At 49.6% G+C, this 57,538-nt stretch carries 57 protein-coding genes (1 of these 57 cut by a window edge); 9 read left to right on the top strand and 48 right to left on the bottom strand.

The window, feature by feature from the left end:
- Positions 1 to 172: 172 nt before the first annotated feature.
- From ACTQ1O_RS00005 to ACTQ1O_RS00190, 38 genes are all read right to left on the bottom strand, one after another.
- Positions 173 to 1,129, bottom strand: coding sequence for a GH25 family lysozyme (locus ACTQ1O_RS00005; protein WP_441474575.1), 957 nt, complete (start codon positions 1,127 to 1,129; stop codon positions 173 to 175).
- Positions 1,130 to 1,245: 116 nt separating this feature from the next.
- Entirely contained in the window at positions 1,246 to 1,515 is a 270-nt protein-coding gene (locus tag ACTQ1O_RS00010) for a phage holin family protein (RefSeq protein ID WP_441099617.1), read from the bottom strand.
- A 4-nt stretch (positions 1,516 to 1,519) separates the two neighbouring features.
- Positions 1,520 to 1,849, bottom strand: coding sequence for a hypothetical protein (locus ACTQ1O_RS00015; RefSeq protein WP_441099616.1), 330 nt, complete (start codon positions 1,847 to 1,849; stop codon positions 1,520 to 1,522).
- Between the two features lie 14 nt (positions 1,850 to 1,863).
- Entirely contained in the window at positions 1,864 to 2,703 is an 840-nt protein-coding gene (locus ACTQ1O_RS00020) for a hypothetical protein (protein ID WP_441099615.1), read from the bottom strand.
- Positions 2,693 to 3,487 carry a hypothetical protein gene (locus ACTQ1O_RS00025; protein ID WP_441099614.1) on the bottom strand — a complete coding sequence of 265 codons (795 nt, stop codon included), beginning with the start codon at positions 3,485 to 3,487 and terminating at the stop codon, positions 2,693 to 2,695. Before ACTQ1O_RS00025 ends, ACTQ1O_RS00020 begins: the two co-directional genes overlap by 11 nt.
- On the bottom strand, positions 3,484 to 4,872 hold the full coding sequence (locus ACTQ1O_RS00030; RefSeq protein WP_441099613.1) for a hypothetical protein: 1,389 nt from the start codon (positions 4,870 to 4,872) through the stop codon (positions 3,484 to 3,486). The genes ACTQ1O_RS00025 and ACTQ1O_RS00030 overlap by 4 nt, the downstream gene beginning before the upstream one ends.
- On the bottom strand, positions 4,869 to 6,998 hold the full coding sequence (locus tag ACTQ1O_RS00035) for a hypothetical protein (RefSeq protein WP_441485583.1): 2,130 nt from the start codon (positions 6,996 to 6,998) through the stop codon (positions 4,869 to 4,871). Before ACTQ1O_RS00035 ends, ACTQ1O_RS00030 begins: the two co-directional genes overlap by 4 nt.
- 15 nt (positions 6,999 to 7,013) lie before the next feature.
- Positions 7,014 to 7,385, bottom strand: coding sequence for a hypothetical protein (locus ACTQ1O_RS00040; RefSeq protein WP_441485584.1), 372 nt, complete (start codon positions 7,383 to 7,385; stop codon positions 7,014 to 7,016).
- A complete protein-coding gene (locus tag ACTQ1O_RS00045) occupies positions 7,382 to 10,033 on the bottom strand; it encodes a phage tail tape measure protein (RefSeq protein ID WP_441485585.1) in 2,652 nt (883 codons plus the stop codon). The genes ACTQ1O_RS00040 and ACTQ1O_RS00045 overlap by 4 nt, the downstream gene beginning before the upstream one ends.
- 56 nt (positions 10,034 to 10,089) lie before the next feature.
- Positions 10,090 to 10,248: a hypothetical protein gene (locus tag ACTQ1O_RS00050; protein ID WP_441485860.1), complete on the bottom strand. Its 159-nt coding sequence runs from the start codon at positions 10,246 to 10,248 to the stop codon at positions 10,090 to 10,092.
- A gap of 8 nt (positions 10,249 to 10,256) precedes the next feature.
- On the bottom strand, positions 10,257 to 10,631 hold the full coding sequence (locus ACTQ1O_RS00055) for a hypothetical protein (protein ID WP_441099608.1): 375 nt from the start codon (positions 10,629 to 10,631) through the stop codon (positions 10,257 to 10,259).
- Positions 10,632 to 10,646: 15 nt separating this feature from the next.
- Positions 10,647 to 11,294: a major tail protein gene (locus tag ACTQ1O_RS00060; protein WP_441099607.1), complete on the bottom strand. Its 648-nt coding sequence runs from the start codon at positions 11,292 to 11,294 to the stop codon at positions 10,647 to 10,649.
- Between the two features lies 1 nt (position 11,295).
- Entirely contained in the window at positions 11,296 to 11,613 is a 318-nt protein-coding gene (locus ACTQ1O_RS00065) for a hypothetical protein (RefSeq protein WP_441485586.1), read from the bottom strand.
- Between the two features lie 15 nt (positions 11,614 to 11,628).
- Entirely contained in the window at positions 11,629 to 12,000 is a 372-nt protein-coding gene (locus ACTQ1O_RS00070; RefSeq protein ID WP_441099605.1) for an HK97 gp10 family phage protein, read from the bottom strand.
- Positions 11,997 to 12,329: a phage head closure protein gene (locus tag ACTQ1O_RS00075; protein ID WP_441099604.1), complete on the bottom strand. Its 333-nt coding sequence runs from the start codon at positions 12,327 to 12,329 to the stop codon at positions 11,997 to 11,999. Before ACTQ1O_RS00075 ends, ACTQ1O_RS00070 begins: the two co-directional genes overlap by 4 nt.
- A gap of 12 nt (positions 12,330 to 12,341) precedes the next feature.
- Complete coding sequence (locus tag ACTQ1O_RS00080) at positions 12,342 to 12,656, bottom strand: head-tail connector protein (protein WP_441485587.1); 315 nt, start codon at positions 12,654 to 12,656, stop codon at positions 12,342 to 12,344.
- A gap of 36 nt (positions 12,657 to 12,692) precedes the next feature.
- The gene (locus ACTQ1O_RS00085; RefSeq protein ID WP_441099602.1) at positions 12,693 to 13,883 is read right to left on the bottom strand and encodes a phage major capsid protein; all 1,191 of its coding nucleotides are present in this window, start codon (positions 13,881 to 13,883) and stop codon (positions 12,693 to 12,695) included.
- A 14-nt stretch (positions 13,884 to 13,897) separates the two neighbouring features.
- A complete protein-coding gene (locus ACTQ1O_RS00090; protein ID WP_441485588.1) occupies positions 13,898 to 14,755 on the bottom strand; it encodes a head maturation protease, ClpP-related in 858 nt (285 codons plus the stop codon).
- On the bottom strand, positions 14,752 to 16,104 hold the full coding sequence (locus ACTQ1O_RS00095) for a phage portal protein (protein WP_441485589.1): 1,353 nt from the start codon (positions 16,102 to 16,104) through the stop codon (positions 14,752 to 14,754). Before ACTQ1O_RS00095 ends, ACTQ1O_RS00090 begins: the two co-directional genes overlap by 4 nt.
- 14 nt (positions 16,105 to 16,118) lie before the next feature.
- Positions 16,119 to 17,714 (bottom strand): terminase large subunit, encoded by a 1,596-nt coding sequence (locus ACTQ1O_RS00100; RefSeq protein WP_441485848.1) that lies wholly within the window; start codon positions 17,712 to 17,714, stop codon positions 16,119 to 16,121.
- Between the two features lie 20 nt (positions 17,715 to 17,734).
- On the bottom strand, positions 17,735 to 18,208 hold the full coding sequence (locus tag ACTQ1O_RS00105) for a phage terminase small subunit P27 family (protein ID WP_441099599.1): 474 nt from the start codon (positions 18,206 to 18,208) through the stop codon (positions 17,735 to 17,737).
- A gap of 123 nt (positions 18,209 to 18,331) precedes the next feature.
- Positions 18,332 to 18,559 (bottom strand): DUF7678 domain-containing protein, encoded by a 228-nt coding sequence (locus ACTQ1O_RS00110; protein ID WP_441099598.1) that lies wholly within the window; start codon positions 18,557 to 18,559, stop codon positions 18,332 to 18,334.
- 174 nt (positions 18,560 to 18,733) lie between these two features.
- Complete coding sequence (locus ACTQ1O_RS00115; RefSeq protein ID WP_441099597.1) at positions 18,734 to 19,168, bottom strand: DUF7698 family protein; 435 nt, start codon at positions 19,166 to 19,168, stop codon at positions 18,734 to 18,736.
- Between the two features lie 137 nt (positions 19,169 to 19,305).
- Positions 19,306 to 19,710 (bottom strand): DUF4314 domain-containing protein, encoded by a 405-nt coding sequence (locus ACTQ1O_RS00120; protein WP_441099596.1) that lies wholly within the window; start codon positions 19,708 to 19,710, stop codon positions 19,306 to 19,308.
- An 85-nt stretch (positions 19,711 to 19,795) separates the two neighbouring features.
- A complete protein-coding gene (locus ACTQ1O_RS00125; protein WP_441099595.1) occupies positions 19,796 to 20,743 on the bottom strand; it encodes an amidoligase family protein in 948 nt (315 codons plus the stop codon).
- 126 nt (positions 20,744 to 20,869) lie between these two features.
- Positions 20,870 to 21,706, bottom strand: coding sequence for a hypothetical protein (locus tag ACTQ1O_RS00130; protein WP_441099594.1), 837 nt, complete (start codon positions 21,704 to 21,706; stop codon positions 20,870 to 20,872).
- 104 nt (positions 21,707 to 21,810) lie between these two features.
- Positions 21,811 to 22,098: a hypothetical protein gene (locus ACTQ1O_RS00135; protein WP_441099593.1), complete on the bottom strand. Its 288-nt coding sequence runs from the start codon at positions 22,096 to 22,098 to the stop codon at positions 21,811 to 21,813.
- Positions 22,095 to 23,354 (bottom strand): site-specific DNA-methyltransferase, encoded by a 1,260-nt coding sequence (locus ACTQ1O_RS00140; RefSeq protein WP_441099592.1) that lies wholly within the window; start codon positions 23,352 to 23,354, stop codon positions 22,095 to 22,097. Before ACTQ1O_RS00140 ends, ACTQ1O_RS00135 begins: the two co-directional genes overlap by 4 nt.
- The gene (locus ACTQ1O_RS00145) at positions 23,269 to 23,541 is read right to left on the bottom strand and encodes a hypothetical protein (protein WP_441099591.1); all 273 of its coding nucleotides are present in this window, start codon (positions 23,539 to 23,541) and stop codon (positions 23,269 to 23,271) included. The genes ACTQ1O_RS00140 and ACTQ1O_RS00145 overlap by 86 nt, the downstream gene beginning before the upstream one ends.
- Before the next feature lie 302 nt (positions 23,542 to 23,843).
- Complete coding sequence (locus ACTQ1O_RS00150; RefSeq protein WP_441485590.1) at positions 23,844 to 24,203, bottom strand: HNH endonuclease; 360 nt, start codon at positions 24,201 to 24,203, stop codon at positions 23,844 to 23,846.
- Positions 24,204 to 24,328: 125 nt separating this feature from the next.
- The gene (locus ACTQ1O_RS00155) at positions 24,329 to 24,754 is read right to left on the bottom strand and encodes a sigma factor-like helix-turn-helix DNA-binding protein (protein ID WP_441485591.1); all 426 of its coding nucleotides are present in this window, start codon (positions 24,752 to 24,754) and stop codon (positions 24,329 to 24,331) included.
- The gene (locus tag ACTQ1O_RS00160; RefSeq protein WP_441485592.1) at positions 24,751 to 24,987 is read right to left on the bottom strand and encodes a hypothetical protein; all 237 of its coding nucleotides are present in this window, start codon (positions 24,985 to 24,987) and stop codon (positions 24,751 to 24,753) included. Before ACTQ1O_RS00160 ends, ACTQ1O_RS00155 begins: the two co-directional genes overlap by 4 nt.
- 78 nt (positions 24,988 to 25,065) lie before the next feature.
- A complete protein-coding gene (locus ACTQ1O_RS00165; protein WP_441485849.1) occupies positions 25,066 to 26,442 on the bottom strand; it encodes an SNF2-related protein in 1,377 nt (458 codons plus the stop codon).
- Positions 26,442 to 26,789: a hypothetical protein gene (locus tag ACTQ1O_RS00170; protein WP_441485593.1), complete on the bottom strand. Its 348-nt coding sequence runs from the start codon at positions 26,787 to 26,789 to the stop codon at positions 26,442 to 26,444. The genes ACTQ1O_RS00165 and ACTQ1O_RS00170 overlap by 1 nt, the downstream gene beginning before the upstream one ends.
- Positions 26,768 to 27,082 carry a VRR-NUC domain-containing protein gene (locus ACTQ1O_RS00175; RefSeq protein WP_441485594.1) on the bottom strand — a complete coding sequence of 105 codons (315 nt, stop codon included), beginning with the start codon at positions 27,080 to 27,082 and terminating at the stop codon, positions 26,768 to 26,770. The genes ACTQ1O_RS00170 and ACTQ1O_RS00175 overlap by 22 nt, the downstream gene beginning before the upstream one ends.
- A 180-nt stretch (positions 27,083 to 27,262) precedes the next feature.
- Entirely contained in the window at positions 27,263 to 29,524 is a 2,262-nt protein-coding gene (locus ACTQ1O_RS00180; protein ID WP_441485595.1) for a phage/plasmid primase, P4 family, read from the bottom strand.
- Complete coding sequence (locus ACTQ1O_RS00185) at positions 29,517 to 29,861, bottom strand: hypothetical protein (protein WP_441485596.1); 345 nt, start codon at positions 29,859 to 29,861, stop codon at positions 29,517 to 29,519. Before ACTQ1O_RS00185 ends, ACTQ1O_RS00180 begins: the two co-directional genes overlap by 8 nt.
- Entirely contained in the window at positions 29,849 to 30,244 is a 396-nt protein-coding gene (locus ACTQ1O_RS00190) for a DUF7768 domain-containing protein (RefSeq protein ID WP_441485597.1), read from the bottom strand. The genes ACTQ1O_RS00185 and ACTQ1O_RS00190 overlap by 13 nt, the downstream gene beginning before the upstream one ends.
- A 392-nt stretch (positions 30,245 to 30,636) precedes the next feature.
- Between ACTQ1O_RS00190 and ACTQ1O_RS00195 the strand changes: the two genes are divergently transcribed.
- From ACTQ1O_RS00195 to ACTQ1O_RS00215, 5 genes are all read left to right on the top strand, one after another.
- Positions 30,637 to 31,035 carry a hypothetical protein gene (locus ACTQ1O_RS00195; RefSeq protein WP_441485598.1) on the top strand — a complete coding sequence of 133 codons (399 nt, stop codon included), beginning with the start codon at positions 30,637 to 30,639 and terminating at the stop codon, positions 31,033 to 31,035.
- Entirely contained in the window at positions 31,028 to 32,164 is a 1,137-nt protein-coding gene (locus ACTQ1O_RS00200) for a DUF2800 domain-containing protein (protein WP_441485599.1), read from the top strand. The genes ACTQ1O_RS00195 and ACTQ1O_RS00200 overlap by 8 nt, the downstream gene beginning before the upstream one ends.
- A gap of 2 nt (positions 32,165 to 32,166) precedes the next feature.
- Positions 32,167 to 32,730, top strand: coding sequence for a DUF2815 family protein (locus tag ACTQ1O_RS00205; RefSeq protein WP_441485600.1), 564 nt, complete (start codon positions 32,167 to 32,169; stop codon positions 32,728 to 32,730).
- A gap of 81 nt (positions 32,731 to 32,811) precedes the next feature.
- On the top strand, positions 32,812 to 32,982 hold the full coding sequence (locus tag ACTQ1O_RS00210; RefSeq protein ID WP_441485601.1) for a hypothetical protein: 171 nt from the start codon (positions 32,812 to 32,814) through the stop codon (positions 32,980 to 32,982).
- A 123-nt stretch (positions 32,983 to 33,105) separates the two neighbouring features.
- Positions 33,106 to 35,097, top strand: a complete 1,992-nt coding sequence (locus ACTQ1O_RS00215; RefSeq protein WP_441485602.1) for a DNA polymerase — start codon at positions 33,106 to 33,108, stop codon at positions 35,095 to 35,097.
- Positions 35,098 to 35,139: 42 nt separating this feature from the next.
- On the opposite strand, the gene ACTQ1O_RS00220 is transcribed toward ACTQ1O_RS00215, so the two are convergent.
- The 7 genes from ACTQ1O_RS00220 to ACTQ1O_RS00250 form a co-directional block, all read right to left on the bottom strand.
- A complete protein-coding gene (locus ACTQ1O_RS00220; RefSeq protein WP_441485603.1) occupies positions 35,140 to 38,247 on the bottom strand; it encodes a DUF4268 domain-containing protein in 3,108 nt (1,035 codons plus the stop codon).
- Between the two features lie 233 nt (positions 38,248 to 38,480).
- Positions 38,481 to 41,624, bottom strand: coding sequence for a type I restriction endonuclease subunit R (locus tag ACTQ1O_RS00225; protein WP_441485604.1), 3,144 nt, complete (start codon positions 41,622 to 41,624; stop codon positions 38,481 to 38,483).
- 17 nt (positions 41,625 to 41,641) lie between these two features.
- Positions 41,642 to 42,244 (bottom strand): restriction endonuclease subunit S, encoded by a 603-nt coding sequence (locus tag ACTQ1O_RS00230; RefSeq protein WP_441485605.1) that lies wholly within the window; start codon positions 42,242 to 42,244, stop codon positions 41,642 to 41,644.
- Between the two features lie 41 nt (positions 42,245 to 42,285).
- Complete coding sequence (locus ACTQ1O_RS00235) at positions 42,286 to 43,548, bottom strand: restriction endonuclease subunit S (protein WP_441485606.1); 1,263 nt, start codon at positions 43,546 to 43,548, stop codon at positions 42,286 to 42,288.
- Positions 43,541 to 45,121: a type I restriction-modification system subunit M gene (locus ACTQ1O_RS00240; protein WP_441485607.1), complete on the bottom strand. Its 1,581-nt coding sequence runs from the start codon at positions 45,119 to 45,121 to the stop codon at positions 43,541 to 43,543. Before ACTQ1O_RS00240 ends, ACTQ1O_RS00235 begins: the two co-directional genes overlap by 8 nt.
- Before the next feature lie 23 nt (positions 45,122 to 45,144).
- Positions 45,145 to 45,354 (bottom strand): helix-turn-helix transcriptional regulator, encoded by a 210-nt coding sequence (locus ACTQ1O_RS00245; RefSeq protein WP_441485608.1) that lies wholly within the window; start codon positions 45,352 to 45,354, stop codon positions 45,145 to 45,147.
- Between the two features lie 12 nt (positions 45,355 to 45,366).
- Positions 45,367 to 47,727, bottom strand: coding sequence for an NACHT domain-containing protein (locus tag ACTQ1O_RS00250; protein ID WP_441485609.1), 2,361 nt, complete (start codon positions 47,725 to 47,727; stop codon positions 45,367 to 45,369).
- Between the two features lie 597 nt (positions 47,728 to 48,324).
- On the opposite strand from ACTQ1O_RS00250, the gene ACTQ1O_RS00255 reads away from it, so the two are divergent.
- Both ACTQ1O_RS00255 and ACTQ1O_RS00260 read left to right on the top strand, forming a co-directional pair.
- Entirely contained in the window at positions 48,325 to 48,510 is a 186-nt protein-coding gene (locus ACTQ1O_RS00255; RefSeq protein ID WP_441485610.1) for a hypothetical protein, read from the top strand.
- A gap of 268 nt (positions 48,511 to 48,778) precedes the next feature.
- On the top strand, positions 48,779 to 49,450 hold the full coding sequence (locus tag ACTQ1O_RS00260; protein WP_441485611.1) for a hypothetical protein: 672 nt from the start codon (positions 48,779 to 48,781) through the stop codon (positions 49,448 to 49,450).
- A 291-nt stretch (positions 49,451 to 49,741) separates the two neighbouring features.
- On the opposite strand, the gene rlmD is transcribed toward ACTQ1O_RS00260, so the two are convergent.
- The 3 genes from rlmD to ACTQ1O_RS00275 form a co-directional block, all read right to left on the bottom strand.
- Positions 49,742 to 51,124, bottom strand: coding sequence for a 23S rRNA (uracil(1939)-C(5))-methyltransferase RlmD (rlmD, locus tag ACTQ1O_RS00265; protein WP_441485612.1), 1,383 nt, complete (start codon positions 51,122 to 51,124; stop codon positions 49,742 to 49,744).
- A 220-nt stretch (positions 51,125 to 51,344) separates the two neighbouring features.
- On the bottom strand, positions 51,345 to 52,310 hold the full coding sequence (locus ACTQ1O_RS00270; RefSeq protein ID WP_441485613.1) for a 3'-5' exoribonuclease YhaM family protein: 966 nt from the start codon (positions 52,308 to 52,310) through the stop codon (positions 51,345 to 51,347).
- Positions 52,311 to 52,328: 18 nt separating this feature from the next.
- Positions 52,329 to 53,864: a S1C family serine protease gene (locus ACTQ1O_RS00275; RefSeq protein WP_441485614.1), complete on the bottom strand. Its 1,536-nt coding sequence runs from the start codon at positions 53,862 to 53,864 to the stop codon at positions 52,329 to 52,331.
- A gap of 560 nt (positions 53,865 to 54,424) precedes the next feature.
- On the opposite strand from ACTQ1O_RS00275, the gene ACTQ1O_RS00280 reads away from it, so the two are divergent.
- Together ACTQ1O_RS00280 and ACTQ1O_RS00285 are read left to right on the top strand one after the other, a co-directional pair.
- On the top strand, positions 54,425 to 56,803 hold the full coding sequence (locus ACTQ1O_RS00280) for an endonuclease MutS2 (protein WP_441485615.1): 2,379 nt from the start codon (positions 54,425 to 54,427) through the stop codon (positions 56,801 to 56,803).
- Between the two features lie 22 nt (positions 56,804 to 56,825).
- A protein-coding gene (locus ACTQ1O_RS00285; RefSeq protein ID WP_441485616.1) for a response regulator crosses the window boundary here: on the top strand, positions 56,826 to 57,538 show its 5' portion. It continues 10 nt past the right edge of the window; only the first 713 of its 723 coding nucleotides appear in the window; the start codon lies at positions 56,826 to 56,828; the stop codon falls past the right edge of the window.

A 57,538-nucleotide genomic window follows, 5' to 3' on the forward strand; every position in this document is an offset into this window, starting at 1 on the left:
TGGAAACCCCCGCAACAAACAGGTGCTATGCACCCAGCCGGGAGCATAGCGCCGTTTGTTGTCAGCAGCCCGTTTCACGGTCTGCGTGTAGTTCCTTGTAAACTGACCTAATAAAAAGTCAAAAAAAAACCTGTGAGCCACCCATCATCATGAGTAGCCCACAGGCATTCTTTCATTTTACCCTGATTTTCCATCCCACCTGGATAAGGTTGACGTTCCTGATCACGGAAGGATTGAGTCTCTGGATCGCAGATACGCTCGTTCCATATTTCACGGCAATTGCAGAGAGCGTATCTCCGCTTTTTACCGTGTAGTAGACAGCCTGATTTGCACCAAGCATCTCATTCACCTTCGCCTGAACGGCTGCGTAATCATAGCCAGCAGTTGTGATGCGATTCTTCCGATCATCACCGTTGCCCCACCTACCGGCAAGCACCTCCCGGGCAAGTTCATCAACCGACTTGTGTGGCTGTACCGGTGTTAACGGCTGCGCTGCGCCGACCTTAGAATAGCCATTGAATCTGCCCGCCTTGATGATGGACGGATAATCCTGATACGAGATATCCAAATCCACGTTACCATTGATGCCATTTACCCGTCCGGAAGATGAATACTGCCAGATTCCGTATGCTCCGCTATAAGTACATCTCGGAGCGTACTGTGCTACCCAATGGGTAAATGGCGTAAGCTTCGAATCGTCCAGTCGCTCACGGAACCCAGAATATGTAGAGCTGTAGATTCCGGCAAAGTATCCGGCAGATTCTAGCGCTCTGCAAAAGGCAATTGCTGCCGCCGTAGCCCCGGCCTTTGTTGCCGGAGCTGTTGCCTCGACATCGATATATACCGGGTATTCGAACTGCTTACCCTTCAACTGTACAAGGAAGCGCTCAGCATCGGCCTTTCCATCCTCTGCCGATGTGCAGGCAGGACCGACAAAATAATACGCTCCAACAGCAATCCCATTTGCCTTTGCTCCTCTGTAGTTTTCTTCCCATCTTGGATCGGTATAGAATCCCGCATCCGATCCGCCTGCCTTGATGATGGCGAACTGGATGCCTGCCGCTCTGACCTTCGCCCAGTCAATAGCTCCCTGCCAATGGCTGACGTCAATTCCTCTGAATTCACTCATGTGTTTCTCCTCCTTCATTCCAACAAGAAAATCCCTCCGGGTTTTGAAGCCCGAAGAGCCATGAAACAGCATCCCATTAACGGATGGGACTACCGGGATACGAGGATCACCTCCTCTCACTGATTCGTTTTGGTCAGCTGCTTATAGATCTGGTTCACGCCAGTTGCCGCTAGACCAGATACGATACCAACAGCTAGAGCGTTGATGACATCCTTTGCCGGGAAATCCGGCATCAGGTACAGCCCCGCAATGCCGAGCACCGCACCAACGCATCCACAGATCACCGGGATCAGCTCATCCTTCACGGATCCAGCTGCCTTACAGCCGATGCCGACCAGATACGCAATCACCGTGATTGCCGCCACACTTGCAATTCCAAAATCCATAGCTTCAATCCTCCTTCTCGTTATTTCTGTCTGCCGTAAGCGGCAGTTCCAGACACTTCTTATACAAGGACTCTCCGGTGCCATTACCGCCAAGCGCCTTGTACGGCTTGTACAGGTACTCGAGGTTGCTCCGGTCTTCCGGAGAGCACCATCCCCGGGCAATAAAAAAGCTGCAGGCCTGATAAATACGGTCGTGCAGCAATGCCATCATTCCTTCTTTGATTTCGTCATTCTCCCGTTTTCGCCGGAGCAGCGCCCGCCAAAGCCATGTGATGATAGCAATGATCAGGACAAACAGCTCCTGAATCCAGTATCGTAGGATAAAGTCTATCAATGGTATCACCTCCCTTAATCTTCGACATACACCATGAGGTACTTATACTTGAGCGTTGCCTGATTGTACGCCATCAGAGTCGTCTCATCGTTGGCAACACCAGCGGCAAACTTGAAATGCCCGATTTGGTCTGCATCCGGGTAAGACGTCGTACCATTGTCTCCGTTATCCACGATGCACTTTCCTGTTGTCGCATAAAACCGGAACCCGTTATAGGTGTCCATGTCGGTCGACAGGGTTCCGTCCGAAAGCTGCACTTCGACAACTTTCAGACGAAGATCCGGGTCACTCTTGGTGAGTGAAGACCGCTTCAGGTGAACAGCGCTGTTTGCCTTATACGTGACGAATCCATTCCCATCATCGACATCCAGAGCCAGCTTCGTCACGGCAGCGACGTTTTTGATGTGGTCAAACGAGGGCTTTGTCACTTCTGTGACATCTCCGCTGGATCCGCCAGAGCTGGATGTTGGCAGAGTCAGCACCTGCTTGGTTCCCGATGAGGACCGGATGGTAAGCTTTCCATCCTTCAGCTCAAACGTGTAGGTTGTATCGGTGAAGGCAGCACCTTCTGGAACATCAGTTTTCACCGTATGTCCTCCAAGAGCGTCTGTGTTCGCCTTGACCGCCGCTTTCATTTCAGAGTCGTCATAGGCCGTATCGGTAAAGACTGCATCCGCCGGGACATCACTTCCCACAGTATGGCCATTCACCTTGGCGGCATTGTCGACAACCCCGTCACCATCCGCATCAAATTTCGAGAGCACATCTTCTGCTGTGATCAGCTGATTCACTGCCTCACAGAGCCGCCGGATCACTTTGTGAGCGCCTCCGTACTGGATCTTCTTAATCGACATTGAAGTACGCCTCCTCCCGCTTCTGAGCTCCCTCGTTTCGGGATGTGTACCTCGCAAGGTCTGAGAGGATCTGGTCGGTTGTATTGAGACGGTCTACCAGCTTATAAGAGTCGATGTACGGATCAAAGTGCGAAAGGTTCTCTGGCTCGACATACGAGGTATCCTGCATATCATGAATGCATTTCCGGCACTGGCTCGTAGCTACTCTCTCCGCTTCCCAGTTTGTGGCAAACCAATGCGCATCGTGCCACCTGCAGTTCCAATAGCAGTCCGTGTTTGGAATCAGGATGTAGCGATACTTCTTTGGCAGAGTCTTCACTGTATCGAGGTGACGGGAGAACCAGAAAAACAGCACGATATGATCATACATGGAGAGGTCCCGGCTCTTGATATCCGATTCTGTCAAAGCACTGGTAATAGAGAGCGTGACCGAGATATCCGGGTGTCTGCTCTTTGACGCTATCGCAAGTGAGTCGTCGCTGATTGTAAACATCCGGATACCAAGGTCGTAATATCTCTCCAGCGCATCTAATGTCGCATTCCTCTGCATCAGCACACAGAGCGGAAGCCCGAGCTGCTGCAGACATTTCAGTCGCAGAACATATTCGTCATAGGATTTTGGGTATTCCTCCCTTTTCTCGATGTCCTTTCTCGTACTGGTGGCATCCTCCCTCCATGCTGGAAGGTAAATGCAGCGGATATATGGAAAAAGCTCTCGTCTACGGGAGAGCTTCGGCACAAAGTCATAGGAAAAGTTGTAGGGAACTTCATACTGCTTATTCATGCATCCTCCTTGTCCGTCAGTGTATATGTAATCTTCATGGTCTGCGAAGCGTTCTTTGTTACCGGGGACGACAGGTTATTGATCGTTCCGAGGTAGGCACACCTGAGCGCTGTCCGGATCCGGTCATTATCGTAATAGCCATCATAATGGTAGGTTGCGAGGATCTTCCCATCGGAATATAGGATCGGCAAAATTGCAATCGCAGCTCCGTCAACCGCCTCCTCGGAATGAGAAGCGTCCGGATACAGGAAGCCTGTCCTGTAATAATTGTTCCCGTCCTTCTGATACTGATACTGGTACTGAACGCCGCCGTTATAGAACATCGGCGTCATCCCGTCGAATGTTCCGTTGTTATCAAAGGTAAAGGTCTTAATGTCCACCGTGTTGGACAGGTTCACAACGTAGATACTATGTGCATCATAAGATTTGGCGTAGAGGTACCCCTTGTTGATGACGATCGAATACTCATTTCTCGAAGCCAGGTACACCCCGGCAAGCGTGACCACCTCCTCCGGCTGCTTCTCAAAAGATAGATCTGACATCTTGTACTTCGTGATGTAGAGCTTTGCGTCGTCCTTTTCATTTCCCTCATCGTAATAATAGTTGTAGTAGGTGTTGCCGTAAGAGGTATAACTGCTGACCCGGTTGTTTTGCGTGATGAGATAGAGGTAGCCATCCGTACCGGGCATCCAGTATTTTGCCGGACCAATATTGCTAAAATTCTTATAATCTGGAAGCTCCAGCGTCGTTACGTTCTCATACGGAAGGGTAAAAGAACCATAAGTCAGATCGGCCACCTTCACCGCATAGGGATCAAACCTTCCGCGCTGAACTGTGACACCATCCGCATTCAGCCAATAAACAAACCCATCCTTTACGAGGAATGGCCTCCCGTTATGTTCCTTATTTTCGATGGTATCCATATCACAGAAGAAGTCCCCGCAAACCTGTCTCTGGAAGGGATTCACTCCGGCATAGGCACTCGTCAGGGCAACCGACTGAATGGTTCCGTTTGCCTGCGCCGTACCGAAGTCCCAGACGGAGACATAGCCGGTATCTGTTTTATGTGTCTCGATCGCATTTAAGGATCCTCGCATGGCGTCATCGGTGTTGGTATCCCGGGAAGCATAGCCGACCAGCTTCGCCTCTGTTGGGAAGTTTGTATTGTTCACATCCTCAGTGAGCTTCCCGTCAAAAAGCAGGATACCGCCGAGAGCATTCTTCGCAATGGGAAAGACATTATTGTTCATCGGTCTTCCGATCATGGTTTGGAAAGCAATCAGCTCCTGCACTGCGTTCGTAACGAGGTTGTCCTTTTCATATTCGAACTCACGCTCTCCTGTCTTGGCATTAAAGAGCTCGATTTTGGTATGTCCTTTGATCATTCTTCCACCTCTTTCGTAAAGATCTGGATATCCGTAAGTGTCCCCTTCTCATGGATGATCGTCTTCAATTGAATGGAACCGGTGAGCTTTACGGCCCACTGTTCCTTTGTGATCTCCTTCATTGCCGGGGCGAACATGCCATAAGACTCCTTCGTGGTATCCGGTGTGATCCATCCGTTGGCGTATTCCCACCAGGTGCCGCCATGATCGAAGGAGGCAAGGAAGTTCACGTTGTTGCTGTCACAGTTCGATGCGGCATTGAGAACCTGTTCCACTTCACAATCCTTTGTCACAAGTTCCGCGATCGTCACTCCATCCTTCAGCTTCCATACGCCATCCTTCACTTCAATCTCATCCGTGTTGTAGGTGACCGCGTCAAGGTGCTCCGTATCAAACCGGTGCAGGAACTTCACCGGACCGATGGTGCCAGCGATCGGCTGCACCACACTCGTAAGAGACATTGAAGGAACGATGTCGGAATAGCCATATGTCCCCGGGGAAAAGAGGCTGAAGTCCACCGAAGTATCAACGCCCCGGCACACCGGAAACAGGTTCATGCCCGGAAGCGTATCGTAAACTGTGACCGTTCCATCCCAAGCACCGTTTCCTGCCAGCCCCTGTCCTGCCATGTAAGCTCTGGCATCTCCGCGTGAGATATGGCAACTGCCACCGGCCATTGAAAGCCAAACTTCAAAATTTCCAGTAAGATTCGCTGTACTGTTCCATGTAAAAAGAAGATGCAGGAGATGCGTCCCATCTGGCAGGGTTTCCACCGGAACGTAGTCCTTAACTTCCTCCCCGTTCAGGTAGTAGGTAACAGTCATGACCGCATCGGTATCTGACAGGAGGCCTTCTGCTTCCGTTTCCGTCGTATCGAGCGTCAGCTTGATCTCTGCATGGAAGTCGATGTGGGTGTCCTTTACCGTGATATAGCGGATATCGATGATCTTCGCCTTAGCTGTGTCAGCGATGTCGTAGTCCGCTGCGTTCTGGTAGTCATAGTAGCGGATGTAATCCTGATTCTCATTTGAGGACAGGATGCCCTGCAGGTTCTTATCCGTCTTAGATTTAGCTGATGCAAGTGCCGGGTCCTGTCCTACCCCCTGCATGGTGAAGGACTTATTGTAGCTGAACGTGAACTTCGTCATACAGAAGAGCTTGTCCTTATCAGCAAGCCCATCAGAAAAGCGGAATACGTCCATGAGGTCGTAGGCGGGATTTCCGATCAGCTCTGCCTTGAACGGCACATAGTCAACCTGTGACAATGCGGTCAGGATCGCGTTTCTCTGTGCATCCTTCTTCTCGCCCACACCATACTGGAGAAAGGGATCCGAGCCGATGTTGTAGGTTAGACCGTCGTCCGGATCGAGGGCATAATAAGATGTGGTCTTCCCGGCGAGGTTCACAACGGAGAGTCCGGTGTAGCGAGTTGTAAAATCAGAGAATTCACATCCTGCAAAGCGATGAGCGGTATCAAGCTCATCCACTACAACCTGATCGTAAGCCCGGACATAAATCTTTCCATCCCGGCCTGCATAGACGTTTGCAGCAATCGATACGGCGACCCATGAGACAAAGTCTCTCCAAGTTTCAATGTCGGACTCGCTGTAAAGGGAAAGCTCATCTGATCCGTTTGCCATTGCGGCGAACTCTTCACTCGTGGTGCCAAGGGAAAGACCGCAGGCCGTACAAGCCGTGAGCATCAGGTTGTAAGCCGTGCCATTGATGGAAGTGACCGAACAGTTCTTATCAAATTTGGCCATGTGATCGTAAGCCTTAATCACCACACCGGAGGCGGTATGCTTTGCGGAGTCAATCGTGAAGATGCCAAGCGGCACGTCCTCGTAGGTTCCGTCCGACAGATGCATGCCAAATACTGGTGCGATCTCCTGACCTTTCCAGCTATACCGGGCAATGTTTACGTTCATGAGCGTCACATCCAGTTCTCCGATGTAGACCTGTCCGATCTGGACAGAGGAGTCATCCGAGCACTGGTTGGTAATCGAAAAAGATCCAGAAAGAATGTTGTCATCTGTAAAGGATGCCCTGCCGACTTTTCCCGTCATCCGGAATCTCTGGACCGGCTGCTTCATGGCAGCCTTGTATTGTTCACTTACTGCGTACATGAAGCGCCTCCCTCCTTAGAATTCCTCAAGGTCAAAGCTCACCGTGTAGAGCCCATTCGTTCCCTTTGTCTTCTCCGAGTGCTCCTCGAGTCCCGGTTTAAAATTCCGCATCCGCATCTGCCGCGTCTTATAGCCTTGTGTCTTCAAATCATAGAGCTTCACCTCAATACTGTCCTTATCACGAAAAGCAGCAAACTTTGACGCCCAGCCTGCAGAACACTGAAAAGAGGCAGAGACGGACAGCTTGTCATATCTTGTGACAATGACCTGATCCGTTCCTGCTTCGGTCTGATTTACACTCTCGACCACGCTGCTACTCTCTTCCCATTTCGATGGTGGAAAGAGCTTTACATCATCAAAGTAGATTGGATATTCACTAAGCATCATCGCCCTCCTGACCGGTAATTGCTCCGCTGGGTGGCACGGACGACGATCTCATCAATCCTCTCCTGCCCGATATAAACCGGGATAATGATGTCGCCGCCACCGACACCTGCCAGAGCTCCCTGTACGATCTCTGTGAGCTTGTCTGTACCAACTACTGCTTCCTGACCGGCCTCTCCTCCGCCAAGGAGCCTGCCGCCTGCAGCGCCAAAGATCGTCGGGCTGTTTAAGATGTAGGCATCATCCATGGCTTTCCGGTACCAGTCCACAGAAAGATGCGGAACTGAAGGCGGGTCAATGGAGAGCTTGCCGCTGATGGAGAAGTGCGGGAGCTTGATCTTTGGAAGCTCCAGATGACACCCGGCAAAGAAACCCTTGATGCGGTCAAGGCCACCGCTTACGATGCTCTTTGCATTCTCGATCATGGAGGAGAATGCTCCTTTGATGTCATCGAGCTTTCCCTGTGCAGAAGACAAGGCATTCCCGAGCTTCCCTCCCGTCAACTCATTGATCTTCGAGAATCCTGCCTCCCAGATCGACTTGTAGGCATCCACTGCGGTACCAATGATGCCCTTGATCCCACCTCCATGCTGATCAACAGATGCCTGAATGGCATCCCACGCGGTGCCGGTGTTTGTTTTTACGGTGTCCCATGCGGTACTGATGGTGGTCTTTACGGTATCAAAAGCAGTTCCGGCTGTCGTCTTGATCCCATCCCATGCACCGGAGAGTATCGTGGTGATCCCGCTCCACGCTGTCGATGCAGCAGAGCTGATGGTCGACCACGTATTGCCAAGAAAATCGGAGATTCCGGTAAAGACCGTCGTTGCCGTGGTGCTGATTCCGCTCCACAGTCCGGTGAAGAAGTTGCTTATGCCGTTCCAGACAGTCTCCGTGGCGGACTGGATACCGTCCCAAAGCCCGGAGAAGAAGGTACCGAGCCCTTCCCCGATCGACTGCACACCAGAGCAGACCGTAGACCACACACCGCCGAACCACTCAGAAATTTCTCCCCAGTGCTTCACAATCTCAATGACCGCAACCACAGCAGCCACAACTGCCGCGATGATAGCGATGATCGGAAGGATTGGTACGGATACTGCCCCGATTGCCGGAATCACCGTGCCGGAGATAAAACCGACGAGTTTTCCAACGATACTCGTCACAGAGCCGACTGCAGTGACGACCTTTCCGATGCCTACAAGAACCGGACCAACCGCCGCAGCAATAAGTGCCGCTTTGACGATTGCTTCCTGCATGCACGGAGACAGGCCATCCCATGCATCCTTCAGGGCAGTCACCACATCTTTGATCTGCGTCATGGCTTCTGTGATCATAGGTGCGGATGCATCGACAATCTCTGCTCCGAGGTCCTTCAGGTTATTCATCACAACCGTCATCTGATCGAGAGGATCCAGTGTTTCATTGAACGTCTTCTCTACCGACCCGGCATAATCTCCAAGCGTGGTAGAGAGGTCGTTTAATGAGAGCTTGCCACTCTGAACTGCATTGTAAATGGCACCACCGGCGCGAGAGCCGAACAGGTCATAAGCTGCCTGCAGCTTCTCAGTATCGCTCTGGTTGCTGTTCATCGTCTTGGAGAAGTCCTTCAGAGCATCACTGAGGGACTGGCCATTCTTCGTAGCAACCTTCTGTGCCTTGGTTAGGCCGGTAAGCATCGTCGAGGTATCAAGGCCCGACATCTCGACCGCACCCATGAATCCTGCTGCCTGCTCTGCCGAAAGTCCCATTGCCTGAAACTGCCCGGCATTCTTTGCAAGATCCTGCGAGAGGGTATCCATCGATACACCGGTCGCCTGCCCGACCTGGTTTAAAGCGTCGAGAAGATTCCCGGCATCATCAGAAGACTGCCCGAAGGCATTGAGGACGGACGACACGTTGTCGACCGAGGTGGATACATCCGTTGAATTCAGTGTGGCGAACTCCACAAACTTCGTGGAAAGATCCTCGAGTGCATCGCCGGTTAGACCAAATCTCGTGTTCACCTCGCCGATAGCATCACCGGCGGTCTGGAAATCAGTCGGGATTGTCTCTGCGATAGACTTCGCCCTCTTCTGCATATCCTCAAGGGCAGCACCACTTGCACCCGTCTTCTCAGTAACGGTATCGAGAGCTTCATCGACTTCCTTCCAAGCCGCAACTGACGCTCCCGCCGCGGCAGCGACCGGAACTGTGATGCCCTTGGTGAGCCCACCTCCGACATCACTGATCTTGCCGCCGACCTCTTTCATCTTGTCGCCGGCGACCTGAAGTTGCTGGCCGGCAACGGAGCCGAACTTCTTGTACTCGTCCTCGAGTCCTTCCAGCGACTGCTTGGTAGCTTCAATCTCCCGGGTCAGTGCTTCCTGCTGCTTCTGCGTCTCCTCTGTTTGAGGCCCCGCCTTCAGCTGTGCGAGGGCTTCCTTCTCCTCGGCGAGCTTCTTCTTTGTCGCGTCAATCGCGTCGGTGAGATATTTCTGCTTCTGCGTAAGAAGATCCGCATTGCCCGGGTCCATCTTTAGGAGCTTGTTTACATCCTTAAGATTCGACTGGGTATCCCTGATCTCCTTGTTCACACCTTTCAGAGCATTGGAGAGCTTGGTAGTATCGCCGTCCAGCTCAATGGTTATGCCTTTAATACGATCTGCCATAGACTACTCCTCCCTTCATGGCATGAAAAAAGCACCGGCTATTCACAGATGCTCAATCAAAACGAATCAAAATCCTGCTGCGTTGCTACTTGCCGGTACTCGTCGTCACAGAGGTCATTCCCGGATTCAATGATCATATCCATCACGAGCCCTTCCTCTACACTGTCGAGTTCTGCAAGGGAAAAGCCCAGCTGCTTGGCACGCAGCATAAACACGGCTGTGTTTACTTCCCTTTCAGTTGGGCGGCTTCTTTTTTTGGTTTCGAAGTTGTCCTCCGCGATCCAAGATAGAGCGTGACGAATTCCTGCATATGCAGAAACAACTCTGCCCCGTCAAACTGATCCGCCCATTCGAGGAAGGCGTCCACGTTCAGGGTATTCATGTCCCGTTTCTCTGCCTGCGCGTTCATGATAAAAGCGAGTTTGTCTCCGACCGTCATATCCGTCTGGTCGTCCTCGCTGTTCTCCATCTTGTTCAAAAGAATCATCAGATCCTGATGAAATACCTGTTTATATCTGTAAGCCGTGGTCCCCGTGGCGAGAAACGGGAACTTCTTCTCTGACCCGTCAACGAGCCGGAGAGAAATTTCCTGATACATACGCTCTCCTCCTTATCACTTACTGGAACTGGATGTGGTTGTGCTCGTCGTGCTGGTCGATGCTGTGCTTGTAGATGCACTGGCCGCAGCAGGTGTGTAGACCTTGCTGTACCAATTCTGATAAGTAGCATCCGCCGTATCCGCACCAGAACGGGCTTTGACGATGTTCTTGCCAAGCGTTGCATCCTTGATGCTGGTGGCATTGATGGTCAGGCTCTCGGTCTGGACCTCAATAGAATCCTCCTTTGTGGAAGACGCCACGGAAGGTCTCGATGCCGTACAGTTGTACATGACATGACGGATCTCGTTCACATCGCCGTCAAACTCAAAGAGCAACGCAAAGTGGATCGGCTGCGCATCCGCATCCTCGATCAGAACACCGTTGCCATCCTTAATCTCTCCGAGGACGTTCTCCCGGAAGTCCTCCGGTACCATTGCTGACTCGAAGTCTCCGTTGTAGCCGCTGTTCGCATTGGTGACAAAGTACTGCACGCCGTCTGCCCAGAAGATCGTCTGGTCTCCCTGAGCGTCCAGCGAAAGAGATACAGCACCCGGCCACGCCACCGGATCCGCAAAGGTGGCCGTGCCATCCTCGGCAATCGTCGCGATGGCATAGTGTACATTTTTAAGGTTGTACTTAACCTTGTTCTTTTTACTTCCCATTTCATGCCTCCTGTTCAAAGGAATACAAGACCTCGTAGAGCTTCTCCGACTCTATCCAGGTCTCCGTCTTATCAAAGAAGATGTCGTTCTTCACGAGCAGATCTTCCAGTTTCTTTTCTGTCTCCGGATCCTTCCGATCCGTGTAGAGCTCGATGTCGGTTTCCGTAATCGAGAAATACACCGCGCCATCTGCAGCGAAGTTGTCGCTGTTTGGATACCGAAAACAAATGAAGGGAGGATCTGGACCCTCTCCCTCGGCAAAATGGTCGTAGGCAAAGGGAAGTCCCAACTCCTCCAGAATTTGTATGATCTTATCCATTGCTTCCTCCCGGTCTCAGCCCTTCAGTTCCTTTTCAATCTCATCCGACAGCTTTCCGGTGATCTCTTCCTCGACCGGAGCGATATGAGGAGTGCCCTCGACTCGCCCGCCTCCACGCTTGGCATGGCCTTTTTCCAAAAGATGCGTGAGTCCATAGATCTTGTTATGAACGACCACCTCAGCCCCGATCGCTGATTCCTTCTGGACGGTAGAACGCCAGCCCTTCGCATACTTTCCAGTGCGTTTCGGTGACTTTTCCTTCAGTTCCTTTACGGCTTCCTTCCCGGCATCCTTGATCTCCTGCTTTACGATGTCGTTCACATCGTCGGCATAATCCGAGAGTGTCTTCTCGACCGTCGCCGCAAGATCATCTACCTTTACCTTCATCGCTTTACCTTCTCGCACTTGAATTTAAGACTGTTGTGCTTAAATCCCATCGGATCAATGGCGGTGACGTTATAGATCGCATCTCCCAGGCGGATCCGAATCTTTGTGGAATCGAGTCCTTCAAGGCACTTTGCATAACGGACCGTAAAGTCAATCGCATCCGTGCTGTTGGTAGTCCCGGCCTCCTGCTTTTCGGACCCTCCACTCTGAACCGGTGTCGCCCAGCAGGTGTAGAAGTCGACCCATGTATTGGCGTGGTTGCCGTACTTATCCTTCACGACCTCGTTCTTCTGGATCGTGACACGGACATTCATTGCCGCGATATTCATCTCCCACCTCCATCAGAACCTCGGGTCCCGTTCTCCGAAGAGAAGGTTCCGGAGTGTGATCGTCAGTGCGTGATGATCAGCTTCTTCCCGATGCTCGTTGATGTAAGCGAGAGAATACAGCACTGCCACCGTGACAATCGGACTATCGTCTTCACCAAGACTGTCCTTCCGGAGAACCGAAGCGACTAGGCTCTCGGCGGCATCCAGTTCCTGCTGAATGATGTCGTCTTCATCGTTCGAATCGACCCGGAGATATTTCTTTGCTTCATCCAGTGAGAACATCACTGCCTCCCTTCCAGCCAGAAAGAAATCCCAGGGCTGTGACACCCCGAGCTCTCAACATTACTTTGTTACAACTGCGGATCAGGCAGATGCGCCTGCCTTCATGATCTGCACGGCCTCCGGCAACACCAGAAGACCATCGACACGCTCCTTTGCAACGTAACCGATCATACCGTTGCCTGCGAAGAGCTCGCGAAGCTCCTGCATGGAACGAGTGCCGCGATCGCCGATGTTGTAGTAGCTGTAGTCGCCGAATGCCATCACAGGCTTTCCGGCGGCAAGCTCCGGTGCAAAGGCGCTGGTGTGAACCGCATAGCCAAGGAGTCTGTCCGGCTCTCCTGCCTGATAAGACGGCTGCCAGATGTAAGCTCCGTTGTTGTCCTTCAGCTTTCTCAGCGCCGCAAGGGTCTGGTCGTTCATGATGAATGCTGCCTTCTTACGGTAAGGGCGCTTCAGAGCATACACGAGATCCAGAACATCATCGGTGCCGAGCTTGGTCCCGGTGAGGGTCTTTGCGACGGTGCCACCGTTCGCCTCATCAAAAAGGCCGGTCGGCTTGCCCTTGCCATCGCCGTTCAGGAAGGCATCCTCCTCGGCGTTTGCAATCGCAATACCGAACTGGGTCGTGATGTAGCTTGCGAGGTCAAACATGGAGTCGTAGAGCAGCTCCTCGGTAACCTTCACTGCCACGTGCAGCTTGTGGGCATCGAGAATCTTCTGACCGAACTTTGCATCTGTAAACTGGAGAGCGCCGCCCTCTTCGATCCATGCAGCCGTAGGCTTGGCACCTGCGATGTTGATCTTGTGCTCACCGGAAGTGGTGATCTGAGTAGCAAGGCCTCTCATGATGTTCTCTTCATTCAGGACATCGATCAGTCTCGAATCCCACTCCTCCGGTACAAGGTAACCGCCATCGGCATCTACGCCCTCCTGCAGGATGTCAGATACCTGATGGAAGTTCGTGCGCATGGCGGTCAGCATATCCTTCGCATACTGATCGGAAGCGCGGCCCTTCTTGACCTTCTCACCAGTGCTGGTCGGCATGTTAGAAAGCGGAGCCGAGGTCGGCTGGTTCAGCTGTGCCTCAATGGCTGCCTGACGGTTCAGGCGGTCGATCTCTTTGGTAAGATCGGTGATCTCCTTCTCCATCCGGTCATAGGTTTCCCCATCTGCCGCAGAGAGGACACCGTTCTCTCCCCTGTGAGCCTCGAGGAAGGACTTCGCCGCCTCCCACGCTCTTGCTCTCTTTGCAATCAAATCCTGTACGTTCATATGTGTTTTCCTCCTCACATCATTGTGCGCAGCAGATTCAGGCGCTCCATGAGAGCATCCACGCTCCGGCCTTCCTCTGCTTTACTGGTTACTGCGTAGTGTTTCTTCACCTTGTTGGTGAAGTCAGCCGCCATTTGGCGACTGGAATAAAGGAATCCTGTGTGGATCAGATCCTTGTCCTTCTTCTCAGGATCCTCGGATTCCTGTGCCGGCTGATCCTCCTGTTCCTTGGATTCCTCCGGCTCTTTCTCATCCGGATCACCCTCGTCCGGCACTTTCTTTGCCTGCTCGTCTTCATGGTAAAGATCCGGGCGTTCCATCACGCGGTCTGCAAAATGAAGCTCGACCGCCTTGTTGGCGTCCATCCAGGTCTCATCATCCATGAGCTTTGAGAGCTTGTTCTTGGAAAGACCGGTCTTCTTCACGTAGGCATTCAGGATGGAATCCTTCACGGAATCCAGCATAGAGATCACCTGCGCCAGATCATCCTTGTCGCCCATCGCCATCGTGGACGGGTTATGGATCATCAGCATCGAAACAGGCGAGACAAGTACCTCATCGCCTGCCATCGCAATCACAGAGGCTGCAGAAGCCGCAAGACCATCGATCTTCACCGTGACCTTCCCGCCGTAAGACAGGAGCATGTTGTAGATCTGTGCTGCCGCCCAGACATCGCCGCCGGGAGAGTTGATCCAGACCGTAATCGGGCCTTTCCCGGAATCGAGATCGGACTTAAAAAGAGCCGGAGTGACGTCATCGTCAAACCAGCTCTCAGAAGCGATGGTTCCGTTCAAAAACAGAGTGCGTTCCGCAAGGCCCGGATCTTCACCATCCGGTGCCTTGTTGCGCACCCACTTCCAAAACTTGTTCATGAGTTCCTCCTTCCCCTTCTGCGGGGTTTTGTATTTTGGGTATCCTCCTCCGGTTCCTGTTGCGGATCAGTCTCTTCCTGCTCAGGAGGATCCGTACCACCATTCGAACCGCTCTGCTGATAAGCTGCCCCTGCTGATTTCAAAGGCGTCATGCTGCCGTTCACGAGAAACAGGTTTCCTCCCTCTTCATCCGGGACAAGATCCATGTTCTCCAGTCGCCGCACATCATTTACGCACATAAAACCGTTACTGATGCCGGTCGCATAGCCCTGCATCCGGGAAGCGTAGTTGCCACGAAGAAGCCCATCGACATTGAACCTCGCGTAGTAGACCATCTTCTCGTCTTTGGTAAGAAGCGACCGGGAGATCGCCGACTCAATCCGGGTCAGCCAAGGCTGCAGGCTGTAGGTCACGAATTCGAGTGACTGTTCCTCGATGTTCGAAAAAGTCGCGTGCTCAAGGTCTCCTATCATATGGGGAGGCACCCGGAAGATCCGTGCAATCTCATCAATCTGGAACTTTCTCGTATCGAGGAACTGTGCCTCCTGCGGATTGATGGAGATCGGTGAATACTTCATTCCTTCCTCGAGGACGGCTACCTTCCCGGCATTCTGGCTGCCGCCGAATGCTGCCTGCCAACTATCTCTCACTTTCTCCGGATCCTTCAGGATGCCCGGATGCTCGAGGACACCGGAAGGCGCTGCTCCGTTCTCAAAGAACTTCGAGCCGTATTCCTCACACGCCATCGAAAGGCCGATCGAGTTTTTTGCCATCGCAATCGGGCTGTATCCGACAAGACCATCAAAACCTAGCCCCGGGATCTGCATCACCTCATGGGGAGAGAGCTTCACGATCGTCTCCTTCATCGTCGGTGCATCGGATCCTTTGGACCAGAGGTACTGGTAGTAGATGTGCCCGTTCTCATCGCGGTCCACGGTCATGCGGTTTGGCATCAGAGGATACAGCGCTGTGACTTCTCCCTTTCCATTCCGGATGATCTGCACAAAGCCATTACCCCACAGGAGAAGGTGTGTCATGAGGGTCTCCCAGAAGGAATAGGCTGTCATCTCTTCGTTTGGCTCGCTATGGAGAAGAAAGTACAAAGGATGATCCGTTGCCTTTACCTTGCTGCCATCCTCTTCCTTGTAGAGGTGAAGCGGCAGGCTGGCCACAGCTTCTGCAAGCACCCGGACGCAGGCATACACAGCGGTCACCTGCATGGAGCTTCGCTCCGTCACGGTCTTTCCGGAGGAGGTGTGTCCGTAGTAAGCCCGGTACACGCTCCCAGATGTCATATCCTTGGGATCTGCTCTTGCCTTCCTTCTGTGAAATAGATCGTTAAATCCCATCGATACTTCCTCCATCAAAATGTGATCAGCCCCCGGCTGTCATAAACGCTATCTGAATGTTCCTGCCGGATACACCGATCCAACGCCATAATTGCGGCGACGATGCCGTCGATTTTTTCAGGGGATCTTGCCTTCGTAGGTTTCACATTGTCCGCGGCGTCGCGATCCACCACCACGTTCAGCGCCATCCAGCGAAGGACCGGATTGCCACCATGGATGATCTTTCCCTCCATCATCAGCTTGTAGAACTCTTTCGTAGGAGGGGACATATCCTTAAATCCCTGCCCGAAGGGAATCATTGTCATCCCATCGTCCTGCAGGTTAATGATGAGCTGGGTGGCATTCCAGCGGTCGACCGCGATCTCCTTGATGTTGTAGATCTTGTAGAGGTCGAGGATAAACTTCTCGATAAAGTTGTAGTCGATCACATTTCCTTCGGTCGCTTTCATGTATCCCTGCTTCACCCACACATCATAGGGGACTGATGCCCGGCGCACCCGGATCGGAATGGTGTCCTCCGGTACCCAAAAGAACGGAAGGCAGATGTATTTCTCTGTCTCGTCCCTTGGCGGGAACATCAGAACGAGCGCTGTGATATCACCAGTACTGGAAAGGTCGAGACCGCCATAGCACTCCCTTCCCCGGAGGCTGTCCAGATCAATCGGTTCATTTCCCTGATCAAAGACCTGCTCCGGAATGAAGGCGGTCGTACTGGATACCCACATGTTTAGCCGGAGCTGCTTAAACACCGCTTCCTCTGCCGGGTTCTCCATCGCCTCGTGGTAATGCTCCCGCACACGCTCGATAGCGATCGTCTGTCCGAGGCTTGGATTTGCCTTGTACCAGTTCTTCTCATCGTGCCAGTCTTCTCCTTCTTCCAGTCCATAGACGACAGGATAAAATGTATGATCCACTCTCTGACCGGAGAGGATCTCTTTTGCCTTCTGGTGCAACTCATAGCAGATCGAGTTCTTATCTGTACCCGCCGTTGTAATAAGGAAATACAATGGCTGTTCGCGTGCATCACCAGACCCTTGTGTGAGTACATCGAAGAGTCTTCTAGTGGGTTGCGCGTGAACCTCATCAAACACAAGCCCGGATACATTCAAGCCGTGTTTCGTTCCTACCTCTGCCGAAAGCACCTGGTAGAATCCAGCGTTTGAGTAGTTCACAATCCGCTTGCTGGCGGCCATGATCTTTGACCGCTTCAAAAGCGCCGGTGCCATGTTCACCATCTGGTGGGCGACATCAAAGACAATGGATGCCTGCTGCCGGTCTGCAGCTGCACCGTAGACTTCAGCGGATGGCTCGTTGTCTGCGTACAGGAGATACAGGGCAACTGCAGCAGCAAGCTCTGACTTTCCATTCTTCTTTCCGATTTCGATGTAAGCTGTCCGGAACTGCCGGTTCCCGTCGGGCTTCACGATCCCAAAGAGATCCCGGATGATCTGTTCCTGCCACGGAAGGAGCCAGAAACGCTTTCCGGCCCACTTGCCTTTGGTGTGTCGAAGCATCTCGATGAACTTCACCGCCCGGTCTGCTTTTGATGCATCATAATGGGACGTCGGCAGCATGAACCGGGTCGGCTGATAGTCCGTGAGCTTTGGCATATCCTCGGGACGTTCCTCCATTACGGATCACCTCCCAGGAGTTCCTCCATTTCATCACCCGGCCCTGCCTGCCCAGCATCTGCAATCAGCCTCGACCTGGAAGCTGGAGTCAGACCGAACTCGGTCGCGAACTTTCCCATCTGTTTCATATAGGTCTGGGCGATTGACACCTGCGGGACCTGCTGCCAGTATCCGGAAGGCGTTCGCACGATCGAACCGTGCTGGCTGATGAACTCCTCTGCTTCCTTCCATCTCGCGTAGGACTGACAGTAAGCCGCAAAAGCAGCCATATCGACTTCCGTAAGAACGCCGATGGCTTCCATCTTCTTTGCGAGCCTATGCCACTCCTTCCTTGCCTCTTTGTCGAGCCATTTTGGACAGGAAGGTGCTTTTCGTTCTGGCCTTGGCTCGTTCTCATTCAGTTTTCTTTTTCCCGGATTTCCTTCCAGCTCCTTGATTGCTGTTGGAGTCGGCTTTCTTCCTCTGGTCGCCATAGGGAACACCTCCTTTCTGTCCATCAAAAAAAAGACCGCCGAAGCGATCCCATCCCATGTGGTATGTATGTGTACGAGAGAAAGAGCCGCTTGGCTCCCTCCCGGAATTTGCTGTCTTGTCTTTTAATTCATGCTGTGCAGGATTGCAGCCACCGCAAGCTGTGCGTTTTCGGTCACCGGTTCAATGTCCCATCCTCTGTCGTATCTTGCGACCGGGAAATCACCGAGGCGAATCTCAAGCTTACTGATCTTGCCACCCTCGATTCCGTATTCCTCACTTGGCTCACCATATACCTTTGCGCAGTAGGTAAAAATCTGGTTTTCGATCTTGATGCTTCCTTTGTTCCACATGGCTTTGTCCTCCGTTTTCTGTGTATACCCTTTTCCTTTGACATGTACATTAATCACTCTTGAGGCACTATATAGCAAGGAGTTCTGTCGGATATATGTCACAAAGATCCATGTAAAAACTGTGTATCTTGTACGAGGAAGAGGCCCCGCTGTGGTGCATCCTCCTTTGTCTTTTTAGTTCAGGATCATCTTGAAGGCGTGGCCTTTCTCGTAGCCCTTTCCGAAGAAGTCCTTCCTGAGGTTGACCTCGACCATCTTTCCGATCGTGCAGCCTGCCTGTTTGAAAAGCCATAAGGTTTCAATCGCATCCGTTGCTCTGCAGCTGTAGGTGAATGCCTTGATGCCGTTCTCCTTCATGCAGGCGGTAAGGGCTTCTACATCCCGGTCCCAGATGATGTCGTCGAAGTTTAAAATCTCATTCTCGTTGTCTCTTGATTTCTCGTAAGCCCGGTAGATCTTGTGGGCAATGTCGCCCATCTCGTCGATCTGATCCTCGGCTGCCTTCGCGGTTTCTCTTGCGGCGTCCCTTTCCTCGGCGGTGGTGGCTGCCTTGTAGGCTTTCTTTGCTTCTTCGATGCGGTTGTAGGTTTCTTCAAAAATGTTTGTCATGGCTTTGTCCTCCTTGCTTTCGGCTTGTTTTGTTTGCCTATCCCTTTGGCATGTACATATATCACTCTGAAGCGCTGTGATAGCAAGGAGATGTAGACCATAAACTGCACAAGATTCTTGCGCGGAAACTGTGTGTTTTAGACCTCTCCCTTTAGGATGAAGTTCACGTACTCCTTCGCATGATCCATGAGGAAGATCACCAGCTCATAGTAGCCGAGGCGGTTTGCAATGCTCTGAACCATCGGTACATCGAACATGTTCGTCTCTCCGGTATCCCGGACCGCAAGGATCTGATCCCGGACGGTCTTTGTGAACTCCCCGACCAAAAGCCTGCAACGATCTGCGCCATAAGCAACGTTCAGGGAAGATCCATTGTCCCAGCGGACCAGGATCGATCCGGCATCGTCCACTCCGGTGACCGTGCCCTTGGTTCCGACTGGCGGGGCCTGCGGGTCATCCATCTTCAAAAGCTCTACACGAGTCCCTGCCGGGTAGTGCTCCCGTATCTCTTTCAGTTCTTTGTCATTCGGAAATCTCATCATCTTTACTCCTTTCCGAAGGGATACCCTTCTACCACCTTAAGCCCGCTCTGTGGCGGGTAAGGTAGCCGAAGGCTGTCTCTTCGGTTTATGCAACCCTTCCATTCCGGAAGGAGGTGTCGCCTGCAAGGTTCTTTGTCAGGATCTCCCTTGCCGTAGCGAACTCGTCGCCAATGAATCCCATCCGAAGAAGCCAGGTGCGCATCGCATATCTTGGATTCTCGTGCTGCGGTTCCTTCGGGCTAGCCGTCTTCTGGATCTTCGCTGCTGCGGAAAGGGCGAGGCAAAGCTGGATGTAGCTCTTAAGCTCTCCTGCGTGAAGGCCTCCGCGTTTGCCGTTTCCTGCGTCTGCGAACTGGAAGAGGCGAAACTCGATCGTGCCCTTGGTGAAAGTAGCGTGCAGGTTCAGCATGTGGTAGCGGCTGCTGTTGTAATGCTCGCGCCGTCCGTAGGTTGCGTGGTTCTCTTCGTACCAGATGTCGGAAAGCTCCTGCATGGTGTCCGGTTTCTTTTTGTTGAGGCGCTTCAGGAAATCCGGATCTACCGTCTGGCAGTAGCGGTCGATGCGGCTTCTGTCTAACCGGAGGGCGCTGATCAGAAGGCTCTCATGGCTTGCCATCAGGTTTGCCAGCGTCCGGAGCGTCTTGGCGTCGTGGCCATTCGCTCCGATGTGTATGTGGACTCCGCACATGTGGCTCGGGTCGCTCTTCGCACCTGCATGCCTGAGCTGCCGTACCAGTTCCTGCAGGTTTTCGATGTCCTCGTAGGTAAGGATCGGGGTCACCATCTCGCAGGATTCTTCCTCCCTTGCTGCCCGGATGCTGGCATCCCGCTGGAATTTCCATTCCCGGCCCTGTGCGTCCCAAGCGCTCCATGCCCGGTAGCCGTTCCGTCTTGCGGTGTCTTCGCATCTCCCGGTTCCGAAGAAGGCGGCAGCAACCTCGGCTGCCTTGCTTCTTGCGATCCCGTACATCTCGATCTCAACTCCGATCGTCTGCTGCTTCATGGCTTCGATTCTCTTCTCTGTATCCTTCATGGTTTTGCCTCCTTTGGCTTATGTGCTTTCCTTTTTGCATGTGTATTAATCACTCTGAAGGGCACATATATCCAGTCAATTCGAAGGTGTATTTCCCACAAAATTCAGGAGAAGAAATCGTGTATTTTAGCGTTGTTCCTGCGTGCTTTCTTTTGCTGCTTCATGCTTTGCTTTCTGCGCAGCATAGAACTTTTCAGCTTCTTCCTTGTTCCGGAAAGCAGCGTATCCGGAAAGGTTCTTCATCAGGATCTTCCGAGTGGTCTTGAACTCTGATCCGTTCATCCCAAGGCGGGTCAGCCAGATCCGGAAAGCGTACTTTTCACTGGTGTCGTCCACGTATTTGGGATAGATCCTTTTTTGCGAAATCGCCTGGCTGTTCATATGGCAGGCAAGATCCATATAAGCCCGGAGCGTATCTGAATCCGCCAGCTCTGGAAAACCGGTGAAGACGATCTTGTCCTCGGTGATCCCGACACCAATGAGATCATCACGGTGCCCGACAAGAATCTCAAGTGCCTTCTCCAGAGGAAGATCCGTCTCGTTCTTTAAGGCATTTACTAAATCAAGATCTGCTTTGAAATGGCTGGCGGTCGCTTTGTTGATAAGATCCGCCCTCTGGTAGATCAGGTTTACAAGGTTTCTGAGCGAGTTGCCGGTGTGCCCGGTAAGTGGCAGGGCAATATTCACCGCCAGCTCCTCATGTGCTTCCTCTGGCTCTGCGCTCTGGTTGTTTTCTTCTGTCTCAGGCATTTTGATCAATCCTTCCTCTGAAAGGGTGTGAAGAATGTCAGCATTGGCCTTGTCATCATCAACCGTCAGTGTTCCATCCCGCTCGACGGTCCAGTCTCCGATTTCAAATGCCATTCTCGGCGCCATCGTATAATGTGGCTTAACACCGACAAGCTCGCCAAGGCGCGACACCATAACCTTTCTATCTTCTACGTTCTTTTCGAATCTCAGCATATCCATGTCCTCCTTTGCATGAGTCCCAGCTTTTTTTGGTACTACATACATCACTCTGAAGGGCGATGATAGCAACTAGATTCGAGCAGAAAATGAAACAAATATCAGTCTTGTGGTCGCAGCATAATATCCACGTCCTCGAGGCGATTGATAACGATCGGCGCGTCCTCTCCCATGTAGGGAATTGCCCGGAGCGTGTTGTAGCAGACCCACTCGGCAGCATCCTCATAGGACCAGCCCTCTGTCTCCATCAGCCATTCGACCATTCGCTCATAGTCATAGACGGCACGACCATCATCCGTTACACCGATCAGAGCATCGTCGTAACTGTAGTTCGTGAGGAACTTTACTCCGTCATAGCCATTTTCAAGAAGTCTCTCTTCTGCATTCATGCGGTTTCCTCCTTTGGCATATCTGCAGCAGCTTCCTCAAACGTGAGCTTCTGGCCATTTCTCACCACATACACATCTTCGGTCTTGCCGCCTTCGTGCTCGATGTATCTCTTCACGATGACATCGACAAACTTCGGGTCCAATTCGATGCCTCTGCAGATCCGGTCGGTCTCGCAGCAGGCAATCAGCGTACTGCCGGAACCAAGGAACGGATCGAGCACGATACCATTCGTCATCGAGGAATTCCGAATCGGATAAGCCAAGAGCTGCACCGGTTTCATCGTCGGATGATCCTTTGATGCTTTCGGGCGATCATACTCCCAGATCGTGGTCTGCTTCCGGTCGCTGTACCACTCGTGTTTACCGCCCTGCTTCCATCCAAACAGGCACGGCTCATGCTGCCACTGGTACGGAGAACGCCCAAGAACAAGCGCGTTCTTTTTCCAGATACAGCAGCCAGACAGGTAAAAACCCGCATCGGCAAACGCCCTGCGGAAGTTCAGTCCTTCGGTATCTGCATGGAACACGTAGATCGATCCATCGTCCGCAAGGTTGTCATGCATGCAGGTGTAGGCGGCAAGCAGGAACTTGTAGAAATCCTCGTCGGCCATGTGATCATTCATAATCTTACCGGCAGTCTCCTCAACGTCTACGTTGTACGGAGGATCCGTCACGATCACGTTTGCCTTCTGACCATCCATCAGCTTCTCGTAAGAAGCAGGGTCCGTGGAATCTCCGCAGAGAACAAGATGCCGTCCCAAGTGCCAGAGGTCACCCGCCTCGGAGAAGGTCGGCTTCTTCAGTTCCTCATCAACATCAAAGCTGTCCTCCGTCACGTCTTTATCGCAGACCTTATTGAAAAGCTGCTCCATCTCCGGAGGCTCGAAACCAGTCAGCGCTGTGTTGAAGTCGGATGCCTCAAGATCTTTCAGGAGGTCGGCGAGCAGGTTGTCATCCCATGCGCCCGTGATCTTGTTAAGGGCGATATTCAGTGCTTTCTCCCGTGTCTTATCAATATCGACGACGGCGCACGGAACTTCGGTGTAGCCAAGGTCCATTGCAACGGTCAGTCGCTGATGCCCTCCGATGATTGTCATGTCTGAATTCACAACAAGCGGATCCGCAAAGCCGAACTCCTTGATCGAGTTCTTGATCTTCTCGTATTCCTTATCACCCGGCTTCAGTTTCTTTCTCGGGTTGTATGCTGCCGGCTTCAGTTCCGTCACCGGTATGTTCTTCAGGATTGGTGTTTCCATTCTCTTTCTCCTTCATTCGTTTTCTATGGCGCCAGCTGTTGTAAGCCCAGCGGCATTTATCTGAGCAGAACACCCGTGGCCTGCCCATCGGATTTCGTCCCATCGGCCTGCCGCACCACGGGCAGAACTGCTTCGCGCAGGCGTCGAGGAATTCCGAGAGGTCAGGTGTTTCAAAATCCTCATCCATCGCATCCTCCTCGCGTACTCGAAAGTCCAAACGTACTCGAAAGTCTGCGGCGCTCAGGCTGGATGTTCCGCAGCGGAATTCCAAGCCGAAACGTCCCGGTTCCGCGCACGAAAAAGCCGCAGCAAAAGCGCTTGTTTGCTTGCTTTAACTGCGGTTTGAAAAAGTTATGTGATTTTTCCAGGATCAGGCGGTCTGCCCGCTGACCCCGGGGTATCAATTTTGCGAAAATCAACGCAAGAGGGGGCGGCGGTCTCCTGTGCCTCTGGCTTTAGAGATCATGACCTCCCCCGCCTTACCACGAATCAGTAATGATACGTCGGTGTTTCATCCTGATTTCTCGTCTTCCTGTCATGGCACTGCTTGCAGAGCGCCTGCCAGTTCGATCGGTCCCAGAAGAGCTTCTGATCTCCTCGGTGCGGAACGATGTGATCCACAACCGTTGCCGGAGTAGCTATGCCATGACGCAGGCACTCCTCGCAGAGTGGATGGAGCTGTAAGAACTTCTTACTCTCCCATCTCCAACGACTGTTGTATCCTCTCGCTGCCGCCGACCGGTTCTCTTCCGGGTGCAATGCTTTGTGCTTCTCGCAATACTTCTGCCCAGCGGGTACAAGGTTCGGGCATCCGGGATGCCTGCAGGGAACCATCGGTTTATATGGCATCGCCCATCCTCCCTTCACAAGAAAAGCCCCGGAGGTTTTATCCTTCGAGGCTTCATCTTATCTTCTTCGCTGACTATACCATATCACATATGGCACCCGGACATTTGCGGACATTTTCGGCGCATTCAGATGATCGTGGGATTTTCCGGTACCTTCACATGAGACAGTGCTCTGCTGTGCCATCTGCGAATCGTGCGCTCATCGGCAGCAAGCTCATCTCCAATCCGCATCCACGTGTAGTTCTTCAGATACCGATAGGTAAGAATCAACCGTTCATCCATGTTGTCGACCTGATCAATCACGGACTGAATCTCATCTTTGAGCTGCAGAAGAAGACAAATCTCGTCGTTCACCTTCTTCTCCTTCTCCCAGATCCGGTCCAGTGTCTTCACGAACGGTGCATCATTCGGATGATTCGGATTGTAGTGCTCCTCGAAGCCAGGGCTCCCGACCGAGGCAGCAAGTGTTCTAAGGTTTCCCAGCTCTTCCTGCTGCAGCCGGATTCTCTGCTCCAGCCGATACGCCTGATTCAAATAGGTCTTTGGTGTCATGCTGCCACCTTCTCTCTCAGTTTCTGGATCAGGTAATCCGGATCTACACCTGTCAAAACACCATACCAGCCAGAATGGAAGAACCGCTCCAAATCCATAGCATCACTCATTGCCATCTTATTTCTGGGATTTTTCTTGAGCTTCCGAAGTGCCGTGAGATAATCCCGTGCTGCCTGTGCCACAATGGCATTCGCCAGATTTTCATACGGATCAGGCCCGTAATTTTTATTCATATGCAGCCTCCTTGATTACTTGGTTTCTCGTTCCTCGGATTGGCATATGTTTGTCATTCTTTAACTCTGATTGGCTTGTTATTTGAGGCGTGCTTTTACCGCCCGGATCAGATTCTCCTGAGTAGAGTTCTTATCTTCCAGCGCCTTCAGTACGTCTTCATCAATCGTGTCCTTCGTCACGATGTTGTGGATCGTCACGACCTCGGTCTGTCCCTGACGGTTCAGTCTGGCATCTGTCTGCTGCCGCATCTCTAAAGACCAGCAGAGGGAGAACCAGATCAGGATATGGCCTCCATGCTGCAGATTGAGACCATGTCCGGCAGATGCCGGGGAGATCAATGCAATCGGGATCTTTCCCTCATTCCAGTCAGAAACATCCTCGGAAGATTTCAGGTCCCGGACGGGATATCCCTTCTCCTTCAGGTACTCAATAATTTCACTCCGATCGTGCTGATACCAGTAAGCGATCAGGACGTTCTGCCCGACTGCTTCTTCAATAAGGTCACCAAGCATTTCCAGCTTTTTGTTATGGATCCGGATAACCTCATGGTTCTCGTTGTAAACCGCACCATTGGCCATCTCGAGAAGTCTTCCTGAAAGAACTGCAGCATTCGCAGCATCCACTTCTTTGCCGTCGATCGTAAGAACCAGCTCCTTCTTCAACTCCTCATACAGATCCTTTTCATCCGGGCTCATCTCAACGGTATGATTGGCGGTCAGGCACTTCGGCAGATCCGGCAGAAAATCCTTAGCCTTCATAGATACAGAGATGTCACCGATCTTCTTGTAGATTGCATCTTCCGCACCCGGCAGTGGGACGTAATTGTATACGACTCCGGTATACGGATTCTGACTTCCGGGACGGAAGTATGCTTCTCGATACCGACCGATAAATCTACCGAGGCGCTTACCCTGATCGATGATAGCGACCTCGCCAAAGAGATCCAGAAGACCATTACTGGCCGGAGTTCCTGTAAGTCCCCAGATCCGCTTGATAAAGGGACGTGCTTTCCGGAGTGCCTTGTACCGCTGGCTCTTATAGTTCTTGAAAGAGCTGATCTCATCCACAACAACGCAGTCAAACGGCCAAGGTGTGTGGTGGCGTTCCAGATAATCCACGAGCCAGCGGATGTTCTCGCGATTGATCACATAAACATCGGCATCTGTTTTCAGGGCTCTCACCCGTTCTTGACAGCTGCCGATCATCACCGACATCCGAAGATGCCGGGTATGAGACCAGAGGTCTTTCTCCTGCGGCCACACATCCCTCGCTACCCTGAGAGGCGCAATGACCAAAGTTTTATTCACTTCGAAAGAGTCGTACATCAGATCCTCTATAGCAGTAAGGCTGATGACTGTTTTTCCAAGGCCCATCTCCAAGATCAAAAGTGCCTCTGGATGTTCCTCGATGAAGCTCACGCAATAGTTCTGATAACTATGCATCTGCTCTCTCATCAACATCGATTGACCTCCTTGTCTGCCAGTGCACGAATTGCTCCGACCGTATTGGAGATTTCTCTACAATCCAGCTCTTTTTCTGAGATCAGAGAAGAGAGCTTTTCTGATTCTTCGAGAATTTTCTCCATCGTCTCTTTATACCGGGCGTGGTCCTCACTGATCATCTCGTTCAGTTCGTGTATGCATTCCTCATCGTCTGCGTGCTGCAGATCGACCTCGTTTACCCATTCAACGACAGCCTCCTTCATCTCCTGCCCCATGTGTGTATCGATGAGATACAGAAGATCTTTTTCAGATAACACGGTCACCAGTGTTCCATCCTTTAATGTGATGAGTCTTCCCATCCTCTGCCTCCTTCAATCTCGTCAAGAATGGCCGGAATTTTATCCGGATCATTCAAGACGTAAACCATGTAGCCTCTGCTTCTCAGCTGTACATGTCTTCTAAGTTGCAGTTTTCTCGGTTTCTTCCCGGGAGCCTTCACCTCGACAAAGGCGGCCTTCCCATCCCGCAATAAGACGAGCCGGTCGGGCATCCCGTCCATCCCGGGTGAGACGAACTTCGGACACATGCCACCCCGGTTTCTGACTTCCATCACCAATTCGTGTTCGATTTTGCTTTCCGCAACTGTCACCATTCAAATTTCCTCCAAGCCACATAAATAAAGGCTTTCTCGCACTTGGTGTCAGTCATGACACTCATTTCATAAAGTCCCTATAGGGCTGAAATTTTGACCCCTATAGGGACTTTTACGCAGAGACTGTCACGAGTGTCACCCTTATACACCAGTGACATGAAATGACAGTCATTTCCGGACTTATTCTTCGTTCATAAAGTCTCCAATCTTCAGTCTGAGTCCCTTAATGAACCGTCCGTTCTTCTTCCGGACCTTCGTGAAACCAGCAGTCTCCAAAGCCGTATAGAACTCAGCCGTACTTCTGGCAAACTCACCCATACGCTGGGAATATGCCCGGTACTGAACGTACAGTTCTCCGGAAGCTGCCTCATAACCCGGATCCACATCACAGCAGTCCTCAAGGAACATGCCAAGCCAGTCACTCTGGTTGCGATAACTGTCAATAGCATCGCGCACGACCTTAGGCTGCGTCAGATGGAAGTCCTTGTCGATGACCTTCTTGGCGCCATTGATAATCCACGTAAGAACAGCCGGCCCTGCCTCCTGAACCAGATAGTCTGTGTAGTTCTTCTTATCATTGCTGCCCTCAAACACTGCATTGAAAGGGATCACGATAAGGCGGCGCCATGTTCCTTCGTCCGTTGCTCCCACACGTGGCAGGTGGTTGGTATACAGAACAACCGTGTGTGACGGGATGAAGGATGCCGGAGCCTTGTACTTCTTCTCCGCATAGATCTCGTCCGTTGAGCAGAGCTGCTTCACAACCGAGGTGTTGAGACGCATCCCCTCTTCAAGCTCTGCAGCTATGATGAGACGCTTGCCCTTGGTCTCGGCCATCTCCGGTTTGACGTTCCGCTTGCATCCAACCGTCAGGGTGTCCGCAGACAGGTGCCCGGAATAAGAGCCAAGAACCCGGCTGATCGTATTCCAGAAGGTAGACTTTCCATTTCGTCCTTCACCATAGGCAATGATCATGGCTTCGACGTACACCTTTCCGATAGCAGAGAGCCCGACGACCTCCTGTACGTAGTCGATCAGGTTCTGATCGCCAAGAAATGTCTTCTCGAGCGTATCCTGCCAGAGGTCCGCGCCTTTATCGCCCGGCTCCACCTCCGTCACCTTCGTGATGTAGTTTTCTGCCTTGTGCTCCTGCTTTCCGGCAAGTCCCTGCGTCAGATCCCAGGTTCCCTCCGGTGTATTCAGCAAGAACTCATCCTTATCGAGATCTTCAAATTTGATGAAGACCATCGGCTTGGTGGTATCGAGCGTCGACTTGATGTACTTGTAGTCCCGGCGTTTCATGACAAAGGCAAGATAAGCAGCCGCGTCCAGATATTTCTGGTACAGCGCCAGCACGTTCTTGGAGAGACCTTCGACTGCCTTCTTTCCACCAGACTTGAGGACCTTGGGATCCGCACCCGCGCTCTTGAGTTCCTCTGAGAGTTTGAAGTACAGTGCCTCGGCATCCATGAGCTGCTTATCAAGGAACTCCTCTGTCATCCCGACAGCGGCTTCCCTGTTTTCATCCCAGTTCACCCCGTTGTAGCGGAGATAATCCGTTGCCGGATTGAAGCGGAGCTCCTTCCCACATTCACGACTCAGCACCTTTGCCTCGCCAATGTCCGAATAATCCTGCGGCTTCAAAGAACCAGCAGGTCCGGAGAGCTTTGCAGGATTGTACTTATCCGGAGGAATATATCCCGGCTGAGCGCTGACCTTCTTCTCAAACTTCCCGGCGCTGTGCCAGATCTTATCGAGCTCCTCATCGGAAAGCGGCGGATCGCAATGTTCTGCCTCTTCCAGAAAGATCTGGTAGGCATCGTCTCCGTGACCGAATCTCTTCACGACCTTTCCAGCGAAGTGGCTCATGGTGGCATTGCGCTTTCCGGCAGGAATCACACGTTCTGCAGAGAGCGCCGAAGTAAGAAACTCCTCGATGGTTTTGCCACCTTCATGCCAGATCACTTTCGGAGAAGCGGAACCATAAACGAAACGGCCAGCATCGAGCGCGTTATCATCGAAGAACGGATAACGCTCCTGCACTGCGTGCTTCAGTGCCGTATAGGCATCCGGATCCGTGTACTCCCGGGTCCGCATATAGATGTGAAACCTGGGTCTTGCGCTTTTGCCATCCTTTGGCATGTTGTTATGGCGACTCTCCGTAATGCCAAAATCCACATCCGAGAGCTCCTCTGCCAATGCTTCTGGAGTGATCCAGTCCTTCGGATCATCGGAGTGGTCATTGTCACAGTCCATCACAATGCAGTCCGCCGAGAGGAAGTTGTCGTTGCTGCGATAGCTGTTCTTGTATTTTGCGCAGACATGATCCCTAGCAACTGCCGCCCGGAGGGATTCCTCCGAGCTGACAGCCGTCTCATTGGGATACCTGCAGTTTTTCTCATTTCCCGTGCAGGATGCGGTGTAAAGATGCATCTTAGTCATCAATTTCCGATGCCTCCTCTTCCAGAACCTTCGTAATGAACTCCAGCGCCTTGATCAGACAGCGCAGGTCGTCATCGCCAATCGCCGTGATGGAAACACCACATCCATCTCCATCGGAATCCTTTTTAACCCGGAAGAGACCGGTGCCTACCGGATTGCAGATCTCGATGATGGTTCTCGTATCTTCGTCCTCACCGTCAATGGTTCCGTCCGTCCCTGCAGACACCTTGTAGAACGAATCGCCATCCATGACTTCTCTTGTGAAGAATGGAATCAGATGATTGCGATCCGTCTTCTCGTTATAGGCTGTCAGAACTTCTTCCTTTACTTCGTACATATCTTCTCCTCCGCGATATAACGCGTCTTCATTTCCTTCGACTTTGCGTAGTCGATTTCTGCCTTCATTCCTTTTGTGATCCTGTCTCCGCAGACCCAAAGCTCAGAGCACTTGGACAAGATTGCGATGTCCATAAACATGGCAAGATCTCTTTCTTCCTCTGTCATGTAAAGCGGAAACATCAGATGCGGAGTAATCGGGATTACTCCTTCATCTACTGCATACCGGCTGTACCGCTTTGCCATTTCCGTGTTCCTTTCGATATCTCCGGAATATGGCGAGCAGATATAGACAATCGGTCTGAACCTGAACCTTGAAGCTCTGCGGATTGCCTCACCGGCTGTCGGATCGGCATAACCTTCCGCATTCTTCATCACACCCATAAGTCATCACCTCACCTTCGTTCGAAATCGGGCTTCCTGCCCTCTACCCCTCTACGGACACGACGAGACTGTTTTTGTGTGGCTCAACAAGAAAAATTTAAAAATCCGGATCTCTTCCTTATTTATGCGTGGGAAGCAATCCGGAACTTTTTTCTTTTCTGAACACAAAATCGCCTTCTTTGTGTCCGTTACAGGTTGCAAGGGAAAGCGTGGTTAGAACTTCAAAAAAAAATTTCTGAAGAGAACACAAAAATCCCTTGCTCGTGTCCGTATCGGATTGAAGGAAAAAGCCAAAAAGCGACAAGGAGGGTAAGCATGCACAGAGCAAGAGAGAGGCCCGGGCTCACCGGGAAACAGCGAATGTGTCAGATGACAAGAAAGGAACAGAACATATGACAAAGAAGAAAGACATGGCTCTTCTGATTGAAGGGCTCCGCAGGATCAGCAGCGACTTCAATGCCCTTGCGGATGAACTGGAAGGTAAGCCTTCTATTAATGAAGAAGTAAAACCTGCCATTACGGTAGAGACGTCCGAAGGATCTACTCCTGAGAAAGCGTCAGAACAGGACCTGGCTCAGGAAGCCCCTGTTACGGAAGAATCTCCTGCAGAATCGGAAACACCTGCTTATACGATGCAGGACGTCCGTAAGATCCTCGCTGACAAGTCCCGCAAGGGATACACCGACAAGGTGAAGCAGATTCTCACGGATCACGGCGCATCTAAGCTCAGCGAGCTTGCTGAGAGCGAGTATGCGGCAGTGGTCAAAGAAGCGGAGGCATTGGATGGCTAAACACGCATATCTCTCCGCCTCATCGAGCGCACGATGGATTGCCTGCACGCCTTCCGCACAGCTCTGTGCAAGGATGCCGGATGAGTCCAGTCCCTATGCGCAGCAGGGCACCGACGCACACAGCCTCTGCGAATATCTCGTCCTGAAAGCTCTGGGCCGGAGGACAAGGGATCCCACAGAAGATCTTACTTTCTATGATGCCGAGATGCAGTCTGCTGCTGAAGGATACCGTGACTTCATCATGGAGCAGGTTGAGGAAGCAAAGAAGCTCTGCAGCGATCCGATGGTCGCTGTCGAGCAGCGGCTCAATTTCTCCCGCTGGGTGCCGGAGGGCTTTGGAACCGGCGACTGCGTCATCGTCGCTGACGGGCTGATCCACATATGCGATTTCAAGTACGGCGTCGGAGTTGTCGTCAGTGCCGAGAAGAATCCGCAGCTCATGTGCTACGCACTTGGTGCCTATGATGCCTTCGGTGATCTGTACGATATCAAGACCGTGAAGCTCTCGATCTATCAGCCAAGACGTGAACACGTCGAAACCTATGAAATGCAGCTCTCCGATCTCCTGACCTGGGCCGACACTGTTCTGGTTCCGTCAGCCAAGCTGGCATATGCCGGTGAGGGTGATTTCCATGCAGGACCGCATTGTCAGTTCTGCAAGGTCAAAGCGACCTGCAGGGAACGCGCCGCCTACAACATGGAACTTGCGAAGTTCGAGTTCAGCAATCCGGATCTCCTCTCCGATGAAGAAATCGCCGAGATCCTGGCAAGAGCAGACCAGCTCGTCTCATGGGCCGGGGACGTAAAGGACCACGCACTGGAGCAGGCACTGGCGGGAAAGCACTATGACGGTTTCAAGGTTGTAGAAGGTCGCAGCACCAGAAAGTACAGCGATGAGACGAAGGTGGCCGAAGTCGTGGAAGCAGCTGGCTTCGATCCCTATGAAAAGAAGCTCAAAGGCATCACGGCGATGACCTCTGAGCTTGGCAAGAAGAAGTTCAACGAACTCTTAGGCAGCCTGATCTACAAGCCGCCTGGAAAACCGGTGCTGGTCGAGGCAAAAGACAAGCGCCCGGAATACAACGCAGCAATAAATGATTTCAAAGACAATTCAATGGAGGAAATGTAATTATGAAAAACCCGATGAAGGTTATTACTGGCAAAAACACTCGTTTCAGCTATCTCAACGTGAACGATCCGAAATCTATCAACGGAGGTGCCGCGAAGTATTCGGTATCTCTCATCATTCCAAAGTCTGACACCATCACCATCCAGAAGATTAAGGCGGCAATCAAGGCAGCCTACGAGGACGGACAGGCAAAGCTCCGTGGAAACGGCAAGTCTGTACCGGCTCTCGATACTCTGAAGACTCCGCTTCGTGACGGTGACAAGGAGCGTCCGGACGATGAAGCCTACGCCAACTCTTACTTCGTGAACGCAAACAGCACCACAAAGCCGGGCGTCGTCGATGCCGACAACAACATCATCCTTGATACCTCGGAGCTCTACTCCGGCATTTATGGAAGAGCATCCATCAACTTCTACGCTTTCAACTCGAACGGCAATCGTGGCATTGCCTGTGGTCTGAATGCGCTGCAGAAGCTCCGCGATGGAGAGCCACTTGGTGGCCACATCAATGCAGAGACTGAGTTCACCGGACTCGATGACGATGACGACGATGATTTCCTTTCCTAAATCCGTATCCATCTGGGTACATCAATGACAAAAAGCGCAGCAGGTGGGTGACTGCCTGCTGCAGTTATAGAGGTGACAAATATGAGCGTATTTTATGATCTGATGAACAGCGCAGTACGAGGAACAATCTATGGAGCCTGCTTGGCCATCAATGGCTATGGTCTCTTCCTTTTCTTCCGCTTTATATTCCGCAAGTGCAGACAGCTGATTGCTTTTCTGAAAAGATCACTGACAGCCCGCGCAAAGCAGTAATCACACTTTGGATACTTCATGTATCCATACATTCTCCTTTCTCCCCGGGCGTAAAAACCCGGGGTTTTTTTTCGAAAGCATCAGCAATGATCCGCATAAATATCAACTACAAGGAGGTCAAGCATGGACAAGATAAGGAAGCTCTCAATAGATTTAGAGACATACAGTCCCGAGGAGCTTAAGAAATGCGGTGTTTACAAATACGCAGAGAACCCAGAGTTTGAAATTCTGCTCTTCGGTGTTTCTGTCAATGACAGCGAAGTCGTCGTGTATGACATCGCCTGTGGAAATGAGCCGCCTGATGAAATTCTCGAGGCACTGACCGATAACAGCGTGGAGAAATGGGCATACAACGCCTCCTTCGAGCGGGTCTGCCTGTCGGTCTGGCTGCGTCGGCATCACCCGGGATTCTTCAAAGGCTACGGGGCACCCGACGATTCCGTCAAGGGATACCTGGATCCGACCGGATGGAAGTGCTCCCGGATCTGGGGCGCATACAATGGCCTGCCCCTCTCTCTCGAGATGATCGGAGCGGTTCTTGGATTCGAGCAGCAGAAGCTGAAGGAAGGCAAAGACCTGATCCGCTACTTCTGCTCTCCCTGCAAGCCAACCAAAGTAAACGGAGGCCGGACCAGAAATCTTCCGAAAGACGCACCTGACAAATGGGCTCTTTTTAAGAAGTACAATAAACGGGATGTCGAGGTTGAGATGCAGATCCAAAAGCGCCTGAAGAATTATCCCGTCCCGGACAGTGTATGGGACGAGTACCACATCGATCAGCTGATTAACGATCGCGGAATCCTCTGTGATACTGCCGTCGTGGAAAATGCCATCAGGATTGACGCCCTGACTAAGGCGGATCTGATGCGGCAGCTTCAGCGCCTGACCGGTCTTGAGAATCCGAACTCTGTCGCCCAGATGAAAGACTGGCTCGCACAGCAAGGCGTGGCTATTGACTCTCTTGGTAAGAAAGAAGTGGCTGCCCTTCTGAATGAGGACATCCCTGAGCATGTGAAACAGGTTCTTCGGCTCCGTCAGATGTTGGCAAAAAGCTCCGTGAAGAAATACCAGGCGATGCAGACAGCCATGTGCAGCGATCACCGCTGCCGTGGCATGTTCCAGTTCTATGGAGCCAATCGCTCTGGCCGTTTTGCCGGGCGCATCGTGCAGTTACAGAATCTGCCGCAGAACCATCTGCTAGATCTGGAGGAAGCAAGAGATCTGGTGAAAAGGAACGACTATGCTGCACTGGATCTTCTTTATGGGAGCGTTCCACAGGTCCTCTCTGAACTGATCCGAACCGCCTTCATCCCGAAGCCAGGCATGAAGTTCGTGGTTTCCGACTACAGCAGCATCGAAGCCAGAGTCCTTGCCTACCTTGCCGGAGAAACGCACACGATCGAGTCATTTGCCAGAGGAGAGGACCTGTACTGTGCGACCGCATCAGCGATGTTTCATAAGCCGGTCGTCAAGCATGGTATCAATGGCGAACTCAGGCAAAAGGGTAAAATTGCGACTCTGGCCTGTGGCTATGGCGGCAGTGTAGGAGCCCTCAAAGCAATGGGTGCGCTTGACATGGGCCTGAAGGAGGAAGAGCTTCAGCCAATCGTCAACGCTTGGCGTGAGGCAAATCCTCACATCGTAAAATACTGGTGGGATGTCGATGCTGCTGTCATGAAAGCCGTGAAGCTCCACCTCCCTTCGCAAGTGGGCTTGGTATATATCTACTACCAGTCCGGGATGCTCTTTATCAAGCTCCCGTCCGGCAGACGACTCTCCTACGTTCAGCCGCGGATTGGCCAGAACCAGTTCGGCAACGACTGTGTCACCTACATGGGAATCGACCAGCAGCACTGGGAAAGAATCGAAAGTTACGGCCCGAAGTTCGTCGAAAACATCGTACAGGGTGTAGCCCGGGATATCCTGTGTTTTGCAATGAAAAACCTTCGCGACCGCTTCATCGTCGGGCACGTCCATGATGAACTCATCATCGAAGTTCCGATGGAGACAAACATGCAGGAGATCTGCGATATCATGGGACAGACCCCTGATTGGATGCCGAGCCTGCTGCTGCGGGCGGACGGCTATGAATGCATGTTCTATCAGAAAGATTAAAATAAGGCGGTCCAACTATCAGGGCCGCCCTTTTCATGTTCGTTATTTGTCATTAGAACTATTTGTTTCAAGGTTTTTGATTAGCTCATTCTGCTTTTTTATGAGATCATCCAAAGCAGTATCAAGCGCAGAATAAATTTCTTCATCAGTAGCTGTTTTAGAAAACTTTACGCTATCTGTCCTGAATGGATTTCTCCATTGCCAATCATTCTTCTGAAACTTCGAAGGAGCTATATCATTGATGCGATCAAATATAGCCCTCTCTTCATCTGAAGCATTTTTAGAACTGAGAGAGAGCTGAATATAAATGCTGTCACCAGTGCGATTGACTACTTCGTAGAAATAATGGTTTTCCGTATTCCAACCACTCGGTCGTCCGTTACTATTCGGAAGTATTTGTGACATTTCCTTTGTCATAAATCTGGAATATGTACGATTACATTTTGTAGGATCCATTTGGATCTTACCCTCTTCTGTCTTATGTTTCCCCCACTCACGAATAGCAAAGGAAATCATATTCAGCTTTTCTACTTTGTCGTCATTAGTCGAGCCAGCACCATATTTCTCATACAAATATGGCAGCATGGCATCACAGATCTTATTGCTCCATTCAGCATGAAATTTTGCGGCTCTTGGCCAATCTGATTCATTAGTAATGCCTACGCCATCTAGATGGTAGCATATCCATGAAGCCTTGTTTTCATCGGCACGATCCCAAGAGAGCTCCACGCCGAGATTACTTTCTATTTCATTTTTATGACTAAATAAAATATCAAAAGCTTCCTTGTTTCTGTTTTCGTCGCTATTGCCTAGATAGAAATCAATCCTGCAACGATCCATGTTAGCAACGCAACTAATACAAAATCCAGATAAGCCAAACCAACCAGATAATGTATTAGATGTTCCCGGCGTACAATTGCTGAACGTTCCTCTGTGCGCATTCTGCTTTTGCATTATAGGAAGCGCATATGCCCAGTAACGCTTTCGTAAATCGAAGCGACTCTCATCTGTAACTTTGTCCTGTTCTGCGTCTCTTAGATAAAATACAAGATCCATAGGGTCCAGATGATATAGAGCAAACAGTCTACGAAGGATTGATATCTTCAGCGAAGTGCTCGTACCTTTTTCAAAATAAATGCCATCATCAATTTTTATAGCACTTCTGAGTTTGTTCTCATCTCTGCTAACATAATTCACAAGATCAGTAGCCGAGCTCTGGCTATATGCCAAAGTCGATAATACCGATTTATCTTTTGAGTGCAGGAATTTTACAACACGCTCAAGCATATCTGCCCAGCTTGTGACAGGTTGTTCTACATTCTGGTAGCTATACTTTATGATGTCGCGGCCTGTAAGATCATAATCCTCATCGTCGAGCGAGCAGGATTCGAATTCCTTCTCAGCCGGCTTGAACTCAGTCTTTGGATACGCCCAGATTGTTTTGGCGTATTCAACCATTTCTTTACTTCTCTCTTCGAGTTCAGGAAGCCCCCATGTGTCCTTCTGTGCAATCTTCTGAGTCATTCTCAGACCGCTATTTGCATACCCACCTTTCGGAGCATCTCGCTTTTCAAGGAAGAGGCTATTGCTCAGGCTTGAGTTATATCCGGTCAGCGTTAAATTAGCTAGGCGATGTTTCCATGTCTCATGAATTTCAGCATAATCAGGGCCTAGCTCTTCTATCCACGAAGGCGTCAGAGTTTGAGGCATGATGTGCTCAATCGAATATTCGTTATTCTCAAGGTGTTTGTAAACATCCTTCACCTCAACTGTACCGTAGTTCTCAAAGCGTTCAAACATATATGCCTTGTATTTTCCACGCATGAGATATACTTGCTTCTCTGCAAGTGCGGTACCAAACTCTTCGTCGTCTGGGAATCTTCCACTTTCCTTCTTCGATAGTAAAGCATAGATAAATTTACTGACATAGTTATCAGCTGTATTGTCATAGCGCAAGATTTCTTTATTGAGGTTCAGGAAGATTTTATTTAACGCATTGGTAGGAACTTCGCAGATATTTCTTCTGAACAGATATATCTCTGTGATTTCGAAGATCTTCAGTACCTCGTTGATGGTCAGCTTGTTGTCCTGCTTAAGGCGCAAGACCTCCATAAAAAACGGTCTCGTAACCACTATCTCAAGCCGATTCATGCGATAAAGGCAGTAATTCAGCTCTCTATATACTGGTTCCTCCTTCTTATACGCAGAATCATCCTGCGAGCGTTTTAGCGCATCCGCATTACAGGTCAAAAGCATCTCGAAATACCGAGCATATTTCAATAGATCCTGCAACAGGTTTTCCATCGGCAGTTTGGCCTCATCAGCATATTGCTTGAAGGCTTGATAAACACCATTAATATTTGGAGTGATCTGCTGCTTGATACTGAGATAATCTCGTACAAAGCCACTCACATCTCTTGCTGTGCACTTTTCAATTTTTGTCCAGTAGTTGTTGAAAAATCGGTCCTGATCTTCCGGTGTCTGCCCCATCAATACATAATTTCTGATCTTATCGCCTTCGGTCAGAGCTAGTCCTGTCGAATTAAGGCTTTCAAAAATAAGCTGTGGATTGTCATCACTTCCTAGAGTAATACTGATGATTTCGAGCTTACCGATAGCCGAGAACAGTTCATCAACGGTAACTTCTTCTTTAAGAATCATGTCACAGAAGAAATTATAATTGATAGTCAGATTGGATCCCTTGTCATAATCCTCCACGGGACCGAATAACTTTGCTAGGGCTTCTCTGTCTCCTTTTACCGGACGAAGTTTGATTCGATCGTCTGCAGGTGCCCACGGCGCAATAATAAACCGCTGCATGATTTGTTCATCCAGTTTCTGTTCCGTTGACTGTACTTTTCCTGTTTTTACAAGATTACTAATAGCAAGCAGTAGAAGCGTAACAGTAGTTAACCTCTGCTGACCATCGATGATCTGATAAAGGATATTGGCCCCATCCGGTATTACAGAAGACACAATGCTCCCAAAGAAATGGCTTTTTCTATCTTCGCTAACGACCTTTTTAAGATCATTATAAAGTTGCCGACAATTTTCGATCTTCCAGTCATATTTCCGTTGATACACGGGAATCACATATCGGAAGTTCGCGCCTTCCATGAAATTTATTAGTTTTGCTTCAGATCCTTTCAAATGGTATCTCCTCAATTCTGTTTATCTGTAAAATTTGGTGCACTTCCAATTCCAAAGTACTATTCTGCAAAGGCCTTCAGATTTTGAATAATGGTCTTTTTTTGAACTGCTGTGCCAACGTAGCGGTGACATCCTTAATCTTATAAATGTTGCCATCCTGTACTGCCAGAAGCAGCGGTTTCATTAGCTCATTGTATTTTGGAACCAACATATTTACTCCTTATCCCACATGCTCACTCTTCTACTGGCTTGCTCCTAAAAGCAGTACCAATACCCGTGTATTTTTCAAAAAAGGCCTTCAGCTTATCAATGATGCTCTGTTTCTTATCCGCCCGGTTTGAGTTACCAAATCTTGAAATCGGTGGCATCAACTTATCTATATCTGTACCAGTCGTTTTCACTTCGCCATCACGGAATGCATTTTCCATGAACTCACGTGTTTCTTGTGGCTTGAGTCTCTCTTCACTAATGATTGTATTAAGATCAACTTCCCGCTGCTTTGATACAAATTCATTCCACTCATTCATGACATCATCTATTTCATTAAGTCCGGAAATGAAATTATCGATAAGCTGCTTCTTGCTTCGAAGTTCCGGGCTTGCATCAACAGCCTTATGGATAGAGACAAGAACTTCTTTGTCTTCGCAATGCGAATCATGATATTTCTTCACCAGCATCAGAATGTAATCAATGTTGATCTCGATCTGTTTTACCAACTCAATTTCAAAGACGATATCATCCGTGATGTCTGTACTTTCACCGTTCTCACGCCGCCTCTTCCATTCATCGCGAAGATCCTGATACTTACCAAGGTAATCCTGCAGATCACGTTCTGAAATAATCTCTTTTCCAGCAAAATCGTCAAATGAAAGCAGGAGATTACGCATACGAAGGATTGCACCAAACAGCGAGATAAAATCCCTCTGATTCTGTTCGCCGATAATCTGCGACTCTTCAACTGGGAATTTTGTTGTGAGTTCCTCAATCATGTCCTTATAGCCGGGCATGTCTTTTCCGTCTGCTGACTCATACCCGTAGTAATAATCCTTAAAGCTTCGCATAAGAACAATGCCACCGGCATTTTTATCACCAAAAAGTGAGATTGCGGCATCTACCCGCTTCTGAAGAGGACGGAAGCAGACAATGTTTCCAAAGGTCTTAATGCTGTTTAGGATTCGATTCGTCCGGCTGAAGGCCTGGATCAGTCCATGCATTTTAAGGTTCTTATCCACCCAGAGAGTATTAAGCGTAGTCGCATCAAATCCGGTCAGGAACATATTCACAACGATAAGCATGTCCAGCTCTTTGTTTTTCATTCTAAGAGAAACATCTTTATAGTAGTTCTGGAACTTATCGCTTGAGGTGTCATACTCAGTATGAAACATCTTGTTGTAATCCTGAATAGCGGATTCCAGAAAATCGCGGGAAGACTGATCGAGTGCAGACGTATCTTCAGGATTTTCCTCTTCCAGAATACCATCGGCTTCTTCCTCGTTAGGCGCATAACTATAGATAACAGCGATCTTCAGGCTCTTCGTGGGATCTTCCTTCATTATTTTCTTGAACTCTTCATAATAAAGTTTAGCCATCGGAACAGAAGCCACTGCAAAGATGGAGTTAAAGCCACTGATACGCTGCTTCCGCTTGACTTCCTCTACCTTCCCACGGTCTGCAGAAGCCACATCGGAAATATTCGTCAGTGTGTTGAACACATAGCTCTTATCACCCCGGTATGTCTTCTGGTCAAAGTGATCAAGGATATAGTGAGCAATAAGAGAGATACGCTCCGGCGCCTCAAAAGCTTTACGCCTGTCGATATCCCACACTTCCTCGTCATCGATATCAGCGTCCTCATCCATTGTTTTAATGTAGTCAACGCGGAACGGAAGAACGTTCTTATCGTTTATCGCATCAACAATCGTATAGGTGTGCAGGCAGTCGCCGAATGTCTGAGCAGTGGTTGCAAACTGAGCATTCTTTACACTACTGCCTGCATTTGCTGGAAAAATCGGTGTCCCGGTAAATCCAAACATATAGTACTTCTGGAAGTATTTAACAATAGCCGCATGCATATCACCAAACTGACTTCTGTGGCATTCATCAAAGATAATGACGATCTGCTTCTTATATACGTCTGCATCTTTATTCTTCTTGATGAATGTAGAGAGCTTCTGAATCGTTGTGATAATGATATGCGACTTCGAATCAGATAGCTGACGTTCCAGAACTTTGGTGGAACTGTTGCTGTTAGCTGCACCTTTTTCAAAACGGTCATACTCTTTCATGGTCTGATAGTCCAGATCTTTTCTATCTACGACAAAGAGCACTTTATCAATGAAGGAAAGCTGTGTAGCCAAACGCGCCGTTTTAAACGAAGTAAGAGTCTTACCGGAGCCTGTAGTGTGCCAGATGTATCCGCCTGCCGCAATCGTTCCATACTTCTTGTAGTTGTGCGCGATCTCGATCCGATTGATAATACGTTCTGTCGCCGTAATCTGATAAGGACGCATGACCATAAGCATATTTTCCGAAGTGAATATGCAGTATTTTGTCAGGATATTCAGAATCGTGTGCTTTGCAAAGAAGGTCTTTGCAAAATCCACCAGATCCGTAATCGGTCTGTTATTGGCATCTGCCCAGTAGGATGTAAACTCAAAGCTGTTTGAGGTCTTTTCCTTCTTCACATTGTTGGAAGAGGCATCCTTAATGGCGTTAAAACGGGTGCTGTTAGAGTAGTATTTCGTATTGGTTCCATTACTGATCACAAATATCTGAACATACTCAAACAGACCGCTTCCAGCCCAGAAAGAGTCTCGCTGGTAACGATTGATCTGGTTAAATGCTTCTCTAATTGGAACTCCACGCCGTTTCAGTTCGATATGAACGAGAGGAAGGCCATTTACCAGAACTGTGACATCATAGCGGTTGTCATGCTTTGCTCCCTGATCGGTACCGATCACATACTGATTGATAACCTGAAGCGAGTTGTTATGCACGTTCTTCCGGTCGATCAACGTGATGTTTTTCGTCATGCCGTCGTCGCGCTTTAAAACCTGAACATTATCTTCCTGGATCTTTCGTGTCTTTTCAACAATGCCTTCATTTTTATTTGCGACGATATCGCTGAAGAATCTGTCCCATTCATTATCAGAAAAGCTGTAATTATTCAGCGTCTCAAGCTGCCTGCGAAGATTTGAGACAAGATCCTCCTCCGTATGAATTGGCAGATAGGTATAACCCTGCTCACAGAGTAAGCGAATAAACTCCTTTTCAAGAGCCGCTTCACCTTGATACTGATCTGACCGGCGCTTTACCGGCTCATACTCTGTTACAACCGTATTTTCATTCGTCTCGGCGACGATATTAAAGTATGGCATGGCGAACTTCCTTTCTCTTAACTTTGCTTCTCCTTAAAGGTGAGAAGCTGATCCCTATAGTATTCGTACTGCTTCTGGCGGGCATCAATCTCAGCAGGAAGCCCGGAAGAAATATCTGTGCAGAGAGAATCAAACTTCTGGATTATGCTGACAAGCTTTTGCTGTTCCTTTAAAGAAGGTAGCGGTATTTGTAATGCCCGTAATTCTTTCATCGGAATGCTTTGCACTGTGCCCCCTGCCACCTTCTTCATATAGCTGTCCTTAATCGTGCTCGACATAAGAAGATATCTCAAAAAATAAGAATCAATCAACGTCTTTTTAGGCTTGATCGTATATACACCTTCCTTTATGTTCCAGTTCTCAGGTTTATGCTCAATTACCGCCGTTTCTCCTATTGTTCCAGTTCCCGAGAACAGTACATCACCTTTTTCAAGATTCGATCGATTATTACATAGCTTTAGTGCTTCGTCATTTATCCGATCCGTTTTATCCGTTGGAACTATTCTTCCGTCCTGAATTTCACGAATCGTGATGTAAAAATTCCTCGCATCATCAGTATTCAGCTTAAAGAATTGGCGCGGATTCAACCCAGTATTTAGAGAAAGAATCACATCATTCAATTCCACTTCTGCATACCCAAACACATACTGGAATAGCTTAATCAGATTCTGTCTGTCTGTCTGTCTGTCTGTCTGTCTGTCTGTCTGTCTGTCTGTCTGTCTGTCTGTCTGTCTGTCTGTCTGTCTGTCTGTCTGTCTGTCAAGATGCTGTTTCCGGTCTCAGCAAATGTCAAGAGCTGATCACGATAAAACTCATACTGTTTCTGACGAGCTTCTATCTCAGCAGGCAGGCCAATATTCAGGTCGGAACAGATAGCGTCGAAGTTATCCAGTACGGAAACAATACGGTTTTGAACTTCAAGTGGCGGTACAGGAATTTTTATCGAATTGAGAGCTTCTCTTGATATCCTTGGAATACTTGCACGCCGCACTCGAGAATAAATCAAATCTTGCTTACTTTTCAGCACATGAAACAGGTATCGGTTTCCTATCCGCTCTGAGCAGCTGAATGTATAGCAATCATCGGCGGCCCAGAAGTCATGATAACAATACCCTATATCTCCGGCTGCTCCCGCGCAAATGAGAAATGTATTATTCGCATCACGATTTTTTTCTTGGTAATAACCCATCGGGGTTAACGAATTCTGATAGACAGGATATTTTCCTTCTTCAGAAAGCTGAGTTCTTGTAACCCTTATTCCTCTATCTATTTCTACAACGCTCTGAAGAAGAACATACTCTGTTTCAGCATCAAAAGTCAGTAGTTCATCCCTATAATATTCATACTGTTGTTTTCTCGCTGTAAGCTCCGCTGTAAGCTCCGCTGTAAGCTCCGTGAAATTGTCCAGAATCCGGACAATTTCACGCTGTACCTCAATAGGAGGTACAGGAAACTTGAAGGTTGCAAACCTCTTCATATCTACAGAAGCAAAATTGCCTTGATTAAGATGTCCTAAACACCACTTATCAAGTTCGTAGCAATAATAGAAAAGAAATTTTATGTCAAACTGTTTTTTCCATTCGCTTTTTAACATTAGATAAGTAAACCTTTGATTTGCCAAGGATTTTACTTTAATTAATGCATGCTCTCCAATTGTTGCTGAAGTTGCTACAATAATTGAATTTTCAGGAAACAGTTCGCCTTTTACTGCTTTAGTACTCACGTGTTGTATCGAATCAGACAGAATCTGACCGTTTTCTCGAATGTCCTCCATTCGGAACCATGGAACCGTTCCATTTTCCCAATATGTACTATCCTTTTTTGAAGGAGTATATCCATTTCTTGTATCAAAAATATCCGAAAGACTGCGGAATTCCACCCCATCCGGGCACAGCTCTTTTATAAACTGATCGAGTTTACTCATTTGTATTTCCCTCCTCGATCTCAGCTACGATCTTGTCGATCTCATCCCTTAGCACCTGCTCACGAGCAACAATATCTTTGATCTGTGCATTCAGCTTTACGATATCAATCTTTTCCCGCTTGTCTTCCTGCTCAACGTATGTGCTGACGGAAAGGTTATAGTTTTCCTTCTTGACCTCATCATAAGTGACGAGACGGCAGAAATACTGCTTGTCCTCGCGCTTAGTAAACGCATCAACGATATGGTCAATGTTCTCCGGTGTCAGTTTATTATTATTTGTCACCTTAACGCACTCATTCGTAGCATCAAGGAAAAGGATCTTATTATCCGTTTTTCCTTTCTTCATCACCATGATGCAGGTAGCAATGGATGTGCCATAAAACAGGTTGCTTGGGAGCTGGATAATGCAGTCCACAAAGTTATTATCCACCAGATATTTACGGATCTTCTGCTCCGCGCCGCCACGGTACATAATGCCCGGGAAGCAGACGATAGCTGCCGTTCCGTTCGGAGCAAGCCATGAGAGCGAATGCATAATAAACGCCATATCAGCTTTGCTCTTCGGTGCGAGAACCCCGGCGGGTGAGTATCGCGGATCATTAATCAGAAGAGGATTATCATCGCCAGCCCATTTAATCGAATATGGAGGATTAGAAACGATCAGCTCGAATGGCTCATCATCCCAGTGCTGCGGATTGGTAAGGGTGTCCTCGCAGGCGATATCAAACTTATCGAAATCAATATCATGCAGAAACATATTGATGCGGCAAAGGTTATACGTCGTGATATTGATCTCTTGTCCAAAGAAACCTGTCACAACACCATCTTTACCCAGAATTTTTACAGCCTTTAGGAGGAGCGAACCGCTGCCACATGCAGGATCGTATACCTTATTGACCTTTGTTTTTCCGACAGTTCCGAGCCTCGTGAGCAGGATGGAAACGTCAGCAGGCGTAAAGAATTCACCTCCTGATTTTCCGGCATTTGACGCATACATGCTCATCAGATACTCGTAGGCATCACCGAAAGCGTCAATGTCGTGTTCCTGCACTGATCCGAGCTTCATCAGAGAGACGCCGCTTAAAAGCTTTACAAGCCTCTCATTTCTCTTGGCAACCGTGCTGCCAAGCTTGTTGCTGTTGACATCAAAGTCATCGAACAGGCCTGCGAAGTCTTTTTCAGATGGGCTTCCCTTTGCTGAATCTTCAATATTACGGAACACCTTCTCCAGTGTTTCATTCAGGTTCTCATCATCCTTGGCTCTTGCGGTCACATTTGCAAAAAGCTCACTTGGCAGAATGAAGAAACCTTTTTCCTGAACAAGTCCCTCGCGAGCGGTCTCTGCTTCCTCATCCGGCATAGTGGCATAATCAAAATCGGTATTACCAGCTTCGTGCTCACCCTTATTGATATATTCTGTTAGATTTTCTGAGATGTACCTGTAGAACATTGTACCGAGAACATAATTTTTAAAGTCCCATCCGTCTACAGCGCCTCTCAGTTCGTCCGCGATCGCCCAGATAGCACGGTGCAGCTCTTCTCTTTCTCTTTCCTTCTTGCTGTCAGTTGCCATTTTGATATATTCCTCCGTATTTACTATTTATCCGCATCCGCACTTTTTCCACTCTCAACCCAGGCATCTACTTCAGATAAGCGGAACTTATACTGGCGTCCAACCTTATGATATGGAATGGTTTCTTTTTTGATCCATAACCGTATGGTATCTTTGCTAACGCTCAGATGCCGTGCTATCTCTTCAAGGTTGATCCAGCGTTCGACTTCATTCTCGACCTTATTGCTTGTCATGCTCATACCTCTTCATCTGAAATCATTCTCTTTCTGTTCCTCAACAATTTTCTCATAGTAGGTCTTCACTTTTTCATATATCTCAACCATCCCTGCAGTTCTAGCCATATCAATGAAACTCTCGGTTCTGTCAGCATTGGATAGCAGCAATAGCGGATCCACCTTGTATTTATATCCGAAGCTTACAGCTTTCCCCTCTTCATCTCGTATCATCTCTGGAATCGCTGATTGATATTCAGATCCATTCGAAGAATCCAAGCGCTGAATATCAACATCGATCGTTCTAATTGCGGTGTGCTGTGTCGTATCTTCCTGGCTGACATATGTTTGTGTAAAGCCTCTCAAGAAATACGTGGCCCCGTTTTCACGCTTGATTGGATCAACGTTTGCTCCTAAAACAAAACTGTTATTCAGACCGAGAATATCCAGAATCAAGGCCATCAGGATATTTCTCGGAGAGTTGGTATCCATAATACAGTCAAATTTGTCTGCACCGGTTTTTGGCATGTAGCGCTTAACCGCTGCATCGTCTATCTCGGTATAAACGCACTCCTTATATCCATAGGACAAAAAGCGCATGAAGGTTTCCTTATTATCTGTACCCTTAAAGATCTCCTTTAGAAATGGCAGTATCAGGCACACTTCTGTTTTGGCAGGCGACATATGATACAACATCCGCAGTCCATCAAGATTCCTGAAGGATTTCATCTGCCGATGCCGCAGTGCTTCACCCATTTCCTTTGTCTTCTCCGTATCCTCAAAGTAGTAATACTCTGCAAAGAAATAATCCTGAAACCCCGGATCGATATAATAAATACCTGACTCCTGCTCGTACATCATACAAGCCGTTGCACATACATCATGCTCAAATCCGGCAAGAAGAAAAATGTTTGGATTCTCCAATTCTTCCTGTTTCTTCACATCCTTGAAGTACTTTTCAAATGTCCGGTGATCAAACTCAAAGACGCCATCCATATATGACAGCGAACAAAATGCTCTGAAAACCTGAGTGAATTCTTCACTGCTTCCCACGCTGTGGAAGAAACGATCAAACGCCTCTTTTTCCTCATCATGCCCACGAATCAGCACATCGTAGAGCATTTCGTATAAAGATGATTTATCTCCGTTTAATTCTTTCAGTTTTTCACAATTGCTGACGATAACCGTTAGCAGCATCGGATTTGTCGCGACAAAACCATCTCTCCTCAGATATCCTGTTCCTGGCTCGAAGAATGACATGACTGTTTTCTTTTCATCTGCGTCCTGTTTGCGCAGCAACAGTTTGTCAAGAAGCTGGTCCACCTGATCCTCATTCAATGGATGTAGATACAGTCTGACAAACCCTCTGATTCCTTCTATCGCAGAACATTGTCGTGATGTAATAATCACTTGCACATTCGGGTATCGATGCGTAAGCTCTGCGAGTTTTTTTTGAAAGAACTTAACCTCACCAGGATCAAGCTCATCCAGCCCATCAAAAAGTATCTGAGCCTGTCCTCGCTCAAGAACTTCTTTCGCGGAATTCTCCGTAAAGGAATCGTCGTACTCCCTTACTGTATCGACGATAAACGGTAGGAAACCATCGTATCTTGAAGAAAAGTTCCTTAATTCTGCCATTATTGGAAGCCGCCCCGTTTCATCGCTGTTCTCTGCAGCTTCAATAAAGAGATGCTGAAGCATGAGTGTCTTCCCATAGCCGCATCCACCGATCAGGATAATTTTCAGAACTTCGCCTCGTCTGTCATAGGTTCGAAGCTTCTCCAGAGTGGCGTTTTCAATATAGTTTCCCATTATACGATTAGGAAAAACTGCTGCTGATGTGCCTATGTTATTGCAAACAAATACATCGCTTAACAAGCATTCATCCTCGCCCGGAAGCCTGACCCATTTATACCGGTTCTCAGCTCCACGAAGGTATGTTTTAAATCCCACGGGCTCTGGCGACTTTTTATATTCTGCCGGGACAATATTATCTGCGGTTCCATATCCATTAACAATTGCAGCAAATTGAACCGCAACCGCTGCTGAGAACATTTTTCGATCAGGCACTTCCGCAATCTCAAATGTAATGCCAAAGCTTTGCATTATTTCCTTCAGATTCTTGGTATTTAAAACAGCAAGAAGTTGCTTTGCCAGATTATCCTCACTCAGATGCTTTGAAGCCTCTCCCCAGACTGAGCTGTCTGGCTTTCTCGAGCCAGTTACCCACTTTTCATAACTGCTGTCTGAAGGACAGATAATATTTTCGTCATAGTCTTCATCTAATCCATTTTCAAAGAAGAAGAAAGCAATTTTCTTCTTTGATTTATATCCATCAAGCCCACCACCTTTGTCAGGCAGATAGAACTTCTGCAAAAACTCACTGTACTCCACTTTATTGGCGTCCCCTCGTAAAAATTTGCTGTGTCCGCATCTGTCCGAACAATGTCCGCACTCGTGCGAATAATGTCTGCCTCTGTGTCAGCGATATAAAAACCCGTCAAATCTATACTGATATCAGATGGTTGAAAGAGCTCCTGACCACTTAAAACGGCTAGCTGATATGAGTAATTCATAGTTATTCATACTTATTATATGACATTTAAGGATGCGTTACAACAGTTTGATAAATATTTGTCAATTTGTCATAGGGACGTATCGAGATCGAAAAGCTCTACCCCCCCATCAAAACTAATCAGAAATGTCCGTATTATGAGGGTTTTCACGACCATGACCTGGATATGTCGTTAAACTGTCCGCTCTTCACAGGTGTTCCCCTTGGTGCACAAAGGTGGCTCACGCGACTGTGATGGTCACATTTGAAATGAGAGATCAACCTACGAATGGCCGTTGATCTCTTACTTCAGGAAGTAAAGCATCACCAGGCAATGACCTCTGATCAAGGCTGACCCGAACGCTTGGTGATGCACCTACAAACGAGGACATTGCTCATAGGGTAAGCAAGCCTCCATGACAAAAGGAGACAAGAGCATGTCAAACGAAGACTGGATTATCAATCTGGAAAACACAGCAGACGAGGTCGCCGGTATCTGCGGAAGCGAAGTTGTTCGCTTCATTCTCAGGGAGCACGGTGCAAGAAGCATCTATGACCTGAACCCGGGCGACTACGAGGAAGTATTCTCTGAGCTTTACGCCTACATCGAGAACTACGGCTGACAACTAAATATGGAAAGTCCTTCGGCTTCATCGCACAGCTAACGATCAAGCCAAGGCAAGGTAATCCCCTGCTCCACTCGGTGCGCCCTACCGCGGATAGACGAGTGCATCTCCGAATGGAGCAGGCAGCAAGGCAAATTTGGTTCAGCTTCATGCACAGCTGGCCGCCGATTAGAAACGGGGTAACCCGCTTAGGTGGCCTGAATGAAGGAAAAATTGAATCTGTCATCACGGACTCCCCGTTTCGGAAAGAAACGAGGACTCCAAAATGGCAATCAACGTCAAAGCAGTTAAGTTTTATGACAACGGTAGAATTTATGCAACAGTAGAAATTAAGACCTATGAGGATGGGCGAGTTGAAATCGTACCTCCTGACGGATACCGGATGTATCCGATGGATATTGAGACTGCTGACACCTCAGCACATGGGTATGCTTCAGAACTTATCCGCATGTGGTGGAAAGGCAGTCGTCAGTACAAATGCTACATGGTACCCGTCCCTGAGGAACTGTTCAAAGTGATGATGCGGCCTGACTGGTCGGAGGATAAGCGTAATCTCCGTTCACACAAGTGCCGTGTTGAAGGCGCTCATGGAACACCGATCATCTGCCGCAAAGCATCTTGCGTCGGATGCCCGAACGCCGGAAAAGATATGGAGACTAATCAGACGTCCTATATCGAAGACCTGAAGAAGAACAGCAGCTGGGAGCCTTCCACTGAAGACACAACAAGTGCTGTCGCTATGGATCACATTAATCACGAGGAACTCATTGACTTTCTTGCAAAGTATCAGAAAAAGCTGGCTAAAATCAAGCTTCTGGAGGAAGCAGGCTATAGCGTGAAGGAAATCCATAAAATACTGGATCTTTCCATCAACACGATCTATACAGATCGGAAGCGGATAAAGAAGCTGGAAAACGAATTCTTCAAAGAGGATTAAGATCACAGGAGGCGGTGCTGATGACGATTCTGCACCGCCTCCTTTTCTATTCCTGTTCAAATAGCGTTCCCACAGTCTCGACCTCTGAAAAATAGCCTTTTCACAGTCACAACCTACCCAAAATAGCAAAGCCACAGTCTCGCCCGCCAAAAATTCATCAAAATAGCCTTCCCACAGTCACGACAGAGCGATATTCACATTTTCCCGGACAGAAAAAGCGGCACCGGCCTCTCTTTTCAGAAAGACGGGTGCCGCAGAAATGGCTTAAACACGGGCTTTATAGCCACTTTTTCAATTTGTCCTAGTTAGCAGAGCGACTGTCTCGACGTGAACAGTCTCGCTGAACTGATCATACGGCTGCACGTATTCTATCCGAAATCCGTTCTCCGACAGAAATTTCAAATCCCTTGCAAGTGTTGCCGGATCACAGCTTACATATACGATCCGCTCCGGTTTCATGCGCACAAGCGTCTCCAGGAGTTTTGCATCGCAGCCCTTCCTCGGTGGATCCACGACTGCGATATCCGCACGGATTCCCTGGTTTTCGAGCCGGGGCACAACCTCTTCCGCCTTACCGACATAAAATTCGGCGTTCTCAATCCCGTTGAGCAGAGCATTTCTTTTTGCGTCCTCAATCGCTCTCGGCACGATTTCCACTCCGATAACCTGTCTGGCATTCCGGGCCAGAAAAAGAGATATGGTTCCAATTCCGCAGTACAGATCCATGACTGTTTCATTTCCATGAAGGTCTGCCAGCTCCAGCACCTTCTCATAGATGCGCTGTGTCTGAACCGGATTCACCTGGTAGAAAGACGCGGGAGAGATCTGATACCGTACGCTTATTCCGAATCTCTCGGATTTCAAAATATCTGTGATATATTCCTGGCCCCAGACCGGCTTCACCGGACCATTCATTATGACATTTGTCCTTTTGGTGTTGCTGCTGAAGGTCAGTCCGGTCATTCCGGGAATTTTTTCCAGACGTGTTACAAGATCTTGACTGGCTGTTATCCTGTCGCCATTGATTATCAGGCACACAATGATTTCGCCGGTTGCGAATCCCTTCCGGATCAGGATATGACGAATCAGTCCCTTTCCGGTTTCTTCGTCATATGCCGGAATGCGGTTATCCTTCATCCAGCTGAGAATCGCGTTCAGAATCTCCCGGTTCTCTGAACAGCCCAGCAGACAGTCCGGACTTGGAATGATGGTATGGGTTCTTCCGGCAAAAAAACCCGCTATCGGTTTGCCGTCGCGGTCTGTGCCGACCGGAAACTGTGCCTTGTTCCGATAGCGGAACGGAGATTCCATTGCTATGATTTTCTGGATTTCAAGGTTTTCAAAGCCACCGATTCTTTTCAGATCATTCCGTACCTTATTCTCTTTCATTGCCAGCTGTGCCGGATATGACATCATCTGCAGCTGACATCCCCCGCATCGAAGCGCTACAGGGCACGGGGGCTCAACTCTGTCGGGAGAGGCCTTCAGCACATGTTCAAGCCTGCCGTAACCGTAAGACTTTTTTGCCTTGATGATTCTGACTTTTGCCCGGTCTCCCGGTACGGTGTCCTTGACAAACAGGGTATACCCGTCCTCTGTCCGCCCGATTCCCGCACCGTCTTGCCCGATGTCGATAATATCCGCCGTTACGGTTTCATTTTTCCTGTATCCCATACTTCCTTCCGATTTCTGATGTAATCCCACATGTATCTCCCGACCCGTTCTTCTTTCAGCTCACCAGGGTCTTCGACTCTGTCCGGATGTCAGCCTGCCCGGATCACTGACTCTTCCCGGATGTCAACCTGCCCGTGTCAATGATTCTTCCGGATGTCGGCCTGTCTGGGTCACTGACTCTTCCCGGATGTCAGCCCGTCTTCATCTCCTGTTCTGCCTCTTATTTCAGCTCGTCCAGATCTCCTGTCCTGCGGATATTGGATTCGAATACACGGTTGTATCCTAACCACTCATCCATCGGCTTCTGGGCATTGGACTTGAAGAGCTCGGTCATGGTCTCCAGTCTCGCATCCGCGTTATCTGCCAGGTTCAGCGCAAGCGCCTCAGCAAGTGCCGGTTTTTTCGGAGAACCATACTCATACTCTCCATGATGAGCCAGGATGCAGTGCTTCAGGTCCGACTCCAGCTTCGCGGGGAATCCCGGAATTGTTCTGGCCGTGTCGTGAATCATCTCCGCTCCGATCATGATATGTCCGAGAAGCTGACCGTCATCGGTGTAGTCATTCTGCGGGAACGAGGAAATCTCCACCGTTTTTCCGATATCGTGACAGATTGCGGCCGTGAGCAGCAGATCGGAGTTCAGGATCGGATAATATTTGGTGAAGAAGTAGCACATGTTTGTGACGTACAGCGTGTGCTGCAAAAGTCCGCCGACAAAGGCGTGATGAATTGTCTTCGCCGCAGACGCGCTCTTGAAGCGTCTGATAAATTCCGGATCGTCGACAAAGTAATGATTCAGAAGCTGGTGCAGATAGGGATTCTTTACCTTGTTGATGAAGTTCAGGAGCGCGCCGAACATCTCATCGATATTCTTGTCGCTCGTTGGAAGATAATCGGACGGCTTGTACTCCCCTTCCTTCGCGACGCGAACTCTTTTCAGAGAAACCTGAAGGGATCCGTTGTATCTCGATACATCGCCGATGATGTCCACATAATCCAGCGCGTTAAAATCGTCGATGCCCGGTGAATCCGGGTCCCAGATCTTACCGTCAACCGTTCCGGTCTTGTCCATCAGTATCACGTTGTCATAGTTTTTGCCGTTTTTCGTTGTCGCGGAGGTCCTGGATTTTACCAGATAGATTCCGCTGATTTTCATTCCTTCATTCAGTTCCTGAATATATAGCATAAAAGCCTGTCCTTCCCGTTATTTCTCTCCCAGTGTGACGCTGAATGTAACCTGTGCGTATCCTTCAGCCCCTTGTCTCATGGCAGTGACTGTAATTACGTTATCTGCCTTCAGCTTTAGCAGAACGTTCTCCAGATCCTGAACTGTCCTGATCTTTTTCCCGGATATATCTGTGATGACATCATATTCCTTGAAACCCGCAAGCATCGCCGGTGAATCCTGTGTTACCTCAGTAACCAGAAGACCGACCGGGATCCCCGTGGTCTGCGACAGACTTTCGGTTACCTCTCTTCCTTTGATGCCCAGATACGCGGTCGTCTCATTGTTCGACAGTCTCTGAATCAGGGCCTTGATCCCGGAGATGGCATAGGCGGTGATCGTAGTGCCTTCGTCACCGATGTTCTGTGGAATCAGTCCGATGATTTCACCTTTCATATTCACAAGGATTCCGCTCGTGGAGCTGCTTCCTTCCATATCTGTCGTCAGGATGCTGTATTCGGAATCCACGGCAGATATCTTGTTCGAGACCGAGGTTACTATCCCGTTTGCAACGATATCACTATAGCCCATCAGGTTTCCGAGCGCAAGTACCGGATCGCCCTGGTGAACGGAATAGGAATTTCCGAGAGGAGCAACCGCAAGCTCGCTTTTCGCAGTCTCGCTTATGTCCGACGGAGCGACTGTCAGTACGGCCAGACCCGTATCGGAATCCGACTTTCTGAGTGCAGCCTGAACCATTGAGTTGTCGCTGAATTTGACCATGATATTCTCAGAGCCTTCTACCGCACTGCTCTCAGTCAGGATGTAATCGTTGTCCTCTGTCTCGGCGATCAGTATGCCGGCTACCTGCTGCTGTGTCTGATAGTCCTCATTGAAATAATCGAGCTGACTGGTGACACCGATGACTTCTACAAGCGATCGTTTTGCCTCATCCGCAGTCTTCAGCATGTCCTGATAGAGCTGCTGATATTCTTCCAGCGTGATCCCATTCGATCCGGCCGCACTCTCTGTCCCGTTTGCGTTCGAATCCTCCGCAGCCGCCTGTCCGGAACCGGATTCTGAAGCAGACTCATTTCCGGATACAGAAACTGTCGCAGCCGAGGTGGAGACAGAATCTGTCGGGGAGAGATACTGTGCCGTTCCTTCTGATCCAGATGTGGTGGTTTCGGAAGCGGATGAGAGCGCAGTATTCTCCGATGACGATGAAACGGACGCCTGTGCTTCCGGGGCGGAATCCTCCGGTATGGTTATTTTCTCCTTGTCTGCCTCGAAGGCTCGTCTTGCCGCAGGGTATATGCCAGCGTGTACAAATGCAGAAATCGCGCCGATTGCCACTCCGATTCCGATCACGGAGAGTACACGTATGACCTGTGCTTTATGGCTTCTGGGTTTTTTGCGGATCACCTGATTAATGAACTGGTAGTTATTCTTCGTTTCTGAATCGGTTTTCTCTGCGGAAGTCTCAGCAGAAGACGGGCCGCGCATTTCAGCGGAATCGGATTTTTCCCTTTCTTCGGCCGATTCCGGATTTGTCTTGAATGTATCGTCCTTCATAAGATTTCTCCATAGGGCGCGGGCATTCTTCCGCCGTGCGCTCATAAGAAAAACGGTTATCCGCTGCCCGGGTGTCAGCTTCCTCTGCGGTCAGCGGCCATTGGAATCTCGATATAACGATGTAACTATAGCAAAGACATATGAACATTTTATGAATGTCCTGCGGTTTCTGACGGTATTTTTGACTCAGACGGTTTCGAAAATCTGATTTTTAGAGTATGATAAGTAATGGTATGGCTTTGCCTGTTTATGCATTGCTTCAAAGAACACACGACAGTTGTAAATGTATAATCACCAGATTTGGCAATAATGAATGGTGTCTAAAAACGAGATAAAACACGCTGCGCGAGTTTTATCTCGCTATCGCGACGCTCGCCGCACACGAATACTTCGCATTCGGCTGCGGCTCACTGTTCGCGTAAATAAAAAATACAAGAACACGATTTAGATACAGACATACATCCGATACTGGCATGACTCATATTGTGGCATAACTCAGATAATGGCATACATCAGACAAAATATATAAGGATTTATTAAGATACAAGGATACAAGATCGATGAACGAACGAGCACTACGAGTACTGGAATACGATAAAATACGAACGAAGCTGGCTTCTCACGCCACGAGCGGACCCGGACGCAGGAAATGCATGGAGCTGGAGCCGTCCCCGGACATCAATGAAATCAAACGGATGCAGCAGGAAACCACGGATGCGGTGAGCCGTCTGTTCCGCAAGGGGAGCATTTCCTTCGGAAATACCAAAAATATCGGTCCTTCTCTGAAGCGTCTCGATGTCGGGAGTGCGCTCTCGATGACGGAGCTTTTAAATATAGCGGGTCTTCTGGAAAATGCCGCCAGGGTAAAGGCCTACGGGCGGCATGAGAATAATGAGACAGAAGGAGATTCTCTGGATGCGATTTTCGATCTCCTTGAACCCCTGACTCCGCTCTCCACTGAGATCCGCAGATGCATTCTCTCCGAGGATGAGGTTGCGGATGACGCAAGCCCCGCCTTGAAAAACATCCGCCGCCAGATTCAGGTCTGCGGTGACAGAATCCACTCCACCCTGAATCAAATGATGAATGGACCGCTCAGGGCCTCACTCCAGGACGCCGTGATCACGATGCGTGACGGGAGATACTGTCTCCCGGTTAAAGCCGAGAACCGCGGAAGTGTCCCGGGAATGGTCCATGATCAGTCATCCACCGGTGCGACGCTCTTCATAGAGCCGATGGCTGTTGTCAAGCTCAACAATGATATTCGTGAACTTGAGATCAAGGAGAAGAAGGAAATCGAGGTTATTCTGGCGAATCTGAGCAATGAGGCGGCAGGGCATATCGAGGATCTCGAATATGACATGCAGAACATGACCGAGCTTGACTTTATTTTCGCAAGAGGCGCACTTTCTCTGGAAATGAACGCCTCTCAGCCTCTTCTGAACACGGAGGGAAGGATTTCCCTTCGCAAGGCGAGACATCCTTTGATCGAGAAGCACCGCGTCGTTCCGATCGATATTCGTCTCGGTACTGACTTTGATCTTCTGATCGTGACTGGTCCGAACACAGGAGGAAAGACTGTATCGCTGAAAACAGTGGGGCTGCTTACCCTGATGGGACAGTCCGGTCTGCACATACCAGCCCTGGACCGCTCCGAGCTTGCTGTTTTTTCCGAGGTCTATGCGGATATCGGTGACGAGCAGAGCATCGAGCAGTCGCTGTCGACCTTCAGTTCTCACATGACGAATATCGTGAGCTTTCTGGACAAAGCGGACCGGAATTCGCTCGTGCTCTTTGACGAACTCGGTGCAGGAACGGATCCGACCGAGGGAGCGGCGCTTGCGATCGCGATCCTCTCCTATCTTCACGGCAAGGGGATCCGAACCATGGCGACGACGCATTACAGCGAGCTGAAGATCTTTGCGCTCAGCACACCGGGTGTTGAGAATGCTTCCTGCGAGTTCAATGTGGAAACACTCAGGCCGACCTATCGCCTCCTGATCGGTGTTCCGGGTAAATCAAACGCCTTTGCGATTTCCCGGAAGCTTGGTCTTCCTGACTACATCATTGACAGTGCAAAGCAGCAGATCAGTGAACAGGATGAATCCTTTGAGGATGTTCTCACTTCTCTGGAACAGAATCGTATCCAGATGGAGAATGACCGGCGTGCCATTCAGTACGAAAAGGAACAGCTGGCCAAAAGGGAAAAAGAGCTCGAGAACAGAGTCCGGAACCTTGAGCAGCAGAAGGAAAAAATCATCCGGAAGGCGAACGAGGACGCGCACAGTATTCTTCAGGAAGCGAAGGACTACGCCGACCAGACAATGAAGGATTTCCGCAGATTCGGCAAGAACGCTATCAATTCCGGAGAGATGGAACGGAAACGAAATGCTCTCCGAAAACAGATGAACAAGACGGAAAGCAAGCTTGCGTTGAAACCCGCGGAACGTCCGAAGAAAGAGCTGAAGCCATCGGATCTGCAGCTGGGAGATTCTGTTCACGTTCTCAGTCTGAACCTGAACGGAACGGTCAGTTCTCATCCGGACAGCAAGGGATACCTCTTCGTCCGCTGCGGCATCATACGCACAAAGGTTCACATCAGCGATCTCGAGCTCGTGGACGAACCGGTCATCACTTCGAAGCAACTTTCCCGCACCAGCACCGGAAAGGTAAGAATGGCGAAGGCCATGTCTGTTTCCCCGGAAATCAATGTTCTCGGAAAGACTGTGGACGAAGCGGTCGCAGAGCTCGATAAGTATCTGGATGACGCTTACATCGCACATTTAAACAGCGTACGAATTATCCACGGGAAGGGTACCGGAAAGCTCAGAAAAGGCATTCACGATTATCTCCGCAGACAAAAGCATGTGGAGAGCTATCACCTGGCAGAGTACGGAGAGGGTGATGCCGGTGTTACCATCGTAAATTTCAAGAAATAAGGAATCCGGAAGGAGGCCGGTTATGGCGGCAAAGCAGAAAATTCTCATCGTTGACGATGATAATAATATAGCGGAACTGATTTCCCTTTATCTGACGAAGGAATGTTTTGAATGCAAAATTGTAAATGACGGAGAGGCAGCCCTGAAGGCTTTTCCGAGATTCCGTCCCGACCTGATTCTTCTGGATCTGATGCTCCCCGGGATGGACGGATATGAGGTCTGCCGGGAGATCCGCCACAAATCGAAGGTACCGATCATCATGCTCTCCGCGAAGGGTGAGGTTTTCGATAAGGTTCTTGGCCTTGAGCTCGGGGCGGATGATTATATCATCAAGCCGTTTGATTCCAAGGAGCTTGTCGCACGGGTAAAGGCCGTTCTCCGTCGTTTTCAGAACACTGCTGCCCTCCCAACGGAGGAACCGGAAACCGTCGCGCAGCCGGCGAAGGCAGTGGAATATCCGGATCTCATTATCAACCTGACCAACTACTCTGTGACGTATCGCGGAGAAAACATTGAGATGCCGCCGAAGGAACTGGAGCTTCTGTATTTTCTTGCCTCCTCACCGAATCAGGTATTCACCAGAGAACAGCTTCTCGACAATATCTGGGGCTATGAATACATCGGTGATACGAGGACGGTCGACGTCCATATCAAGAGGCTTCGGGAGAAGATCAACGGAAATCCAAACTGGACGATCTCCACCGTCTGGGGAATCGGATACAAGTTTGAAGTATT

Source organism: Bilifractor sp. LCP21S3_A7, from assembly GCF_052118825.1.
Taxonomy (GTDB): Bacteria; Bacillota; Clostridia; order Lachnospirales; family Lachnospiraceae; genus Bilifractor.

Excerpts from the sequence above, each read along its gene's own strand:
- ACTQ1O_RS00160 (WP_441485592.1), bottom strand. The coding sequence starts at position 24,987 with ATGAATAAAAATTACGGGCCTGATCCGTATGAAAATCTGGCGAATGCC.
- ACTQ1O_RS00235 (WP_441485606.1), bottom strand. The coding sequence starts at position 43,548 with ATGAGTAAACTCGATCAGTTTATAAAAGAGCTGTGCCCGGATGGGGTG.
- ACTQ1O_RS00200 (WP_441485599.1), top strand. The coding sequence starts at position 31,028 with ATGGCTAAACACGCATATCTCTCCGCCTCATCGAGCGCACGATGGATT.
- ACTQ1O_RS00075 (WP_441099604.1), bottom strand. The coding sequence starts at position 12,329 with ATGAATATCGCGGCAATGAATGTCCGTGTCACGATCCAGAAGAACGAG.
- ACTQ1O_RS00095 (WP_441485589.1), bottom strand. The coding sequence starts at position 16,104 with ATGGGATTTAACGATCTATTTCACAGAAGGAAGGCAAGAGCAGATCCC.
- ACTQ1O_RS00175 (WP_441485594.1), bottom strand. The coding sequence starts at position 27,082 with ATGGTGACAGTTGCGGAAAGCAAAATCGAACACGAATTGGTGATGGAA.
- ACTQ1O_RS00025 (WP_441099614.1), bottom strand. The coding sequence starts at position 3,487 with ATGAATAAGCAGTATGAAGTTCCCTACAACTTTTCCTATGACTTTGTG.
- ACTQ1O_RS00195 (WP_441485598.1), top strand. The coding sequence starts at position 30,637 with ATGACAAAGAAGAAAGACATGGCTCTTCTGATTGAAGGGCTCCGCAGG.
- ACTQ1O_RS00225 (WP_441485604.1), bottom strand. The coding sequence starts at position 41,624 with ATGCCATACTTTAATATCGTCGCCGAGACGAATGAAAATACGGTTGTA.
- ACTQ1O_RS00115 (WP_441099597.1), bottom strand. The coding sequence starts at position 19,168 with ATGACAAACATTTTTGAAGAAACCTACAACCGCATCGAAGAAGCAAAG.
- ACTQ1O_RS00125 (WP_441099595.1), bottom strand. The coding sequence starts at position 20,743 with ATGAAGGATACAGAGAAGAGAATCGAAGCCATGAAGCAGCAGACGATC.
- ACTQ1O_RS00260 (WP_441485611.1), top strand. The coding sequence starts at position 48,779 with ATGGCAATCAACGTCAAAGCAGTTAAGTTTTATGACAACGGTAGAATT.
- ACTQ1O_RS00090 (WP_441485588.1), bottom strand. The coding sequence starts at position 14,755 with ATGAACAAGTTTTGGAAGTGGGTGCGCAACAAGGCACCGGATGGTGAA.
- ACTQ1O_RS00065 (WP_441485586.1), bottom strand. The coding sequence starts at position 11,613 with ATGGATAAGATCATACAAATTCTGGAGGAGTTGGGACTTCCCTTTGCC.
- ACTQ1O_RS00190 (WP_441485597.1), bottom strand. The coding sequence starts at position 30,244 with ATGGGTGTGATGAAGAATGCGGAAGGTTATGCCGATCCGACAGCCGGT.
- ACTQ1O_RS00110 (WP_441099598.1), bottom strand. The coding sequence starts at position 18,559 with ATGTGGAACAAAGGAAGCATCAAGATCGAAAACCAGATTTTTACCTAC.
- ACTQ1O_RS00170 (WP_441485593.1), bottom strand. The coding sequence starts at position 26,789 with ATGGGAAGACTCATCACATTAAAGGATGGAACACTGGTGACCGTGTTA.
- ACTQ1O_RS00165 (WP_441485849.1), bottom strand. The coding sequence starts at position 26,442 with ATGAGAGAGCAGATGCATAGTTATCAGAACTATTGCGTGAGCTTCATC.
- ACTQ1O_RS00100 (WP_441485848.1), bottom strand. The coding sequence starts at position 17,714 with ATGCCAAAGCTCACGGACTATCAGCCGACCCGGTTCATGCTGCCGACG.
- ACTQ1O_RS00210 (WP_441485601.1), top strand. The coding sequence starts at position 32,812 with ATGAGCGTATTTTATGATCTGATGAACAGCGCAGTACGAGGAACAATC.
- ACTQ1O_RS00215 (WP_441485602.1), top strand. The coding sequence starts at position 33,106 with ATGGACAAGATAAGGAAGCTCTCAATAGATTTAGAGACATACAGTCCC.
- ACTQ1O_RS00145 (WP_441099591.1), bottom strand. The coding sequence starts at position 23,541 with ATGGATGAGGATTTTGAAACACCTGACCTCTCGGAATTCCTCGACGCC.
- ACTQ1O_RS00140 (WP_441099592.1), bottom strand. The coding sequence starts at position 23,354 with ATGGAAACACCAATCCTGAAGAACATACCGGTGACGGAACTGAAGCCG.
- ACTQ1O_RS00270 (WP_441485613.1), bottom strand. The coding sequence starts at position 52,310 with ATGCTATATATTCAGGAACTGAATGAAGGAATGAAAATCAGCGGAATC.
- ACTQ1O_RS00120 (WP_441099596.1), bottom strand. The coding sequence starts at position 19,710 with ATGATGAGATTTCCGAATGACAAAGAACTGAAAGAGATACGGGAGCAC.
- ACTQ1O_RS00005 (WP_441474575.1), bottom strand. The coding sequence starts at position 1,129 with ATGAGTGAATTCAGAGGAATTGACGTCAGCCATTGGCAGGGAGCTATT.
- ACTQ1O_RS00030 (WP_441099613.1), bottom strand. The coding sequence starts at position 4,872 with ATGATCAAAGGACATACCAAAATCGAGCTCTTTAATGCCAAGACAGGA.
- ACTQ1O_RS00280 (WP_441485615.1), top strand. The coding sequence starts at position 54,425 with ATGAACGAACGAGCACTACGAGTACTGGAATACGATAAAATACGAACG.
- ACTQ1O_RS00040 (WP_441485584.1), bottom strand. The coding sequence starts at position 7,385 with ATGATGCTTAGTGAATATCCAATCTACTTTGATGATGTAAAGCTCTTT.
- ACTQ1O_RS00055 (WP_441099608.1), bottom strand. The coding sequence starts at position 10,631 with ATGTATCAGGAAATTTCTCTCCGGCTCGTTGACGGGTCAGAGAAGAAG.
- ACTQ1O_RS00150 (WP_441485590.1), bottom strand. The coding sequence starts at position 24,203 with ATGCCATATAAACCGATGGTTCCCTGCAGGCATCCCGGATGCCCGAAC.
- ACTQ1O_RS00245 (WP_441485608.1), bottom strand. The coding sequence starts at position 45,354 with ATGACAAGCAATAAGGTCGAGAATGAAGTCGAACGCTGGATCAACCTT.
- ACTQ1O_RS00085 (WP_441099602.1), bottom strand. The coding sequence starts at position 13,883 with ATGAACGTACAGGATTTGATTGCAAAGAGAGCAAGAGCGTGGGAGGCG.
- ACTQ1O_RS00135 (WP_441099593.1), bottom strand. The coding sequence starts at position 22,098 with ATGAATGCAGAAGAGAGACTTCTTGAAAATGGCTATGACGGAGTAAAG.
- ACTQ1O_RS00185 (WP_441485596.1), bottom strand. The coding sequence starts at position 29,861 with ATGTACGAAGTAAAGGAAGAAGTTCTGACAGCCTATAACGAGAAGACG.
- ACTQ1O_RS00240 (WP_441485607.1), bottom strand. The coding sequence starts at position 45,121 with ATGGCAACTGACAGCAAGAAGGAAAGAGAAAGAGAAGAGCTGCACCGT.
- ACTQ1O_RS00275 (WP_441485614.1), bottom strand. The coding sequence starts at position 53,864 with ATGAAGGACGATACATTCAAGACAAATCCGGAATCGGCCGAAGAAAGG.
- ACTQ1O_RS00155 (WP_441485591.1), bottom strand. The coding sequence starts at position 24,754 with ATGACACCAAAGACCTATTTGAATCAGGCGTATCGGCTGGAGCAGAGA.
- ACTQ1O_RS00180 (WP_441485595.1), bottom strand. The coding sequence starts at position 29,524 with ATGACTAAGATGCATCTTTACACCGCATCCTGCACGGGAAATGAGAAA.
- ACTQ1O_RS00035 (WP_441485583.1), bottom strand. The coding sequence starts at position 6,998 with ATGTACGCAGTAAGTGAACAATACAAGGCTGCCATGAAGCAGCCGGTC.
- ACTQ1O_RS00060 (WP_441099607.1), bottom strand. The coding sequence starts at position 11,294 with ATGGGAAGTAAAAAGAACAAGGTTAAGTACAACCTTAAAAATGTACAC.
- ACTQ1O_RS00070 (WP_441099605.1), bottom strand. The coding sequence starts at position 12,000 with ATGAAGGTAAAGGTAGATGATCTTGCGGCGACGGTCGAGAAGACACTC.
- ACTQ1O_RS00020 (WP_441099615.1), bottom strand. The coding sequence starts at position 2,703 with ATGTCGATTAAGAAGATCCAGTACGGAGGCGCTCACAAAGTGATCCGG.
- ACTQ1O_RS00045 (WP_441485585.1), bottom strand. The coding sequence starts at position 10,033 with ATGGCAGATCGTATTAAAGGCATAACCATTGAGCTGGACGGCGATACT.
- rlmD (WP_441485612.1), bottom strand. The coding sequence starts at position 51,124 with ATGGGATACAGGAAAAATGAAACCGTAACGGCGGATATTATCGACATC.
- ACTQ1O_RS00130 (WP_441099594.1), bottom strand. The coding sequence starts at position 21,706 with ATGCTGAGATTCGAAAAGAACGTAGAAGATAGAAAGGTTATGGTGTCG.
- ACTQ1O_RS00105 (WP_441099599.1), bottom strand. The coding sequence starts at position 18,208 with ATGGCGACCAGAGGAAGAAAGCCGACTCCAACAGCAATCAAGGAGCTG.
- ACTQ1O_RS00205 (WP_441485600.1), top strand. The coding sequence starts at position 32,167 with ATGAAAAACCCGATGAAGGTTATTACTGGCAAAAACACTCGTTTCAGC.
- ACTQ1O_RS00255 (WP_441485610.1), top strand. The coding sequence starts at position 48,325 with ATGTCAAACGAAGACTGGATTATCAATCTGGAAAACACAGCAGACGAG.
- ACTQ1O_RS00010 (WP_441099617.1), bottom strand. The coding sequence starts at position 1,515 with ATGGATTTTGGAATTGCAAGTGTGGCGGCAATCACGGTGATTGCGTAT.